The following is a 57,671-nucleotide window of genomic DNA, read 5'->3' on the forward strand; positions in this document are numbered from 1 at the left end:
TTTTTCGCGAGCAAGCTCGCTCCTACAGTGGGAACGGTCAGGCCCTTGAAGTCAGCCCTTCCACACCTGCGGGTTCACCAGGTCCTGCGGACGTTGGCCCAGCAGGGCGCTGCGCAGGTTGTCCAGGGCGCGGTTGGCCATGGCTTCACGGGTTTCGTTCGTGGCCGAGCCGATGTGCGGCAAAGTCACGGCGTTACTCAGTTGGAACAGCGGCGACTCGGCCAGCGGCTCCTGCTCATACACATCCAGCCCGGCGCCACGGATGCGCTGGTTTTGCAGGGCTTCGATCAGCGCCGGCTCGTCGACTACCGGGCCACGGGAGATATTGATCAGAATCGCGCTGGACTTCATCAAGCCCAGCTCGCGGGTGCTGATCAGGTGGCGGGTCTTGTCGCTCAACGGCACCACCAGGCACACGAAATCCGCCTCGGCCAGCAACTGATCCAGGCTGCGAAACTGTGCGCCCAGTTCCTGCTCCAGTGCCGGCTTGCGGCTGTTGCCGCTGTACAGGATCGGCATGTTGAAACCCAGGCGCCCACGCCGGGCCACGGCCGCACCGATGTTGCCCATGCCGACGATGCCCAGCGTTTTGCCATGCACGTCGCAACCGAACAACGGCGCGCCGACGCTGGCTTTCCACTGGCCGGCCTTGGTCCAGGCGTCCAGCTCGGCCACCCGACGGGCGCTGCTCATGAGCAGGGCGAAGGCCAGATCGGCGGTGCTTTCGGTGAGCACGTCGGGGGTGTTGGTGAGCATGATCCCGCGTTCGTTGAAGTACGCCACATCGTAGTTGTCATAGCCCACTGACACGCTGGACACCACTTCCAGCTTGCTCGCGCCCTGCAACTGCTCGCGCCCCAGCTTACGGCCCACGCCGATCAGGCCGTGGGCGTGGGGCAGGGCTTCATTGAATTGAGCGTTGAGGTCGCCCAGCTTGGGGTTGGGCGCGATCACCTCGAAGTCCTGTTGCAGGCGTTCGATCATTTCCGGGGTGACGCGGCTGAAGGCGAGGACAGTCTTTTTCATTGCAGGCGGGCTCATCGACTACGGAAGAATGCCAAGCACGCTAACATTCCTGCTGCCGCTTGTCAGTTGGCCATCCGCACGCCGCTGAGGCTGCCGCTCAACTCGTACGCCACCAACTCCGCCTGGTGCGCCGCCAGAATCTCCGGCAGCGAGCCGCGCAGGTATTCCACCCAGGTCTTGATCTTCGCATCCAGGTATTGGCGCGACGGGTAGATGGCGTACAGGTTCAGTTCCTGGGAACGGTAGTTGGGCATCACCCGCACCAGGGTGCCGTTGCGCAGCCCCTCGATGGCGGCATACACCGGCAACAGGCCGACGCCCATGCCGCTGGTGATCGCGGTTTTCATCGCATCGGCCGAGTTCACCAAGAACGGCGAGGTGTTGATCGCCACGCTTTCCTGGCCTTCAGGGCCGTTGAAGGTCCATTTATCCAACTGGATCACCGGGCTGACCAGGCGCAGGCAGGCGTGGTTGAGCAAGTCCTGTGGGCGCTGGGCACAACCTTTGGCCTTGACGTAATCCGGCGAGGCGCAGGCGATGCTGTAGGTGATGCCCAGGCGCTGGGACACGAAGCCTGAGTCCGGTAGCTCACTGGCCAGCACGATGGACACGTCGTAGCCCTCATCGAGCAGGTCCGGCACGCGGTTGGCCAGGGTCAGGTCGAAGGTCACGTCCGGGTGGGTACGGCGGTAGCGCGCAATCGCATCGATGACGAAGTGCTGGCCGATGCCGGTCATGGTGTGCACTTTCAACTGCCCCGCGGGACGCGCGTGGGCGTCGCTGGCTTCGGCCTCGGCTTCCTCGACGTAGGCCAGGATCTGTTCGCAGCGCAGCAGATAACGTTTGCCGGCCTCGGTCAGCGCGATGCGCCGGGTGGTGCGGTTGAGCAAGCGGGTTTGCAGATGGGCCTCAAGGTTGGAGACCGCGCGCGACACATTGGCCGTGGTGGTATCCAGTTGCACGGCGGCGGCGGTGAAGCTGCCGGCTTCGGCCACGCAACTGAAGGCGCGCATGTTTTGCAAAGTGTCCATGGAGTGTTCTCAGGGGAGATAACAAATTGTGACAGAAAGTTACGCCGTCCAGTGATCCCTACCAACGGATTATCGCCTGAACGGTAACAAAGATTCACAGGAATGCCAGCTTATCGTCCTTCATGCCGCCGCCTAGAATTGCGCCACCTTTCCCGCTCCACCCTCTCAGGAATACGTTCGCCGTGCCGCGTCGCATCAGCAGAGAGCTTAAGACTCTCAGTGTTTGGGCTTTATCGTTAGCAATCAGCGGCTGCATCGGAACCGGAGGAATCGCCCCACAAGGCCAGTCTCTCGACGCCAACCACCTGGCCACCGACGAAGCCATCCAGAGCGCGGCCCAGGACGCCCGCTGGCCCACCGGGCAATGGTGGCAAGCCTACGGCGACCCGCAACTCAATCGCTGGGTCGAGCTGGCCACGCAACACAGCCCGAGCCTGGCCATGGCCGCCGCGCGAGTGCGTGAGGCGCGGGCCATGGCCGGGATTGCCGAGTCTGCCGAGTCGCTGCAGATTAACAGCGACACCACCCTCAAGCGCCACAACTGGCCGAAGGATCAGTTCTATGGTCCCGGCGAGCTGAGCGGTGCCAACACCTGGGACAACAATACGTCCCTGGGCCTGAGCTACGCCCTCGACGTGTGGGGCCGCGAAAGCAATGCCACCGAGCGTGCCGTCGACCTGGCGCACATGAGCGCCGCCGAGGCGCGCCAGGCCCAACTCGAATTGCAGAACAACGTGGTGCGCGCCTATATCCAGTTGTCGTTGCATTACGCCAACCGCGATATCGCCGCGGCGACCCTGGCGCAACAGCAACAGATCCTCGACCTGGCCAACAAGCGCTTGAATGCCGGGATCGGCACCCACTTCGACGTCAGCCAGGCCGAAACCCCGTTGCCGGAAACCCATCGCCAACTGGACGCCCTCGACGAAGAGATCGCCCTGAGCCGTAACCAGTTGGCGGCCCTGGCGGGCAAAGGCCCGGGGGAAGGCGCGCAGTTGCAACGCCCGAGCCTGTCCCTGGCCGCACCGTTGAAATTGCCGTCGAGCCTGCCCGCGCAGTTGCTCGGCCAACGCCCCGACGTGGTCGCCAGTCGCTGGCAAGTCGCGGCCCAGGCCCGTGGTATCGATGTGGCGCACGCCGGTTTCTACCCCAACGTCGACCTGGTCGGCAGCCTCGGCTACATGGCCACCGGTGGCGGCATGCTGGAATTCCTGGCGGGCAAGAAATTCAACTACAACGTGGGACCTGCGATCACCTTGCCGATCTTCGACGGTGGCCGTCTGCGTGCGGAACTGGGCGAGGCCAGTGCCGGTTATGACATCGCCGTGGCGCGCTACAACCAGACCCTGGTCAATGCGCTCAAGGGCATCAGCGACCAATTGATTCGCCGCGAATCCATGGACAAGCAAGCGACCTTCGCCGCGCAATCGGTGGCTTCGGCGCAGAAAACCTATGACATCGCGATGATCGCCTATCAACGCGGCCTTACCGATTACCTCAATGTCCTGAATGCGCAGACCTTGCTGTTTCATCAGCAACAGATCGAGCAACAGGTACAGGCCGCTCGCCTGAGTGCCCACGCCGAACTGGTGACGGCCCTGGGCGGCGGCCTCGGCGCCGGCAACGATGTGCCGCAAGACGCCAAGACCCTCCCGAGCAAGACCCCGGCGGCGCTGGCCGTGTTTGATCACTGAGTAGGATCCGATGACTCCCTTGCCTGCACCGCTGCGCTGGCTGCATTCCCTTGAGTGGCGCCGTGGCTTTTTCGACTGGGCACGCAGCGACGGCGTGACCTGGGTGTATATCTTCAAGGTGCTGATCGCCGCGTTCCTCACGCTGTGGCTGGCCATGCGCCTGGAACTGCCGCAACCACGCACGGCGATGATCACGGTGTTCATCGTGATGCAGCCGCAGAGCGGTCAGGTGTTCGCCAAGAGCTTCTATCGCTTCCTCGGCACCCTGGCGGGGTCGGCGGTGATGGTGTTGTTGATTGCCCTGTTTGCGCAGAACACCGAGTTGTTCCTCGGTGCGCTGGCGATCTGGGTCGGCATCTGCACCGCCGGCGCGACGCGCAATCGCAACTTTCGCGCCTATGGTTTTGTGCTGGCCGGTTATACGGCGGCGATGGTCGGTTTGCCGGCCCTGGCGCATCCGGACGGCGCTTTCATGGCGGCGGTGTGGCGGGTGCTGGAAATCTCCCTGGGGATTCTATGTTCCACCCTGGTCAGCGCCGCGATCCTGCCGCAAACCAGCAGCGCCGCCATGCGCAACGCCTTGTACCAGCGCTTCGGCGTGTTTGCGCTGTTCGTTACCGATGGCCTGCGTGGGCGCAGCCAGCGCGAAGGTTTCGAAGCCAGCAATGTGCGTTTTATCGCCGAAGCGGTGGGCCTGGAAGGGCTGCGCAGTGTGACGGTGTTTGAAGACCCACACATGCGTCGGCGCAACGGCCGGCTCAGTCGCCTCAACAGCGAATTCATGAGCATCACCACACGCTTCAATGCCTTGCACCAGTTGCTGGAGCGCTTGCGCACCGATGAAGCGGACCATGTGGTCGCGGCTATCAAGCCTGGGCTGCAAGACCTTGCTGAAGTGCTCGACGGCTTCTCCGGCCGTGCGCTCACCAGCCCGGATGCAGCGCGCCTGGTCAACCAACTCAGTGCTTACAAGGACGGCCTGCCCGCCAAGGTCCGCAGCCTGCGTGCGGCCTTTCAGGCAGAGCACTCGAGTGAAGCCGAGCAGTTGGATTTCCACACCGCCTACGAACTGCTCTACCGTTTTGTCGACGACCTGCATAACTACGCGCAAACCCACGCGTCCCTGGCGGATCACAGCCATGCGCGCGAGCAGTGGGACGAAACCTTCATCCCCAAGACCAACTGGCTGGCGTGCGCTGCCTCGGGGATCCGCGCGTCATTCATCCTCATCGTCTTGGGCAGCTATTGGGTAGCCACCGCCTGGCCCAGCGGCGCGACCATGACCCTGATCGCCGCTGCCACCGTGGGCTTGTCCGCCGCCACGCCGAACCCAAAACGCATGGCGTTCCAGATGGCGTGCGGAACCTTGATCGGCGCGTTGGTCGGCTTTGTCGAAATGTTCTTCGTATTCCCCTTTATCGACGGCTTCCCACTGCTGTGCGTGATGCTTGCCCCGGTGATCATCTTTGGCGCGTTCCTCGCTTCGCGTCCGCAATACGCGGGTGTCGGCGTGGGGCTGCTGATCTTCTTCAGCACCGGCTCGGTGCCGGACAACCTGACGATCTATAACCCCTACACCTTCATCAACGACTACATCGCCATGGTCATCGGCATGCTGGTTTGCGCAGCGGCAGGGGCGATCATCCTGCCGCCCAACAGTCGCTGGCTATGGCGTCGTTTGGAGCAGGATCTGCGCGAACAAGTGGTGTATGCGATCAGCGGCAAGCTCAAGGGCTTGGCGTCGAGTTTCGAAAGCCGTACCCGCGATTTGCTGCACCAGGCCTACGGTCTTGCCGTCGGCCAGCCGCAAGTGCAGCGCGACCTGCTGCGCTGGATGTTCGTGGTGCTGGAAGTCGGCCACGCGATTATCGAACTGCGCAAGGAACAGGCGATTCTGCCGGTGCATCCGGCGTACGCCGAATCCCAGCCGTGGCGCCAGGCGATCCGCGTGATGGGCCGCTCGCTGGTGCGGCTGTTCCTGCAACCCAGCGCGAGCAACCTGGAGCGTGGCCTGATCGCCGTCGACCATGCGATCAGCCGCGTGCAGGCCACCGACGAACCTTTCGCCCCGCACTTCGACACCTCGGCCCTGCGCCGGGTGAAAAGCTACCTGCACTTTATCCGCACCTCGCTGCTGGACCCGCAATCGCCGCTGGCTGCTCTAAAAGGACCCCCGCATGCCCCGTGAAATCGCCTTCCACGGCGTGTACATGCCGACCATGACCCTGATGTTCCTGATCGCAGCCGTATTGGCCTGGGCGCTTGATCGCTTCCTGGCCGGCTTCGACCTGTACCGTTTTTTCTGGCACCCGGCGTTGCTGCGCCTGAGCCTGTTCGTTTGCCTGTTCGGCGCCCTGGCGCTGACCGTCTACCGTTGAGATGCCCCGATGAAAAAGTTTTTCAGCCTGCTCGCGACCTTGCTGGTACTGGCCTTGGCCATCTGGATTGGCCGCACGTTGTGGGTGCACTACATGGAAACCCCGTGGACCCGCGACGGGCGTGTGCGTGCCGATATCATCAACGTCGCCGCCGACGTCACCGGCGAAGTGGTCGACGTGCCGGTGCGTGACAACCAGTTGGTCAAAAAGGGCGACCTGTTGATGCAGATCGACCCCGAGCACTACCGCATTGCGGTCAAACAGGCGCAATCGCTGGTGGCGTCGCGCAAGGCCACCTGGGAAATGCGCAAGGTCAATGCTCACCGTCGGGCTGACCTCGATGCGCTGGTGATTTCCAGGGAAAACCGCGACGACGCCAGCAACATCGCCGACTCGGCACTGGCAGATTACCAACACGCGCTGGCGCAACTGGAAGCAGCCGAACTCAACCTGAAACGCACCCAAGTGGTGGCGGCGGTCGATGGTTACGTCACCAACCTCAATGTGCATCGCGGCGACTACGCCCGCATCGGCGAAGCCAAGATGGCCGTGGTGGATATGAACTCGTTCTGGGTCTATGGCTTCTTCGAAGAAACCAAGCTGCCCCACGTCAAGGTCGGTGATAAAGCCGATATGCAGTTGATGAGCGGCGAGACCTTGAAGGGCCATGTGGAAAGCATCTCGCGCGGCATCTACGACCGCGACAACCCCGAAAGCCGCGAACTGATTGCCGATGTGAACCCGACCTTCAACTGGGTGCGCCTGGCCCAGCGGGTGCCGGTGCGGATTCATATCGATGAGGTGCCGGAAGGGGTTTTGTTGGCGGCGGGGATTACCTGCACCGTGATCGTTGGCCCTGCTCGTTGAATCGAGGCGGGTGTTTAGCCGAAGTAACCACGCAAAACGCCCAAGCCGTCAGGATCAACACCCGTGATGTTTGCGGCTACGATCACTCGCTGGTCTCCCCGCTCCGTCAATGACACCGGTTTGGTTACGACTGCAGAGTCAATGTAGTTGTAGCCCAGGTTGTTGAAAGCCAGGTTCAGCCTGCCATCGGCATTGAATTGGGCGACATAGATCCCCCTGCCCGTTGAGGCCGTGACAAGCTGTCCCGTGCGGGTGCTCATGATGCACTGCCAGCCATTGTCGCGCGAGCTCTCGAATTGGCTGACCAGGGGCTTGCCGTTATTGAACAGTTGATGCGCTGCGCCGTTGGGCGTTATGGCGCGCAGTAACCCTCTGGTCCTGGTATCGGCAGCGTCCTGGCCGACTTGGCCAGCGCCAACGAGGCTGCTGTCTGCTCGTTGCGTGAGGTCGTTGAGGCTGGCGTGATCGTCAACGTTCTCATCCACAACGTAGTGAAAGCCAGGTGTCTGAAAATTGCCAAACCTGGCGTCCAGCGTACCGTCATGGTTGAACCGGGCGAACAGGGCAGTATTGAGCCCTGGGGCGAGACGGGCATGACCGGCAATCACGATTTTGTGATCGCTGCCCTGGCTGATGCAGGCGTTGATGGCCGTGGCAGCAGTGGGGTCGGTCAGTTTGAAGTCAAGCCTGCCATCGCGGTTAAAACTGTTGTCCAACACTCCGTCTGGTCGCAGGCGAAACAGCGTGCCGGTCGTCAACTCGGTGTTACCACGCTTTAAGTAATTGGCGGTGATCAGAATGTATCCATCAGGCTGCTCGTGCACGGTGGGCGAGTCTTCTATCAACTCGTCGTCTAAATGGGTTGTTAGAACACGCACTCCATTCTCGGCAAAACCCGTATCGAGATTGCCCCGACTGTTGAAGCGTGCGATGGCCAAGGCCGCCCATGGATCGTTTGGTGTAGGCCATGTCCAGCCAAGCATGAGGATTTTTCCATCGTGCTGAACCGTCAGCCCTGAACCTCCGGCGGGTAAACCGGGCAGGAACCTGTCGAAAACCAGCCCGTTGTTTCCGAATTTTTTATCAAGGTTGCCCTTGGCGTCCAGGCGGCCCAAACCATATATGTAACCGGCGTCAGCGTAAAAGCTGGCGCTGAATAGAACGTTACCGTCTTGATCGGTTGTCAGCCCTTTGATGTGGTGTCGAACGACCAGCTCGGGGTGCTCTTCTACGATCTTGGCCAGGGCGGCTTCGCCAAGGGTGCCGAAGGCTGGATCTGGAGTACCAGGTTGTGTGGTAGGCATTTTGGTATTCCGTCATGGGTCAGAGGGACTTGGCTGCATGGGCAGGGTACGAAGTCAACCCATGCAACGATGACCCAGTCTGGCCCCGGTGTAATACCGGGTCTACTGTCAACTCTGACAGGTGTCAGGTCGCCATTATGCGGTCGTGTAGGTCTCATGCAGATGACGCCACAAGAGCGCGCCACTCGCCTGCTTTTCGAAAACTACTGTGGCACGGCGGTCAGTCTGGGTACCGCTGTCGTCGATTTGATGTTCCCGGTAAGTCACCGTGGCGCCACGTGCATGGCGATCGATGCCGGCCATCTCGCTCAAGGTGATTTTCAACCCCGGGCGCATGCCGCCCAAGCGCGTGAACAGGGCGTTGACCCCGGCTGCATTCACCCGTGCGCCGGTCGCCGGGGCAACCATGCTGAATTCCGGGGAGAAGCGCGCGAGCAGGTTCTGCAAGGTACCTTCGGGCGCAACGCCGGCAAACCATTGTTCGATCTCGACATGGGTCTGGATCACTTCTTCAAAAAAGTCGCTGTAATCGATCATGGGGGAGGCTCGCTGGCAGGGTGAAGCAGTGCGCGTATTCGGGACATATCCAGACGTAGCACCGCAAAAAGAGGCAACAGGGTGAGGGCTGCCGCCATCGTGAAGGTTATAGCGAAGGAATCCAAGGCCGACAGCAATGCACTCAACGCCGCCGCGCCCAGGCAGAAACTCAGTTGTCGATTGATGTTCCACAGGGCGCTGGCGTGGCCCATGCGTTCGCCGGGAATATCGAGAAAAGCCAGGGTCTGCGCGGTGCTGCTGCACAGGCTGCCGCCCAAGCCCATCAACAGATAGGCTGGAATAATCAGGGCTGGCGCGTGGAGCAACAGGATGCCGACGCATTGCAGCGCCATGCCCGTCAGCAACAAAGGCTTGGGCCCACAGCGGTTGAACAGTTTCTTGCTGAGGAAAATCGCCAGTGCCGACGCCAGTGCCCACGGCAGCATCAAGGCGCCGGTCTGTGTGGCGTCGTACCCGAGGCCGCGAAGATAGAGTATGGCGATGAGGCTGGTGCCGATGAACACGCCGGGGATGCACAGGTAGATCAGCATCGCGGTGCGCAGCATCGGGCTGCGCATCTGTTGGAAAATACTGCCCACGTCCAATGGCACACGACGGCTCGACGGCCTGTCAGGTTTTATCCACAGCATGGTCAGCAGCAGGGTCATCAACGCCAGTGGCAGATTGGCGTAGAAGATCCAGCGCCACGACACGTTGTCGACAATCAAACCACCCAGCGCCGGTGACAGCGCCGGCACCAGCAATGCCACCGACATCACTTGCGCTGTCAGTTGGCTGCGTTCAGCCGCCGGGAAATGCCGGTAAGCCATGGCCTGCCCGACGGGAATCAGCAAGCCACCACCCAGCCCTTGCAGGGCACGCCAGCCGATCAGTGTTTCAATCGAACTCGCCTGGCCCACCATCACCGACGCCCCGGCGAACAGCAACAGGCTTGCCGCGATCAGAGTTCGCTCCCCCATCACCGCAGCCAACCAGACACTGAGCGGAATGATCACGGTGAGGCCGAGCAGGTAGGCATTGCTGATCCATGCCAATTGCGTGACCGAGGCATGCAGGTCGCGGGCGATATCCGGGTAGGCGACCGTGGCGACAAACATGTTCACCAGGTCCAGGGCGAAGCCCAGCAAAAAGATCCAGGCGACTTTCGAGCGGTAGGTCATGAGTGTGATCCAGCGAGTGAAGCGGGCAGGGTAGGCGGGTCGTGCTGTTTGGGAAACGTCGGTTTGCCTGTTACTTTGTCAAAAATATTTTGACAAAGGAGGGTGCCGCCGATGGTCAGCCTGGACCGATTCGACACCTTCAAAGCCGTGGTCGAGGCCGGCTCGCTCACCGCTGCCGCCGACCTGTTGGGCCAGACCCGCGCCGTGGTCAGCTTCAACCTCAAGCGTCTGGAAGCGGAACTGGGCGTCACTCTGCTGACCCGCAACACCCGTCAACTGGCCCTGACCGATGCCGGCGAGCGCTTCTACCTGCGCTGCACACGCATGCTCGAAGAAGCACGATTGGCGGTGGAAGAGGCGCGTTCGGAACATGCCCAACTCAAAGGCACGCTGCGCATCACTACTACTGTGGAATACGCATTGGCCGTGGTTGCCCCGGCGGTCGAAGCCTTTCGCCGCCTGCATCCAGACCTGAACATCCACTTATCCACGTCCTCGACCCATGCAGACTTGATCTCCGAGCGTTTTGACGTGGCGATTCGGTTGGGAAGCCTGGTGGATTCCAATCACCGTGCGGTGCAGTTGTCGACGTTCGATGTGTTCGCTGTGGCGGCGCCACAGTTTAGTGGGGTTAATACGTTGGATGACTTGGAGCAGTTGCCCAAGCTGGGACATAGCCGATTGACGGAGTTGAGCGTGACCGATCCACAAGGCGGCGAACATTCTTATCGCCCCGGCCATGCGTCGCTAGTCGCTGACAGCGCAGCCGTTCTCCAAGCCTTCGCCGTGCGGGGGCACGGTGTGGCGGTGTTGCCGCAATGGCTGGTGCAGGATGACCTGGACGCCGGACGATTAGTGCGCCTGTTGCCGGACCATCGCTTTGCCCCGCAAGGGATCTACGCGATGTATCCGGACACCCGACATTTGCCCCTGAAGGTGCGGGCGTTTATTGACTTTATGAAGGGTTAGAGCGAACCGGCCAGCCCGAAGCGTTTCTTCAACACCTTCTCCAACAACCCTTTGGGCAACAACGCCGCCATCAACGGTAACGCGCGGCTACCATTGCCCGAGCGCAGCAGACGGGGCGGTTGTGGTTGTTGCACCGCCTTCAATACATCCTCAGCAAACACATTGGCCGGCGTTGGCTTGTCCTGGGAAGCCTGGCTGCGCGCACGGATGCCGTCGCGCAACGGCCACCATGGCGATTGTTCATTGATCAACAGTTCGGCCTGGGCACCGGCATTTTTTGCGAAGTGTGTATTGATGGCACCGGGTTGCACTTCCATGACCCGCACGCCAAACGGCGCTAGTTCCATGCGCAGCGCGTCGCTCAAGGCATGCACGGCGGCTTTTGACGCGCAATAGGCCCCCGCAAACGGCGTTACCAGCACACCGGAAACACTGCCGATATTCACCACCAATCCCTTGCTGCGCCGCAGGGCCGGGAACAGCGCCTGGGTTACACCGACGATGGAAAACACATTGGTCTCGAATTGGCGTTGCATCGCCTCGGTGCCGCCGTCGAGCAACGGACCCATGGCGCCATAACCGGCGTTGTTGACCAGTACGTCCAATTCGCCCAGTTGTTCGGCCAGCCGTTGCAAAGCGGCGCTGTCGTTGACGTCCAGTTCGACGGCATTAAAGCCTGCAGCGGCGAGGGCGGCGACGTCTTCCGGGCGGCGGGCGCTGGCCCAGACGGTATGGCCGGTTGCTTTGAAGGCATCCGCCAGCGCGCGGCCAATGCCGCTGGAACAACCGGTGATGAGTACGTTGGGCATGGATCAATCCTTTGTCAGTCCGAAAAACTGCCTTGCAGGTGCTCGGCTCGAAATTCCAGGGTTTGCGGGCGGTAGCCGGGGCGCAAGGGCGGAGTGGGCAGGCAATCGTCCCAGGTGGCGCCAGCCTGCAACTCGCCGGGCCCGCGATAGCGTGGGGCGGCGTAGACGTTGTCGGCCAGGTTGACCGTGTCGCCCGGCGCATAGGCAGCGACGCGCCAACGCAGCTCGGTGAGGGGCACGTCATTGCCGTTGTTCAGGACCAGTTTCAGTGGACGATCGGCGGGGCATTCCTGCGGGGCGTAGCTGATGCGCAGTTCCAGGCGCGCCAGTTGCGAGGCTTCCCGGCTGTCCAGCCACACCACCCAGATCGCGACGAAACCCAAGCCCACGGCGGCCGCGAGGGACACGGGCAGTGCCTTGGCGGGGTAGCGCAGCAACAGGATCAGCCAGGTGATGATCAGTAGAACGCCGAAAAACATGGAGACCACCTCAAGTAGGGAATGAGCATCCTAACTTAAGCGTAGGTGGGATTGATCACCACGGCCCCAAAGAAAAAGCCCCCACCCAACCCACTGCGGATAGGGGACGCAATGGGCTGGGCGAGGGCTTCTTGTACGACTGTTTTACTGCGCGATAGTTTTCACCGACACGCCACGTTCAACCGGCGTCGAGCGACCGTAGATATCTTCAAAACGCTCGATATCGTCTTCACCCAAATAGCTGCCCGATTGCACCTCGATAATCTCCAACGGGATCTTGCCCGGGTTACGCAGGCGGTGCACCGAAGCGATCGGGATGTAGGTGGACTGGTTCTCGGTGAGCAGGAACACGTTCTCGTCGCAGGTCACTTCGGCGGTGCCGCTGACCACGATCCAGTGTTCGGCACGGTGGTGGTGCATCTGCAGCGACAGGCACGCGCCCGGCTTGACCGAGATGTGCTTGACCTGGAAACGCCCGCCCATGTCCACCGAGTCGTAGGAGCCCCACGGACGATAGACTTCGCAGTGGTTCTGGGTTTCGCTGCGGCCCTGGTCGTTCAGGGTGTTGACCATCTGCTTGACGCCCTGGACCTTGTCCTTGTGGGCAATCATCATCGCGTCCTTGGTTTCCACCACCACGATGTTATCCAGGCCGATCACCGACACCAGTTTGCCGTTGCCATGGATCATGCAGTTGCGGCTGTCCTGGATCACCACGTCGCCCTTGCTCACATTGCCGTGCACGTCTTTGTCGTTGACGGCCCACAGCGAGGCCCAGCAACCGACGTCGCTCCAGCCGGCGCTCAGCGGTACCACGCAGGCGCGCTGGGTTTTTTCCATCACGGCGTAGTCGATGGAGTTGTCCGGACAGCAGGCGAAGGTGGCTTCGTCGAAGGTCACGGTGTCAGCGGTCTGTTCGCTGCGCTCAAGCGTCAGCAGGCAGGTGTCGTAGATGTCCGGATCGTGCTTTTTCAGCTCTTCGAGGAAGCGGCTGGCGCGGAACAGGAACATGCCGCTGTTCCAGAAATACCCGCCGCTTTTGACGAACTCGACAGCGCGTTTTTCATTGGGTTTTTCCACGAACTGCTCGACGCGGCTCACGCCCTCGGGCAGCAGCGAATCGTTGGTGGACTTGATGTAGCCATAACCGGTTTCCGGACGAGTCGCCGGTACGCCGAACAGCACCATCTCGCCACGCTCGGCGGCCACGGTGGCCAGGGCCAGCGCGCGTTGCAGGGCTTTCTGGTCGTCGATCACGTGGTCGGCGGGCAGCACCAGCATCAGCTCGTCGCGGCCTTCATTGACCAGCATCATCGCGGTGAGAGCCACGGCCGGCGCGGTGTTGCGGCCGAACGGCTCCATCAGGATGCGCTGGCTTTCCAGCTTGCGCGCGGCCAGTTGCTCGTTGACGATAAAACGGTGGTCCTTGTTGCAGACCACGATCGGAGCGTCCATACCTTCAAACACCAGGCGTTCCAGGGTTTGCTGGAACAGTGTGTGCTCGCCGGTCAGGGCCAGGAATTGTTTAGGGAACTGTTTACGGGAAAGCGGCCAAAGACGTGAGCCGCTACCACCGGAAAGGATAACTGGAATCATGGGTGTTTCTCCTTGAATCGATTTGGGTCAGAGCTACGAAGGTTTGTCGTTTCACTCTTGTTTTTGTCTCGGTCCGAACTGACGTCTCGATCCCCTGTAGGAGCGAGCTTGCTCGCGAAGCACTTCCAGACACCGCGTACATTCAGAATGCCCGCGTTATCGTTGGCGATTTTCGCGAGCAAGCTCGCTCCTACAGTGGGTAGCCGTCAGTCCGGAAAATGGTTTAGCGGGTCGACACAGGGCGTTTCACCCAGACAGGCGACAGGCTCGAACCGGAACCGGTGACGTACAGCACCGCTGCCTCACCACGCTCCAGGGCCACTGGCTTCACGTCGCCGACTTTCTTGTCGCCGTCATACAACGCCAGGCTCACCTTCACCGGGTTGATCTCGCGCTCGCCACGCCCTTTGGCAGCAACGGCCTTGACCACATCGGTCTTGCCATCAGCCGTCTTCAAGGTCAGGGCCTTGTCGCTGAGGTTCTGCACGCGCACCAGGGATTTCTGCTTGTTCTTGAACGGTGGCTCTTCGATTAGTTGGGGCTGGCCGCTGCCGCTGTTGACCAGGGTGTAGTAGTGGTCGGCGGCGAGTTTGACCGGCACGGTCTGGCTGCCGACCTTGGCGCTGTAGTCACCGCCAGGCATGAAGCTGAAGTCGCTGCTGGCCAGTGGCGCAACGTCGCTCAGGTTGGTGGCGCCGACGGTGGCGCTGACTTCCTGGTTGCTGGCGTTATAGATGCGCACGAAGCTCGAGCCTTTTGGCGCGGTCGGGCCGTAGAGGGCGGCGTCGCCACCGGCGAAGGCGGACATCGATACGAAGCTCAGGCCTGCTGCGATAGCCAGGGTTTTAGCGAGACGACGAGGAGTTGTAGTGAAAGTCATGTGAGTTACCTCTCTTTCAGTTTTGCGCCCGGTCGGGCGTCTCGGATTTTGTGGTGTTGATTGCCATGTTCTGTTGGCGCGAACCGGCTTGTTTAAGCTGCGCAACCCACGCTGGGTCGGCATCACCGATTTCGTTGTTCACGGGCAGATAACGTTCAGGAAACTCCCAGATCAGCACCTGGGGCGGGCTGTTCTTGAAGTCATCGCTTTTCAGGTAACTGAGCATCGGCAGGATCGGGCCGTGGCCGTCTTCGGCGTAGCTGATCACGTCGCTGCCCAAGGCTTGCTTGAGGGCGCCGACGAAGTTCCAGTTGGGATTGGCGCTGTAGCTGGTGCCGACCAGGGCCACTGGGGTTTCGCTGTCGCTGAACAGCGCGTCGTCGCCTTTGGTTTCGGCCAGGTGCGTCACGCGTTTTTCCAGCGGCTCTTTGGGCGGCATCAGGTTTTCGAACAACGGGTCCAACGGCAGGAACAGACGCAGGTCGCCTTTGTGCGGCTCGGTTTTTTCCGCCTCGGTGACAAAGCGCTGTGGCTCGCCGCTCAGCGGGGTCTTGTCGGCGATGGTCTTGGCCAATTGCTTGGCGGCGATTTCGGCACCGTCCGGGGTCCAGTGCGTGTCAGTGCGCAGGAACACTTGCTTGCCGCCGAGCTTGGCCTGTTGCAGCGGGCCGAGCAGGTCCGGGGCGATGATCTTGTCGGCGGCGACGCGGGCGTGGAAGTCGTCGTACAGGTTGGCGTGGATGCTCGCCGGTTTCACTTCACCCAGGTGTTCCGGGTAGAGGCGCACCTTGGCTGGCACGATCGCCATCACCAACTGAATGCCTTGGGCCTTGAGCTTCTGGCGCACGCCTTCGACCAGCGCGTAGTTGCCTTGCAGGTTCTGGTCTTCGTTGACGGCGGGGTTGAACTCCTCGTCGCTGTACAACCAGTGATCGCGGCCCAGCACCACGCCAGGGCGGCCTTCGTTGAACAGCTTGTAGTCCAGCGCCGCCCATAGGTTGGTGCCGATACGCTTGATCGGGAATTCGTCGTCGTAGTGGGTCTCGACGGCTTTGGTCCAGCGCCCGTTGAGCACAGTGGCGTCGGCGTTGGTGCTGAAGCCGAAGAAACTGCGCAGCGACCAGGCGCCGAGGGCCAGCAGCAGCACCAGGAACAGGCCGATATAGAGGACGCGTAATGAACGGGTCATGGTCGGCTCCCTCAGAATTGGAAGTAAAGGAACGGCGAGAAACTCTGCGCCGACAGTTTGAGAATCGACGCCACGAACAGCAGCAGCACCGCAGCGCGCATGGCGTAGCGTGGCCAGTCAGCGGTCCAGTAGGCCGGTTGCACGGCGGCATCTTTGCCCACAGTGAAACCGGGCTCGTGGATGCTGCCTGGGTTGTCGCCCGGTACGGCCTTGATCAGGCTCGGGTCGGCCGGCTTGGTTTTCTCGGTCTTCTCGGCAGGACGGTTGGTGTAGAAGTCGCGTAGGCCAAAGAACGCCAGGGTTGCGTACGCCACCACCAGGGTTGCCACTTGCAGGCCGGTGAGGTTGGCGCGGTTGAGTTCCGACAGCGACCACTCGCCAAAGCTGAACATCGCACCGTACATACGGCCGGCGACGTGCAGGTTCTCGGCGCGGAAGATCACCCAGCCCATTACTACCAGCAGGAAGGTGAAGGCCCAACGCACCGGGTTGAAGCTGCGCGGCGAAGTGTTGAGGCCGATGGCTTTTTCAATCGCCAGCCACATGCCGTGCCACGCACCCCAGACGATGTAGGTGATGTTCGCACCGTGCCACAGGCCACCGAGCAGCATGGTCAGGAACAGGTTGCGGTAGGTGGTCAGCGTGCCTTTACGGTTGCCGCCCAGGGTGATGTACAGGTAGTCACGCAGCCAGGTGGACAGGCTGATGTGCCAACGCCGCCAGAACTCGGTGATCGACTGGCTGATGTACGGCTGCTTGAAGTTCTCCATGAAGCGGAAGCCCATCATCAAGCCCAGGCCGATGGCCATGTCGCTGTAGCCGGAGAAGTCGAAGTACAACTGCGCGGTGTAGGCCAGCGCGCCGAGCCAGGCGTCGCCCGTGGTCGGGTTTTGCAGGGCAAAGCAATGGTCGGCCACCACTGCCAGGGTGTCGGCGATAAAGACCTTCTTGATGAAACCCTGCATGAACCGCGTGCAGCCCTCGGAGAACTTGTCGAGGGTGTGGGTGCGGTTGTTGAACTGGTCGGCCAGGTCGCGAAAGCGCAACACCGGGCCGGCAATCAAGTGCGGGAAAATCGCCACGAATGCCGCAAAGTCGATCAGGTTGCGGGTCGCCGGCGTATCCCCACGGTACACGTCGATGATGTAGCTGATGGACTCGAAAATGTAGAACGAGATACCGATCGGCAGCAGCACGTGGGTGAGGATGAACGGCTCCAGGCCGGCCGACTTCATCATGACGTTAATGCTGTCGACGCCGAAATTGGCGTACTTGAAGTAGCCGAGGATACACAGGTCAACCACCACGCCGAGCAGCAGCCAGCGTTGGGCCGGCTTGGTGCGCACGCCGGCTGCACCGACCTTGAGGCCGATCCAGTAATTCCACAGCGTCACGGCGGCGAACAGCGCCAGGAAGTCCACTCGCCACCAGGCGTAGAACACGTAGCTGGCCAACAGCAGCAGCAAGTTGCGATAGCGTTGCCCGCTCAAGTAGTACAAGCCGAGAAAGATCGGCAAGAACAGAAACAGGAACACATTGGACGAGAAAACCATCCCGATCTCTCCATGTTTAACCAACAGTCAAGGGCTACAGCCCCCCCAAACCCCCCCACGATTTCGGGGGAGGGCGGTACAACATTCCAACTGTCGAAACCGGGTTGACTGTGGGAGCGGGCTTGCTCGCGAATGCGGTGGTTCAGTAACAGATGTGTCGTCTGACACACCGCATTCGCGAGCAAGCCCGCTCCCACATTGGGACCCTGTTCCTTCAGTTAGCTACTCAAGAACCTTTATTGCCTTTTTCATGCGTCGGGTCGTAGACCTTGGTCAGGTCACCCCCGAGGCGGAACGTCTTGAACGGCTGCATCCCGTGCTTGCGCTCGAGCACATCCGGCGCGCAGGTGTAGAGAGTGCAGAAGGGTTCGAGCCAGGCGAATTTCATGTCCTGTTTCAAGTCCTTCATGTCCTGCTCTTTGCCGTTCTTCTGTTCGAAGATCTCTGGGTCTTTCACCCCGGCCAGCACCTTGTCGCCCAGGCGTTTGAGCGCGCCGTTGTTTTCCTGGCGCAGGTCGACACCGTTGACCAGGGCAAAACTGGCGATCATCGACAACGGTGGCAGGGCGTAGTTGTGGTACGACAAGGCCCGTTGCTGGCGCTTCAACTCGTTCGGCAGGAAGCCTTGGTCGTCGACCTGGTTCACGCCAACTTTGTATTCCTTCACTGCCCAATCGAACAGGTCGCGACGGTTGACGGCGACGGACGTTGCCATCACCGACCAGGCGGCCCAGTAGGAGTGGTTGTTGGTTTTTTCCAGCGGCAGGTTGTCCCAGTCGCTCACCACCTGATCGGCAAGCTTGTTGAACCAGGCTTCGATCAGTTGCGATTCTTGCTGGTGGTTGGCCAGCGGGTGCGAGTCGGAGAACTTCAAGCGTACATAGGCCGAGGCCATGCTGCCCAACGCCCATTTGCGCATGGACTTGCCGGTGTGGTTGAAGTCCTTGGACATCAGTGCGTCGGCCTTGGCCCAGCTGGTGAGCCAATTCAACGTGCATTCCAGTTGTTCCGGACGACCGTCGCGCATGAACTGCATCACGCGCTTGCTGGTGTCTTTTTCCAGCTTGGTGATGTCGGCGGTGCTGTCGCGAAAGGCTTTTTCGGACTGGGTATTCAGGGTGGCGCGGGCTTTGTCCGAACCTTCGTACTTGCTGCGAAATTGCAGCGAGCCGGTGTACGGCGCCGGCATGGCGTCGCAGTCATTCTTGAAGTCGCCGGTCTTGAACGCTTCCACTGGGGCGAAATAGCCCTGGGGTGGACGCAGTGGCGCGGCGGCGTTGACTGAGCCTGCGAACATCGCCAGGCCGAGTAACGTGGGAATCAATAACTTCTGCATAAGTAACCTCATTGCCCAGTTGAAGCGGTCTGTTGACCACCGGCTGGGAATACGTTGCGTGTGCAAATTTTCGCTTCGACTTTCTGCGCGGCAGCGCCCGCTTCCGGACCCTGCACTTCCACGGCCAGCAAGTTCTGCGAGGCCCAGTCTTCATCGGTGCGCAGTTCAAAGGCGAAACGCCCGTCTGTATCGGATGTTTCGGGTTTCTCGATCTTGATGTCCTCGTGGCGCCCGTTCATGTACCAGAGGGTGGCTTGCAGGGTTTTCACCGACGGGTCGGCGAAGCGGATATCAACCTGGTGATTGGCATTACGCAGGTCTTTGTTCGAACTGTTCACCATCAATTCGTTCTTGCCGGGCTTCAATGAAGTGCTGGCCGTCATCTGTGCCGGCTTGCCTTCGCAGCCGTTGTCCAGCAACGACATCATCTGGCGATAGATGGTCTCCTGATCCAGGCGATACAGCGGCGAAAATTCCCAGATGAGGATCTTCGGCGGGGTCTTCTGGAATTCGTCGCTGCCCAGGTACTGGATCATCGAGCCTTCCAGGCCACCGCCTGGGAAGGCGACGTTGAGGATGTCGGCGCCGATTTCCTGCTCCAGAAACCCGGCGAAGTTGTAGTTCTTGCCGCTGTGGCTGGTGCCCACCAAGGTGATCTGCGGGTTGCCCGAATCGCCGAACAGGTCGCCGTCGCCCGCTTCGCCTTTGGGCTCGGTGGTGAACTGGTCCATGTACTGGATCGCGTAGCTGGTGCCGCAGAGTTGCCCGGCCATGTTGTGCAGGGTGCCGGTCTTGCCCATGCGCCCGGAGCGTTTGGTCTCGAATTCGCGCTTGGGAATATCCGCGAATTCAGGCATGGCGCGCACTTTCTCACCGACGATTTTCGCGGTGCGCTGGGCGCCGTACGGGGTCCAGTGTTGGTCACCACGGAAGTAGAAGTCGTGGGCCGGTAACTCGTCCGGCAGTTGCTCGTTGGTCAACGGCGACAGGTCCGGCACCACGTAGCCCATCTTGGCGAAACGGCCGAGCATGTTCTTGTAGTTGCCCAGCGCCTTGTCGAAATCGAACTTGGCTTTTTCCTCAGGGTTGAGCTTGTTGCGGTTCACCAGGCCACGGGTCGGCTGGTAGACCACCACCAGTTCAACGCCCTTGGCCTTGAACGCGTCGTGCAGCTGTCGCATGCGCTTGTAGCCGGCCGGGGTGGTGTCGAATTCGGTGCGTAAGTCTTCCTGGGTACGGAACAGCCAGTCGCCCTGGGCTTGCACCAGGGTGGTGAAGTTCTGCTGATAGCGCGTGGTGTAGTTCTTCGCGTCATGAGCGGCCGGGCACAGGCTGCAGCACGGTTCGGCGGTGAAGGTCGGCGCCTTGATTTCGTCGGCGCGTACGCCCTGGCTGGCCGCGAGCAGGCCGAGGGTCAGACCCGAGAGGCTCAGCAGTTTGATCATGTGTGGGTGCATAAGGGTCATCCTCAGTCCTGCAATTCGGTCTGGCGTTCGACAGGGTCGATCAGCACGGCTTTCTGCTGGCGTACCAGCAGGTCGAGAATCTCTTCCTGGCGATCGCCCAGCACGCCGTTGAAGCTGATGCCGCTGGATTTGGTCGGCGCCAGCATCGACACGCGATACAGCTCCACGCTCAATGGCGAGTCGATGGACAGCGGCCCGCTGCCGTTACCCGCCAATTCACCGCCGACCACGATCAGCGAGACCTTGGCGTCGAACGGGTCGAGGGCGATGTCACGGTCGGTGTCGGTCAAATCCTTGATGTGGCCGTACAGCCCGGTGAGGCCGTTGGCCATCGAAGTGTTTTCGTACAGCTTGATGTTCACGCTGTTACGCACGCGGATGCCGTGGCGACGGTTGGCGATCACCTTGTTGCCCCACAGCAGGTTGTCGCCGCTCTCGTAGAGGGTGATGCCGTCGGTGTGGTTACGGTAGAACTCGTTGTCGGCCACGATGTTGTTGACGCTGTTACGGTCGAGTACCAGGCCCGAAAGCTTGTTGTCGTAGCTGCGGTTGTTGAAGATGAAGCTGTCGTTCACTTCCCGGGAAATGATGATGCCGTGCTTCTTCTTGGTGCCGTAGACGGTGTTGTCCGCGATGATCAGGCCGTGGGAACGGTCATGGGGGTCAATACCGTAGACGATGTTGTCTTTGTAGGTATTGCCCTTGATCACGAAGTTCGTGGTCTCGTAGCAGTAGAAGCCGTACCACATGTCCGAGAACTCGGAGTTGATGATCCAGCCGGTCGGCTCCGCACGCTTGAGCACCTTGGCCATGTTCGGCGTGTACTGGGAAATACTCACCCCGTACGACTTACTGTTGGCGTAGCCGAAACTGGCCATTTTGGTGTTGGAGATATACGTCTCGGTGCCACCCCAGGCCAGCAGGAACGGGCGAAACTCCTTGGGTGACTTGAACAGCGCCGGGCCGTTGGCCTTTTCGCTCCAGCCGGTAACTTTAGTATCACGCACAAACAACTGGCCGTCGTTGATCAGGAACGAACCGGCTTCCTGGGACAGGCGCAGCTCCTGGGTCTTCTTGTCGATTTCCAGAATGCCCTTGCGGCCCACCACGATCGGCAGTTTGGCCACAAACACTCCTGGGGAGGTTTCGCTCAGGTACTGCTTGGGCACCTTGCCCAGCAGGTCCTTGAGGTTCATGTAGCCGTCGTCGACAAAGATCGCCTGGGGAATACCGTGCTGGCGCACTACCCATTCGGCCATCTTGTTGTCACCGCCGATGAAGTCCTTTAGGGCGTCTTCTTGCATCATGCGACGGATGCTGATCTTGCCCGGCTTGCTTCTGACGATCTTTTTTTCCATTGCCGCATCGGTGTAGCCCGACAGATCCGGCAGGGCCGGCTTGGCCATTTCCAGCGGCGCGGTCGGCGGGCTGGAGATGGTGTAGGTCTTGGCCTGTTGCAGCTCTTTGGCGATGGTTGGCGCCTTGACCGGCTGCGCGGTGTCGGCGAAGGCGGTGGCGTTAGCCATCAGCATCGCCGCGACCAGCAACTTATGAGGTTTCATAGCGCAGGCTCCCATCAGAATTTCCAGATCACGTCGACGAACGCACGGTGCATGTACGAGTCGACGTTGCTGCCATAGGCGTCGCCCGGCTTGAATACACCGGCACGAAAGCGCACCAGGGCCGACGGTTCGTCAATGGACTGGCTGAGGGTGGCCGGAAGCAAGCCGGTCTTGAAGTACTTGGTGACGACCAGGTCCATCTCCTGGCCCAGGTCTTTCTTGCCGTCTTCAAGCGGCAGGGACGTGCTGGACAGGATCGCGCCGGTCACGTCGTCGGTGTTGTTCTGCACCGCATCGATACCGTTGCTGCCCACTGGCTTGTTGCCGTCGACACGCCAGAACTTGTGGTACACGAGGCTTGCGTCGTAGTCCTCACGCAGCTGCCAGGAACCGAACAGGCTCATGGACTGCATGTTGTTCATCTCGCCACGGAAGGCTTCGCCGAAACGGTGTACGCGGGACTGGGTACCGGTCCAGTTCGAACGGTTGCTTTGCAGACCGTTCTGTTCGTACTCGGCGCTGGCGCGGGAGTAGGCCGCACCGACTTGCCACTGTGGATCAAGGCGCAGACGCACGCCGAGGTCGGTGGCCCAGCCGCTCACGTCATCACTGCGCTTGGCATTGGTGGGACGAGTGCCGTCAGCATTCAGCGCGTTGACGGTGTCACGGTCGCCACGCATACCGGTGACGCTGGCCCAGTAGTTGACGGTATTGGTGTTGCGCCAGTTGTAGGCGTCGCTGTTGGCTTCGATGCCGAGCCAGCTCAGGTCGCCGTTCTCACGCTTGTCCAACGAGTCAGTCGGTACGCCGGGTTCCGGGTAGTCGAGCTTGCCGTTGTCATGGGTGTGGTGGCCGCGCAAGCCGATCCACTGGCCGGGCGTCCACTGGTAGGCGGCGTCGGCATACAGGTGCTGACGGTCCTTGTCCTTGGGCGACAGCTCCTTGAGGTCGGTGCGGTATTCGCTGAAGCGTTCGGCAACGCCGACATTGGCCTTGAGCAGGGTGGTGTCGAATGTCCAGTTCAGCGCTTCGATGTTGGTGTCGCGCCATTGGCCGTCGTCATTGCGCAGGCGTTGGCGACCTAGCTTGAGGATCTCGCCAGGGTAGGGCGTGAAGCCGCTGTAGCCAACCCAGAACTCACGCATGGCCAAGTAGTTTTTCTTGGTCTTGCGGTCGTTGTTGGTGGTCTGCTGGTTTTCGTCATCGGCCGACTGTTGCAGCGGGTCGGTCTCGATGATGTCGCTGGAGACCACGGCCTGGCCCATGGCGTAGGCGCTCCACGCGCCGCTTTCACCGTAGATCCACGGGCGCAGGTCGAGGCCGACACCGTTGACGTCGCCGCCTTTCTGCGTACCGAGGTCGCGGTCGTCTTCGGACTGCGCGGTGGCTTTGACTTCCAGGCCGAAGTTCTTGGCTTCGGTCAGCGCAGCCAGGGTCGGGCACGACCACAGCAGGGCGAAGGTCAGGCCGATACCGGCCTTGACGAATGGGTTGAGCTTCATAGGGATTCCTCGCCGTCGTCTTCTTCCAGGGCGTGCAGTTGCAGCGTGCTCTGGGCCAGGGTGCCGCGGGCGGCCAGCTCCTGTTGCACCAGGCGTTGGCCTTGAGCGCGTTGCTCTGGCGTCAGCGGGGCTTCGAGCTGCGTGGCCAAGTCATTGGCCTCTGGCGTGTCCTGGGCTTTGGCCAATTGGCTGAAGACATAGGCATTCAATGGGTCGGGCTGGGTGCCCTTGCCTTGGGAAAACAACTGGGCGATGGCGAAATCGGCGCTGTTCTGGCCGTTGCGCGCAGCGGTCAGCAAGTGGTCAAGGGCTTTTTGCGGATAGACCTTGCCCAGGTAGCCACGGCGATAGATCTGGCCGAGGTAGTAATCGGCGGCGACTTCCTTGCCCACGGCTTTTTCGAAGTGCGCTTCGGCAGCCTTGGCGTCGGCGGGTACCCATTTGCCTTCGTAGTAGAGCTTGCCCAGCAACAGCTCGGCGCGCGGTTGGTCGGCGGCGCGGCCGTTGTCCAGGTACTTCATCATTTGGTCGACGTCGCCCAGTTCCGGGAAGTCATAGAGCAACTGCGCCAGGCTGACCCAGGACGCCGGGTAGCCAGGGGCGATTTTTTCCAGCAGGGCCTGGGCGGTTTTTTCGTCCGGCTGGCCAAGCGTGGCATCGCCGAGTACGCGGGCAACACTGTCGACACGCTGTGCAGTGACGCTGCCACGGCTGTAGCCGGCTTCCATCTGCTTGAGCAGCTCGGCCTGTTTCTCGGGCTCGGCTTTTTTCTGATAGACCGTGGCCAGTTCGACGTAGCAGATATCGGTGGTGTTCAGCGCGGCCTTGCAGATGCGCTCCACATCATCCAGATGCTGGTCGTAGGTGTCCTGGGTGCGGTACAGCAGCACCTGGGCCAGGCCGGCTTCCGGGTAACCCGCGGCCTGCCATTGGCTGATCTGCTGCTGCGCATTCACGTTCGGGAAGCTGTGCGGGTATTGCAGGTACAGCATCGCCAGCGGGATCAGGGTGTTGCCTTCGCCATTGGCAAAGGCTTTTTTCAGCAGGCCTTCGGCTTCATGGTGTTCGGCTTCGGTGCTGCCAGGCTTGGCCACCAGCAGGCGACCGAGACGGGCCTGGGCGCGGGGCGAAGTGTCCGCCGCCGCGCGGTAAGTGGCTTCGGCCTGTTTGATTTGCGCCGGATCGCGGGTGCCTACCTGGATATCGGCCAGGCCCACTTGGGCCTCGCTGTAACCCAGGTCTGCCAGTTGCTGGTAATTCTGCTGCGCGGTGACGGTGTCGCCACGTTTCAAAGCTTCGTTAGCCAGGCGTTGGTCGGGCAGGCCGGCGCAACCGGCGAGGGCGATGGCCAGCGCCAGGGGCACCGGCAGGTTTCGAAGGGCGCTCATGATTAAAGACCCGCAGCCATGGCTTTATCGATCAGCCAGTTCAGCGACGGGCCACGGTCGCTGGTCACTTCTACCGGGCGACCGGCGTAGGTGCTGTCCAGCGGTGCGTCAGGCTTGATCTGCACGCGGATGTCGGACGACAGGTCGGCGCTGTTCAGGCTGGTGCTGCTGACGATAGTGCCGGTGCGGACCTGTTCTTCGTCGGCCACTTGGAAGCTCACCGGCGTACCTGGGCGAACATCGGCGAACTGGCGATAGGTGAAGCGTGCTTCCACATTGGCCAGGCTGCCGCGAGGCACCAGTTGGAAGATCACGTCGCCTTTGTTGGCGTACTGACCGTCGGCGACCATTTGCTGGGCTACCACGCAATCGCAAGGCGAGGTCAGGGTGCCGGTCATTTGCTTGCCGAACAGCTCTTCGACCTTGGCCGGTTGCAGTTGGTCTTCGTCCAGGTGGCCCTTGAGCACATCGAGCATGCTGGTGCTGAAGGTGGCGAGCGGCGCGCCTTTGGCGGCGATCGCGTCTCCTTTGAGCAGGCTTTGCACGGTGCCGTCGCGCGGCATGGTCACGTTCATGCCGGGTACGCTGACCAGGCCCGCCTGGGCGTGGCTGACGAAGTACATGCCGTATACCGATTTGAAGACGAAACCGAAGGCGGCCAGGCCGACGATGAAGATGCCTGTGCTGAACACCACGGCGCGTAGACGGCCGGCGGCGCTCATGTTGCTGCCGCCATCCTTGACCTTGCGCGCCTTGGTGAAGTTGTCGCGTTGCAGGGTCGCCAGCACGTCACCCATGGTCACGATGTCGCCGGACAAGTGCGAGGTGATCAGGTGGCGCAGGGTGGAAATATCCTGGGGTTCAAGGTTTTGGAACTGGCAACCGGTGCGGCCGCTCTGGCGGTCGTAGGAGCGGATCTGCAGCTCCACGTCCATGGCCAGGCCCAGGTTATCGATCACGAATTGCAGGCGGCCCTTGTGTACTTCGCCGACGGTCAACGGCTGGGTCGAGGTGAAGGCCAGGCCGCCGGCGGACAGGTCGATCACCCGGGCTTCGGTCGGCGTGCGGTCAGTGTTGAAAAAGCGCAGCTTGGCCGGGATTTTCACGCGGGCATGTTGGCGCTGGGCTTCGGATTCGTGGACAACGTTGACGTTTGCTTGGCTATTCATGGTGTTCTGACTCATAGGTGTAGCTCCTAGTTAATTCAGGCTTGGCTGTCAGACCATCATCAGCAACACGGCGACGAAAATGCTGCCGGCGGAGAAGGTCATGGTCCGAGACGACCAGGTGTTGAACCAACGTTGAAAGCTGGCCAAATCGCGGGTCAGTTTGGTGTCCTGGCGGGTCCAGGACTGTTGATCAAGGCGGAAGAACACGTAGATCTTCACCAGCGCGCCCATGATCTGGTTGTAATAGAGAATCACTGGGTAAGCCGGGCCGATCTTGTGGCCGGAGCACGACAGCAGCAGGGTGAGAATCAGGCGAGTGATGCCGATCCACAGCAGGTACGCGAGGATGAACGCGCCGCCGTACTTGAAGGTGGCGATGATCGCCACGGTCAGGCCGAGCAGGGAGGTCCACATCGACACACGTTGGTCGAACAGCACGATGCTGGTGAACAGGCCGAGGCGACGTACACCCAGGCCCAGGGCACGGGAGTTCTGGCGCAGGTTGTTGCCGTACCAGCGGAACATCAGCTTGCGGCTGGCCTTGATGAAACTCTTTTCCGGCGGGTGTTCCACGGTGTTGATCGCGGCGTCCGGCACGTAGAAAGTGTCGTAGCCCAGGCGCATCAGGCTGAACCAGCTGGACTTGTCGTCACCAGTGAGGAATTTGAAGCGGCCCAGGCGCCAGTGTTGCAGCGAGTCGCTTTCCACGTCGGCGATAAAACCGGGGTCGGTGACCACGCTGGCGCGGAACACCGACATACGACCGGTCATGGTCAGTACACGCTTGGACAGGGCCATGGAGCACATGTTGATGTGGCGTTGGGCGAAGCGCAGTTTGTGCCACTCGCTCATGATGTAGCCGCCGCGTACTTCACAGAATTCGTTGGTGGTGAGGCCACCCACATTGCCAAACAGCTGGAACCACGGCACGGTCTTGCGCACTACGCCTTCGGCGAGCACGGTGTCGCCGTCGATCACCGCAACGACTGCGCGGTCATCCGGCAGGTGGCGGGAGATGGCGCGGAAACCGAAGGCCAGGCCGTCGCGTTTGCCGGTACCGGCGATACGCACGAAGTCGAGCTTCACGTGTTCCGGCGGGTTCATTTTCTCCCACAGGCTTTTCACCAGCAGCTCATCGGACATCTCCACCAGCGAGCAAACCACGGTGGTGGGGAAGCCGCATTCGATGGCTTCACGAATCACCGAGCTGTAGACCTGCGCGGTGGTCAGCGCATCGATACGGAAACTGGTGACCATCAGGAACACGTGGGACGGGTCGGCGGCCTTGCCCAGCTTGCGCACTTTGCGGCGCAGGTGCGGGTAGACGACGTAAAGGAACAGCATGCCGCGAAAGAAATGCGTAGCACCCATCGAGTAGCGCCAGATACCGACGGCGCCAATCAGGAAAATAAAATTCTTCGACTCCGAGTCGAACGTACTCGCCGGCAGCAGCAGGGCGAGTCCCATCAGCAGGCTGAGGAAGAACAGCCAGCCGGCGGATTGGAGCAATATGTGTTTTAACGTGGACATAAGCGTCATCCGAAGGTGAAGAAGGCTCCCGGCTGCAAGCGCTGGGGAAGTACGCTTGCAGCCCGGAACTGGCTGTTGCTGTTACCAGCAAATACCTTCGGTACGGCTACCGGCGCTGGTGGCATTGGCCATGAAACCCACCAGGTCGATCACTTGCTTGCCGTGCGGTGCGCTATGCGCCAGGGCACGGAACTTCTCATCGCGGTTGCCCAGGATGATCACGTCGGAGTTGTTGATCACGTCGTCGAAGTCCGAGTTGAGCAGGGACGACACGTGCGGGATCTTGCCTTCGATGTAGTCTTTGTTCGCGCCGTGGACACGGGCGTACTCGACGTTGCTGTCGTAGATGCTCAGGTCGAAACCCTTGCCGATCAGCATTTCGGCCAGCTCGACCAGCGGGCTTTCGCGCAGGTCATCGGTACCGGCCTTGAAGCTCAGGCCCAGCAAGGCGACTTTGCGTTTGTCGTGGCTGGAGACGATGTCGAAGGCGTTCTGTACCTGGGACTCGTTGCTGCGCATCAGCGAGTTGAGCAGCGGCGCTTCCACGTCCAGCGAACTGGCACGGTAGGTGAGGGCGCGCACGTCTTTTGGCAGGCACGAACCACCGAAGGCGAAGCCAGGGCGCATGTAGTACTGGGACAGGTTGAGGGTCTTGTCCTGGCAGACCACTTCCATCACTTCGCGACCATCGACGCCGACCGCCTTGGCGATGTTGCCGATTTCGTTGGCGAAGGTGACCTTGGTGGCGTGCCAGACGTTGCAGGTGTACTTGATCATCTCGGCAACGGCGATGTCCTTGCGGATGATCGGTGCGTCGAGTTCTTCATACAGCGACTGCAGGACATCGCCGGAGGCTTTGTCGAATTCGCCGATGACGGTCATCGGTGGCAGGTCGTAGTCGGCGATGGCGGTGGATTCACGCAGGAATTCCGGGTTGACCGCCACACCGAAGTCGACGCCGGCTTTTTTGCCGGAGCAGTCTTCAAGGATCGGGATCACCACATTGGCCACGGTGCCTGGCAGCACGGTGCTGCGCACTACTACAGTGTGACGGGTGGTTTTGTCACGCAGGACCAGGCCGATTTCGCGGCATACCGCTTCGATGTAGTCCAGTTCCAGGTCGCCGTTTTTCTTGCTTGGCGTACCAACGCAGATCATCGACAGGTCGGTGTCGCGGATGGCTTCGGCGAAGTTGGTGGTACCGCGCAGTCGGCCGTTCTGAATACCCTGGCTCAACAACTCGCCCAGACCCGGTTCAACGATTGGCGATTTGCCCGCATTGATCAGGTCAATCTTGTCCTTGGAGATGTCTACGCCAACCACTTCGTGGCCACGGGCAGACAGGCAACCGGCACACACTGCGCCAACGTAACCGAGACCAAATATGCTGATGCGCATCGCATTTACCTCTTTGTCATTGAAGACTGTATTAATCATGCCAATAATTGGCCGGAGTTCATGTTTGCAAGCGTCACTGATGCCACGAAAGTTGGGCGAATAGACGCCGACTTACCGCGTACAGGCATGTTAATTAGTGAGTGACTAACTATTGCACTCAAGTTGTGCGCAACTTGGCCTTGTTATTGAGGCTTGCCCTGAAATGCAGCCGGCCTTCCTGGGGGAAGGTGCCGACGCCAGTGCCACAGGGTGCAGATAGAGGCTTTAAGCCTTTATGTATCAACACCTTGGGTGTCATCACTGACACATTTGGGTAAGCGCTGCCTTGGCCTATAGGGGATAGCAATTCATCCTTATCGCCGCCCTCAACTCATATCAGTTGATGATATGACCCATGAGTCAAAGTTGATGGGGCAACTTCGCTACTTCCTTGGGTCGTCATGTAAGTCATCTCTTACAGAAACAGAGAATTTCGTTACCGGTGGTATGAGCCGTGTGTTTAGACGAAGTTCCGGGCCGCTCATCCTGTTTCCGGAAATTTCTTGAAATATTAGGAAAGATGGCACTGGCATTATATTGATAGCACTTGCTATTTGGGCCAGTAGTTGTGGGGAGTTGGGAGAGGGGGATAGTTTTGTGCCACTAGTGTTTAAAAAAAGTGGTGCCACTACGAAAAAAAACGACGGATGTCGAGTGAAAGAATTGTTAGAGATGCGTCAAGATGTTTTTTGACGCCAAAAATATGACGATTCGGAAGTTGAAATGCAATCAAAACTGTGGGAGCAAGCCCGCTCCCACATTTGGACCTTATTGTCTGACAGGGGCGGGTCTGGCCTTATTCCGGTGCGTGATCGCGCAAGAACACCAGGTTATCCGGCTTCGACTGCTCTGCATTGAAGCGATAGCCCTGCACATCGAATTCCTTTAGCTTGGCCGGGTCGTTTATGCGCTCCTCGATCACAAAGCGGCTCATCATGCCCCGCGCTTTTTTGGCGTAGAAGCTGATGATCTTGTACTGGCCGTTCTTCAGGTCCTTGAACTCGGTGTTGATGATCCGCGCGTTCAGGGCCGTGCGCTTGACCGCCGAGAAGTACTCGTTGGAGGCCAGGTTCAGCAGGACGTCATCGCCTTGTTCAGCCAACGCTTCGTTCAGCCATTCGCTGATGCGCGTGCCCCAGAACGCGTACAGGTCCTTGCCACGGGCGTTGGGCAGTTTGGTGCCCATTTCCAGGCGGTACGGCATCATCAGGTCCAGCGGGCGCAGCAGGCCGTAGAGGCCCGAGAGCATGCGCAGGTGGTCCTGAGCGTAGGTGAAGTCGGCATCGCTGAACGTCTCGGCATTCAGGCCGGTGTACACGTCGCCTTTGAACGCCAGCAGCGCCTGCTTGGCGTTTTCCTGTGTGAACGCAGGCGTCCAGCTGCCAAAACGCGCGGCGTTGAGGCCGCCGATCTTGTCGGATACGTGCATCAATTCGCTGATTTGTGCCGGGCTGAACTCGCGCAGTTGCTCGATCAGCTCCTGGGAATGGTCCAGGTACTGCGGCTGGGTAAAGCGCTGGGTCGCAGGCGCAGTCTCGAAATCGAGGGTCTTGGCGGGTGAAATCACCATCAGCATGAAGTCGTCTCCTGTAATCGTGGGAGGGATTCTAGGGGCTGGGGCGTTTTGACTCCACCTATGATGGCGATAGGCGTGATCCGCTATGATGGCCGGTGACTCTGGAGAGGGAGACCCCGTGTGCGAATAGCACTTTTGTTGTCGGCATGTCTGCTATGCCTGAATGCCCAGGCTGCGCCCGTGGATGTGGCCAGCCTGGACCGTGGCACCTGGCCCGAAAAGCTCGGCAGCCCGGCGCTGTTCGACGTGGCCTCACGCGCCGAAATCCTCATGTTCGCTCACAGCCTGCTGGCCAGTGAGAGCCAGGACGAATCAGCGCTCAAGCAGCGCCTGGGCTTGAAGATCATCAACCTGTCCGCCATCGACGACCTGCGTCGCCAGCTCTGGCAGCGCTTGCTGGAGAACTATACGTTCGCCCAGCAGAGTTGCGAGGTCGACGCCTCGTTCTGCTATCTGATAGAGAACATGGACGATCTGCGCGAGCAGGCTGGCAAGTTCGAGGTGAGCGAGGACTCCTTCTATATAGGCTGGGCCAACCCCAGCCATGTGTTCCATGAACGTTATTTGGACGAGCTGCTGCGCAAGGCCGCGCTGTTCCCGCAGATCAGCAGCGAAGTCGCGCGTTTCGGTGACCATGAGCGCAATGGCGATGAATTCAACGACCGCCTGTTCCTGCTCACCTTCGACGGCGGCCCTGCGCCGGTCAGCGGCAATACCGACTGGCTCACCGACTACCTGCGCAAGCAAAAGATGAACGCGACCTTCTTCGCGCTTGGCAGCAGCCTGCAAACCCGTGTCGAGCGCAGTTCGGTGGCCGATGTGCAGGCGCTGTACCAGGGCCAGTGCGTCGGCACCCAGGGCTGGCAGTACCGCTCACACAGCCATTGGGTGGAGTGGCAGAGTTCCATCACCCGCAGCGCGTCGTTGGCGCAGAACCTGATGCCGGAGAACTACGTGCCGCTGTTCCGTCCGCCCTATGGTCAACGTCGTGCAGACAGCCAGGGCTTCTTTCAAGCCCAGGGCTTGCAGGTAGCGCTGTGGGACATCGACTCCCAGGACGAGCCGGGCAAGCTCAAGGCCGATGAATCGGCGCAACGGGTACTGACTTTGATGCTGCTGTGGCGCAAAGGCGTGATTGTGTTTCACGACACCCAGGACAAGGCGCGGGTGGCTTTACCCATGCTGTTGCAGGCGACGGCGCAGAGTGGTCTGGGTTGGCAGGACTGCCGGGAGGCGTTTCGCTGAAAATGCCCGGCCCTGTTGGGGATTAGGCGTTTTTGGGGTGATTTTATGCGACATTTCGAAGCAAGCGGACTTCCGACTTTAGCGGGGTACGGAGTGCTCGGCTAGTGCTATTCGTCATCCTGAAAAATAAACTTCAAAAAAGCGTCAAAGTGCTTTTTTCTGTCACACGTTTTGCGGTATTACGAAGTCAGATCGCCGAACCCTGCAGCACAGGTGGCGTCTTCCAAGACTCCTCAGGTGGGCACTGCGCTTGACGTCACTCAGGTGCAGTCGGTGGTCGAATCGAGGCGCAGCACCGCCCAGGTATTGCGTCGACTGGCTCCCACAAAAGGTGACCGAGTATGGATGATCATGGACGTAACCCTTCTTCCGACCAGCCAATCCTTTATGTGCTTGATACCAACGTATTGATCCACGATCCAAACGCACTGCTCAACTTCGAAGAACACCACGTCGCCATCCCGATGATCGTGCTTGAGGAACTCGACAAACTCAAAAGCGGGCACCACAGCGTTGCCGCCGAATGCCGCCAGGCCATCCGCCTGATCGACAAGACATTGGGCGAAGCGTCGCCGGAGGACGTCGAAGTCGGCGTACCGATCCAGCGCGGCAAAGGCGGGCCCAAGGGCTTGCTGTCGATTCTGATGAGCAAGCGCAGCGAGCCCAACAGCCTGCTGCCGGAGAATCTGAACGACAACAAAATCATTAACCAATTGATCGACCTGCACGCCCGCGACAAGGACCTGCGCGTAGTGCTGGTGACCAAAGACATCAATATGCGCCTCAAGGCCCGAGCGTGTGGGATCGCGGCCGAGGACTACAGCACCGACCAACTGGTCGACGACGTGTCGATGCTGTCCCGTGGTTATCACATGATGACCGGCTCGTTCTGGGACCGTGTCAGCAAGGTCGAAACCCGTCAGGACCACGGCCGCACCTGGCACCAGGTACAGCTGATCGACAACCTGCCGGCCGTGCATATCAATGAATTCATCGTCGACGAACAGGGCTTCGTGGGTTGGATCAAAGAGATCCAGGTCGACAAGCTGCTGATCCTCGACCTGCATCAGGAACCCCTGTTGCACCAGGAAGCCTGGGGCCTGAAACCGCGTGACATTTACCAGAGCCTGGCGCTGTACGCGCTGCTCGACCCGGACATCCACTTGGTCAACCTGACCGGTGCTGCCGGTTCCGGTAAAACCATCCTCGCCCTGGCTGCCGCCATCGAGCAGACCATGGTGACCAAGCGCTATCGCCGCATCATCGCCACCCGCAGCGTGCAGGGCCTGGACCAGGAAATCGGCTTCCTGCCCGGCACCGAAGCGGAAAAAATGGAGCCGTGGCTGGGGGCGATCACCGACAACCTCGAAGCCTTGCACATGGATGACGAAAACACCCATGGCAGCGTCGACTACATCCTCAGCAAAGTGCCGTTGCAGTTCAAATCTCTCAACTACATCCGAGGTCGCAGCTTCCAGCAGAGCCTGATTTTGATCGATGAATGCCAGAACCTCACCCCGCACCAGATGAAAACCATCATCACGCGTGCCGGCGCCGGTTCCAAAGTGGTGTGCCTGGGCAACCTGGCACAGATCGACACCCCTTACCTGTCCGCGACCAGCTCCGGGCTGACCTACCTGACGGAACGCTTCAAAGACTTCCCGAACGGCGTGCACATTGCGCTGCAAGGGGTGCCACGTTCGATTCTGGCGGAATACGCCGAATCTCACTTGTAAACACTACACACTGTAGGAGCCGGCTTGCCGGCGATGGCGTCCTCGAGGGCCCCATCGCCGGCAAGCCGGCTCCTACGCACAATCAGCCGTGCGCAAAATTGACCCCCGGGTTTACAATCGATACTCCTGATCAGGAGTATCCCTGTGCTGACTCATCTCGATTCCCAAGGTCGCGCCCACATGGTCGACGTCACCGACAAGTCCGTGACGTTCCGTGAAGCCGTGGCCGAAGCCCGGGTGCGCATGCTGCCCGAGACCCTGCAAATGATTGTCGACGGAGCCCATCCCAAGGGTGACGTGTTCGCCGTGGCCCGCATCGCCGGGATCCAGGCTGCGAAAAAAACCAGTGATCTGATTCCGCTGTGCCACCCGCTGATGTTGACGGGCGTAAAGGTCGAACTGAGCGCCGATGGCGCAGACTCGGTGCACATCCTGGCGCGCTGCAAACTCTCCGGGCAGACCGGCGTGGAAATGGAAGCGCTCACCGCCGCCAGCGTCGCGGCATTGACTATTTACGACATGTGCAAGGCCGTGGATCGCGGTATGACCATCGAAAGCATTCGCCTGCTGGAAAAGCTTGGCGGCAAGAGCGGGCACTTCAAGGCGGACCAGGCATGAGCATCAACGTATTGTTTTTTGCGCGTTACGCTGAGGCGGTGGGGTTTGACTCGCTGGAGATGGAGGGCGATTTCGCCACTGTCGACGCAGTACGTCTGGCGTTGGCCAGTGACCCGGATTTTGCCGTACTCAACGAGACCAGCCTGATGTGCGCGCGCAACGAAGAGATGTGCGGCCTTGATGAGCCGGTGCAGGCAGGTGACGAAGTGGCATTCTTCCCACCCGTGACCGGAGGCTGATCATGGCCATTCGTGTGCAGGCCCAGGCGTTTGATCCCGGTGCTGAAGTCAACGCCATGCATGCGGCCAATGTCGGCGTGGGCGCGGTGGTGAGTTTTGTTGGCTATGTGCGCGATTTCAATGACGGTCTGGATGTCTCGGGAATGTTCCTGGAGCACTACCCCGGCATGACCGAAAAGGCCCTGGCCAAGATCGCCGTGGAAGCCGAGCAGCGCTGGCCGTTGCTCAAGCTGGAAGTGCTGCACCGCATTGGCGCGCTGGAGCCGGGTGAGCCGATTGTGTTTGTTGCGGCAGCGAGTGCTCATCGCCAGGCGGCGTTTGATGCCTGTGCGTTTGTGATGGATTACCTGAAGACGCGTGCGCCGTTCTGGAAGAAGGAAAATACTCCTCAAGGCCCCCGCTGGGTAGAAGGTCGCAATAGCGACCATGATGCGGCGCTGCGCTGGAAGACGTAGTGCAAATTTAAAAAGAAGCCTCGGTAACACCCGCTCAAGGTGATAACGAGGCTTGCGCACGGCTCAGTTGAAAACTCTCTGAACGACAGTCTTTTAATTCAAAAACAATCTGAAAAAGATTGCTTATCTGTTAATTCTGACAGTAGGCGCAGTGCTCGGCTGGATGTTAAATAAGTCTCGGTAGTTAAATTTATTTTTATAGTCGTGCCGCCTGTGCGACAGCATGAGGCGTGCGTATAGGAGAGAGTTATGGCTGTGGGCGACGTTATTCTAAAAGCGTTTGATATTGAACTACCTAATGGGCAGAGCTGGACTAATGAGCTTTATGCTAACGGTCGGCATCAGTGCCAGTTAAATGTGTTGGTTCAGAAGCAAGTGGAAAATGCCGACGGCCATTTTATTGATACTCCGTTGACGACGACTGAGCGTAACAGTGCAACAATCACGGCCTATGGTTTTCCAGGCGCGGTGCTGCCTAGGGGATGGTCGTGTGATCGCACTAAAAACCAATTTGACGTAGGCCTGCGGCCGCTAGGTACGGAAGAACCTATGGCGGAAATCAAACCGGTTGACAACAGTTTTGAATTGATAAAGTTGTATGTGAGAGCCGGTACCAGTGCGTCCATGGGGACCGAAAGGTTAATGGCAAAAATGGTGGTGGGCGGGAAGACATATACAACCAATGGAGCGGGCGGTGGGGCGCCCTTTCAGAGTTACGTGGATATCCAACTCACCAGTCCCTACCGGTTAGAGATTAGCGAGCTGAGTACCTATGTCGACGTTGATGCGTACTCCCACGGCCACAATGGAGTCGATATAGATATCTATTATATGACGCCAACCGTTAAAGGTATTCGTTTTGTTGAAAATCGAGGTTTGGATTCGCCCGTGGTTGTCAATGGAGAGGGGTCACATTTTCATACATCGTATGTTAAACATACAAATAACGGGGTTCGGTTTAAAGGTGGTGTTGTAATGGTTGAAAACGGTAGGTTAACGGTAGATAAAATTCAAAAGAATAATGGTTCAGGAGAGGTTCTTTACAATAAGTTGTCTACCATTATGCGTGCTGCGCGATATAGAGGGTGGATGGATACTCCCGATGATGATCGGCAAAGTGGATGGCGCCTGTGGGATAACTATGGGTGTGAGCACATTTTTTTTATTGGCTGGGCGGACAGTGGAAATGTGCTGGCATTAAGGACTTAGTTTATTGGATGTATCACGCGCATCTTTTTGAATAGGGACTTCATTTTTATGGACGTTTACTCCAATGCTTTGAACTACAATAGCCGCCTCAATGGCATCGTCGACACGCGCACTGGCCAGTACGTTTGCCGGATTGCACTGGCCACGCTCTACCCGCAGGGGCCGTTGGAAATAAGTCGTGAAATTGCACTCTCCTTCTCCATGCTGAACTCAGGTGTCTCAGGTAACTATGGCGCCGGATGGCGCCTGGAGAACACCGAGTTTGACCTGGCGACTTCAAAGCTGACCTTATTGACGGGTGAGCAATACCAAACCCATGGGCTGCCGTCTGTGGGGCGCACATTGGTGATCAAGGATCGAAAGCTCAAAGACTTGGTGGTCAAGCGTGTCGGCGAGTCCACGCTTCATGTGATTTATAAGGACGGCACCATTGAAATCCTAGGGCGCCCGAGTAGCTCAGGGCCTTACAAGATCACGGACATTCAGTTTGAAAACGGTGAACGCTTGCGCTTCTCTTACTTCCAGGGAGGGCCGTTGGAGCGGATTCAGAACGATAAAGGGCAAGACTTGCTGGTATTGACCTACATTGGCGCCTTACTCGTGGAGGCCGACGCGCTGATTGACGGTGGCCGGTATGCCCGTACTCGAATTGTCTATGGAAATGCCAACAACCAGTTACTGCGTGTCACTGTTCCGTACGACCGTACACAAGCTCCGGAAAGTGTGGCCTATACCTTTGTCTACCGCAGTCCGTTTCGCAACGGTCTCATCGCGATCAGCGAAGTCAACTCACCGATGGGAGGCAACACGCTCATCAGCTACGAAGAGAACGGCCATCAATATGCAAACAATGAGTACATCCCACGCGTGGTGGGGTGGCGGCAAACCCCGGGGGCCAATCAGCCACCAGTCGGTCGTAAGTACAGTTACAGTTCGGGGACTAATTTCACCGGTTATCCCTATTCGGGTGGCTTCACTCCGGGTGAAGACAATTTGTACCGGATCGCCGGTACCTATGACTATTGGGGCGAAGAGACGGTCATCGATTTGAGCAACAATGATGCTCCGTTGTGTGCCACCCGGATGACCTATAACAAATTCCACCTGTTGACTGAGGAGCGCGTGACCCGCGAAGGGACCCGAGCCACCACAAGCTTTGCCTATAACATCATCCCCAGAAAATTGTTCCCTGATCAGCCAGCCAACCTGCAATTACCTAGGCAGGTGGTCAAACGCTTCGAGATGGTCGCTGGCGGAAGCGCTCGTGAAGAAGTGCAAACCATTGAGACCGACGACTATGGCAACGAGCTGAGTCGAACCGAAGCCTCCGGTGTTCGTGTCGAGCGCAACTATTACCCGGTCGCGGGCGAGACGGGAAAGTGTCCGGCCGACCCCCATGGTTTGTTCCAGCGCTTTGTGAAGCAGGAGCGCCTTGTTCCCGCGGGGGGGACGCCTGCCGCGCGACTCACCGAGTACACTCATACCCGCGTGCCACAGACAGGAAGCAGCTACTTTGTGGTGCAGGAGTCGATGACGCGGCCTGACCTGTTCAGTGCGCGGCATACCTACTACGACACCCCCGTTGAGTTGGCCGGCCGGTTGAAAAGCGTTTCCGATACAATCGACGGACTTGTATTGGCCAGTAACTTCACCTACACCGTCGCGGCGGGCAACCTTGTTGAAACCCGGCGCATGGTGGGGCGTGAGGGGCAATGGCTTGAGTCAGTACGCACGCTCTCGCTGGTCAATCGGCGGTTGCTGTCGATGACTCGAGACGGTGATTGCTCCCTGGCTTTTGAGTTCGATATCAGTGGCCGGTTGACAGCGGAAACGGTTTCTCTAGGCAAACCACAGCAAGCCATGCGGCGTTACGCCTATCATTTTGCGACGCCAGACAAACGTGCTCATTTGATCACCACGGATGCGCAAAATAACAAGGTCATTACCTACTTTGATGGTATCGGACGCCAGGTGTCCGAAGCTCAATTGATCGGTGCTAACTACGACCAGGAGCGTGTCATCAGAACGTGGCGGTACGACGCGCTGGAGCAACTATCGGAGGTGGTCAGTCACGATTACCTCGCTGATGGCCCGCGCTCATTGAAAAGCACCTACGGCTATAACCGTTGGGGAAACTCCAGTCGTGTGACCCGCGCCGATGGCAGTGTGCAGATCGATGAGTACGATCCACTGCTCAACCTCAGGGTCGAAGGAGTTGAAGGCGGCGAACGCTTGAGGCGTTATTTCAATGAGCATAACCAGCCGGTAAAAGTGGAACGCCTCGACGCAGGCGACGCTACTGTCGAAGTGGAGTCGCGCACCTACGATGGCTTGGGGCGCTGCCTGTCGGTACTGGATATGAGCAACAAGCGTACGGAGTTTACCTACGATGACTTCGATCGGGCATTGACGACCCTTGAGATACCGCTTGATGGCACCCCGCAAAGGCTGCAAAAAACGGATTACGCCCCTGGTACCAGCGACGCAATGGTCAGTGCATTGGCGGTCGATGGCAACTGCCTGGGCGCTCGTACTTATGACAGCCTGTGCCGCTTGACCAGCGAGACGCGCGGGGCGGGACAGGCCACAATCTGGGAGTACGAGCCAGGGTGGACTGAGCCTGTCGCCAAGACTTCCCCACGGGGTAATCGGCAGACGCTGACTTACGACAAAGAGTTGGGCGTGCCGACCCATATAGGGATGACAGGGCTTCCGGAGAGCACCTACCGATATGATGCTATTGCAAGCACGTTGACCTGCTCGGAAACCAATGGCCTGATTCACGAGTCTTTTCAGGATGCGAATGGCCACCCCGAGAAGGATATTCAAACCGCCAACGGGGCGTCACTCACTGCGCTGTATAGCTATTCCCCGGGTGGGCGCCTGTTGCATCAAACGGCCGCTGATGGGCAGCTCAGCACGCTTGAGTACGATATCCACGGGCGTTTTTCCCGGATCACCACTGGGCCCCTGGTGATCGAGCAAGGCTACGATGCCCTTGGCCGGCCTCAGGACCTGACCACGGTCTATCAGGACACGAGGGTGGTGACCAAGGTGTCTTATGATGCGTTGGGACGGGAAGCCGAACGCCGTTTTGAGGAGAACGGTGTCCTGTTGCAGGTGATGACCCACACGTATCACGCCAACAGTCTGCTGGCGACCCGTTTTCTTCGTGACGCGAGTTCGCGGGTGGTGATTGGCGAAACGTTCACCTACGACGCTTTCCTACGGTTGAAAACCTACCGCTGCGAAGGCCTTGAACAGCCTCAGGATCAATTAGGGCGAGGCATTGTCGGGCAAGACTTCAGCTTAGATAGCCTCAACAATATCACCGGCGTAGTGACCACCTTTGTCGATGGCACGCAGGACATCTGCGAGCGATTTTTCTCCGGCGTAGATCCGACACAATTGACTCGCCTGACCCATACGGCACCACCACAAGATGTGACCCTGACGTACGATGCGGCGGGCAACCTGCAGACAGGACCGTCTGGGCAGGTCTATACCTACAATGCCTTTGAACAACTGACAAATGTGCGCGCCGGTTCCGACCAGTACAACTACCAGTACGATGCCGATTCCCGTCAGGTCGTTGCATCCCGGGGCGATGAGCCGCCAGTGAGGCTGGCCTACAACGGCGAACGCCTCGAGCTACTGGTTGAGGGTAACAAAACCATCCGTTACGCCAACGGCAATGATCAAGTGATGGCAATCAGCGGTGGTGTGGATGGGGTGCAGTTGTATGCCAACGATGCCTCTGGCAGCGTGCGCGGCATAACGGCTCCGGGCGAGACTCATGTGCGGCGACACTACACGCCCTATGGCGATACGAAGATCTCGCTGGAGGATGGTAAGGCCCGCAGCATGGCCGACCTGCAAAAACCTGGATTCAATGGCCAGCGGCTGGACGTAGCGACCAACCTCTACTTTCTCGGCAACGGCATGCGCGCCTATGACCCGGGCCTGATGATGTTTCTGCAGGCTGATCCGCTGAGCCCCTACGATGAAGGTGGGACCAATGGTTATGCGTACTGTGCGTGTAACCCGATCAACGCGATGGACCCCAGCGGGTTGTGGCCGACCTGGTTGAAGTGGGTTTTTACGGGGGCAGCGCTTGCGCTAGGGGTAGTAGCACTGGGAATTGGCGTGGCAGGCATTGCCGCTGTTGGTTTAGCCTCCGCTAACTCAGCCCAGATAATCGGCGTCGTCGGAACTGCACTGGGTGTCGTTGGCAGCACGTTAGGGGTGACTGGGTTGAGCATAGAAGCGGTAGATGTGGCGAATGGATGGGACCGTTCCGGGCATATCAGAAATTTGGGGTGGGCAGCCTTCGGCTTTTCAATGGCTTCCTGGGCCGCCAGCGGCTACAACGCTTGGGGGGCTGCGAGCAAAGCCTTTGATGCTGGAAAAGGGATCAAGAGCGTCGGGGATATGGCCCATCGTTCGGGGTACGGTACCGTCTCTGCACGCGAAGCCTTGAGAAGCCTGGCCAAGTCATTTGGCGGCCGAACCTTCAAAGTCAACAATCGCATAACGCCCGGGAGCAAAGCGTTTGGTTCTATCAGGGCGGTCATCAGGATGACGAATTTAATGCGCTCTCTCAATGCGCGCTATGCAGCCTTGACGTCGGACTCCGCAGCAGCGGAGGATCCTGGCGGGAGAGTGGAACAACAGGCGCAGCCTCAACCCCAATCGGCGATGCGGCAGTTCGTTGATACGCCGCAAAGCGCCAGTCGCTATTATCAGTCATTCAGAGATGAGGTCACGCGTATCCGTCGTCCGATCACGACCGAGGCTTACCAAAGTGCTTAGATAGCCGATGGGGGAATGCACCGATCATGCCGTCGTCGGCATGGCTCGTGCATCTATCGGCAAAGAAAGCAGGCTTTTACAGGCCTGCTTTTTTCCTTTCGGAACCACAATCAGGGGCGTTTGCGCTCGACGGCCCGCAACAAATGCGTCGGCGGCGTCTCGCAACTGATCTTGCGCCCCAGCAAGGCCTCAATCGACGGCAACTGATACGAGTCATCTTCCCCTGCAAAACTGATCGACACCCCCGCAGCCCCGGCACGGCCCGTACGGCCAATGCGGTGCACATAGTCGTCCGGCACTTCCGGCAGGGTGAAGTTGATCACATGGCTGATGCCATCAATGTGAATCCCGCGTCCGGCAACATCGGTCGCCACCAGCACACGAATCTTGCCTTCGCGGAAACCTTCCAGCGTCTTAATGCGCTTGTGCTGCGGCACATCGCCCGACAGTTGTGCGGCGTTCACACCATCACGCACCAGGCGTTCTTCGATACGACGCACCTCATCCTTACGGTTGGCGAACACCATCACGCGTTCCCAACCGTTGTCGTTGACCAGGTTGTAGAGCAGCTTGTACTTGTCGGCACCGGCCACCGCGTAGATGTGTTGCTCGACGTTTTCGCTGGCAACGTTTTCCGCCTCGATCTCGACGATGGACGGGTCAGTGGTCCACTGCTTGGCGAGGTTCATCACGTCTTCGGTGAAGGTCGCGGAGAACAGCAAGGTCTGACGCTCGGATTTCGGCGGGGTCTGGCGAATGATCTGACGCACTTGTGGGATAAAGCCCATGTCGAGCATGCGGTCGGCTTCGTCCAGCACCATCACTTCGACCATGTCCAAATGCACGTCGCCGCGCTGGTTGAAGTCCAGCAGTCGGCCAGGTGTCGCCACCAGAATGTCGCAGTGACGGGCTTCGAGGTGCTTGAGTTGCTTGTCGAAGTCCATGCCGCCGACGAACGTCATCACGTTGAGGCCGGTGTACTTGGTCAGGTCAGCAGCGTCCTTGGCGATCTGTACCACCAGCTCCCGGGTCGGGGCGATGATCAGTGCGCGTGGCTCACCCATGTAGCGCTCTTTCGGCGGTGGCGTCTGCAGCAACTGGGTGATGATCGAGATCAGGAACGCGGCGGTCTTGCCGGTGCCGGTCTGGGCACGGCCGATGGCGTCTTTGCCGGCCAGGGTGAAACCCAGCACCTGCGCCTGGATCGGCGTGCAGTACGGAAACCCCAGGTCCTGGATGGCGTGCATCAGTTCCGGAGCCAGTTTGAAATCGTGGAAGCGGGTTTTACCTTCCTGGGGCTCGACGACGAAATCTTCGAGTTTCCATGGGATCACGGGCGGTTTCGGCGTGCGCTCACGGCGCGGCTTGGGGGCAGGTGCGGCTTCTTTAGCCGTTTCAGGCGGTGTCACCGTAGGCGTCTTGGGCTGGGCGACAGGCGCAGTCCGGTCGGGCTGTTGACCGTCATTGCGGCTGCCGGCAGTCGGGGCAGGAGCACTGGGAACAGGCGCGAGCGGCTCGGCCTCGCTTTTGCCGAACATCTTCTTGAGTGCTTCGAGCACGGTGATCTCATTAATTGGTTAAGGAATGTACGCCGGCCAGTGTAATGCAAGAATCGGGCGCGGCGTAGTGCGTCTGTCATATGGCTACATAAACGGTGGTTTTCAGCCCAGGCGAGCGGTCAACCAGGCACCGATATCGCGTATCTCCTCGGGTAACACTTCGTGGCCCATTGGGTATTCCTGCCATGTCACGGTGACACCACGGGTCTTCAAGTGCTCGTAGGCGCTGCGGCCCATGGCGTTCTGCACCACGTCGTCGTATTGGCCGTGCAGGCACAGGGCTGGAATGCGCTGTTGGCTGGCGGACAGTTCCAGCTCATCCCCGAATGTGGGTGCATAAGTGGAGAGGGCGATCACGCCACCCAACGGGCCTTCCCAATTCAGGAATGCGGTATGGAAAACCACGGCGCCGCCTTGGGAGAAACCGGCGAGGAAAATGCGTGAAGCGTCTATTCCGGTTCTCTTCTGCGCTTCGATCAAATCCGTGACCATCTTCGCCGAGACTTCCAGTTCATCCAGGCTGATGGAACGCGCCGGGCTCATGGCCTTGATGTCGTACCAACTGGGCATCTCGTAGCCCCCGTTGATGGTGACGGGGCGGGTCGGTGCCTGGGGCAAAACGAAACGGGTGGTCAGTAAGCTTTCCTGCAGCGCTTCGGCTACCGGCAGGAAGTCGTAGCGATCGGCACCCAGGCCATGCAACCAGATGACGCAGGCGTCTGCGGGCTTGGCGGGCTGAAGAATCAAGGGGTCGGTCATGTCTGCTCCATTAATGTGCGTGCGCTCCGATTAAGTGCGACGGAACGGTGCGTAGCTTGTCGATCTGTTAAGAGAATGTCGCAAGGCTGAATCTTTTGCACTTGCTCATGGGCCGAAACGGCTCAGCCAGCACTCTGGTACGCGCCTTGCTATGTGTAGGTCGATGTCAGAACTTTCCTGCGACGGTAACACTATCAGTGCCTGCCGCTTGTGGGAAAGAACCTGGAATTACTGCGACAACTTCATGCCGCTTGACCCTAAAAAAAGCCAACACGGGTCGATATCGCCTCATAAGGGTGCGCTGAGGTTCGAGCTCCGACACAACAAGAGCAAACTGGAGGTTTGAATGAAGGTATTGAAATCCACCCTGGCCATCGTGACTGCGGCGGCTGTACTGGGTGTCAGCGGTTTCGCCCAAGCCGGCGCCACCCTGGATGCCGTGCAGAAGAAAGGCTTTGTACAATGTGGCGTGAGTGACGGCCTGCCGGGTTTCTCGGTGCCGGATGCCAGCGGCAAGATCCTCGGGATCGACGCTGACGTGTGTCGCGCTGTGGCCGCTGCCGTTTTCGGCGACGCGACCAAGGTCAAATTCAGCCAGTTGAATGCCAAGGAGCGTTTCACCGCGCTTCAGTCGGGCGAAGTCGACATCCTGTCCCGTAACACCACCATGACCAGCTCCCGCGACGCCGGCATGGGCCTTAAATTCCCAGGCTTCATCACTTACTACGACGGCATCGGCTTCCTGGTAAACAACAAGCTGGGCGTGAAAAGTGCCAAGGAACTGGACGGTGCAACCATCTGCATCCAGGCCGGTACCACCACTGAGCTGAACGTTTCCGACTACTTCCGCGGCAACAACCTGAAATACACCCCGATCACCTTCGACACCTCCGACGAAAGCGCCAAGTCGCTGGAATCCGGTCGTTGCGACGTACTGACTTCCGACAAGTCCCAACTGTTCGCCCAGCGCAGCAAGCTGGCCGCGCCGAAAGACTACGTGGTTCTGCCGGAAACCATTTCCAAAGAACCGTTGGGCCCGGTCGTGCGTAACGGCGACGACGAGTGGCTGGCCATCGTGCGCTGGGTTGGCTACGCCATGCTCAACGCTGAAGAAGCCGGTATCACTTCGAAAAACGTTGAAGCTGAAGCCAAGTCCACCAAGAACCCGGACGTTGCGCGTCTGCTCGGTGCTGACGGCGAATACGGCAAAGACCTGAAAGTGAAGAAAGACTGGGTTGTACAGATCGTCAAGCAAGTTGGTAACTACGGTGAAGTGTTCGAGCGCAACCTGGGCAAGAGCACCCCGCTGGAAATCGACCGTGGCCTGAACGCGCTGTGGAACAACGGCGGCATTCAATACGCACCCCCTGTGCGCTGATCGCTGATGGTTCTGTCACCCGGTGGGCCAACCGCCGGGTGATGTTCTGTTCCATTATTTTCGGGGCATTTCATGCAAAAACAAATCGGCGCACCCAAGCAGAAGCTCAGCTTCAGCGATCCCAAAGTGCGTGCGTGGCTCTTCCAGATCATCACGATTGTAGCGGTGGTCTCGCTGGGCTGGTACCTCTTCAATAACACCCAGACCAACCTTCAACACCGGGGCATTACCTCGGGTTTCGACTTTCTTGAACGCAGTGCCGGCTTCGGCATCGCGCAACATTTGATCGACTACACCGAATCGGACAGCTATGCCCGGGTCTTTGTAATCGGTTTGCTCAACACCTTGCTGGTGACCTTCATTGGCGTGATCCTGGCGACGCTGCTCGGGTTCGTCATCGGCGTGGCGCGGCTGTCGCCGAACTGGATGATCAACAAGCTGGCGACCGTGTACGTGGAAGTGTTCCGCAACATCCCGCCGCTGCTGCAAATCCTGTTCTGGTACTTCGCGGTGTTCCTGACCATGCCGGGGCCGCGTAACAGTCATAACTTCGGCGATACCTTCTTTGTCAGCAGCCGTGGCCTGAACATGCCGGCAGCGATTGCCGCCGACGGTTTCTGGCCGTTTGTGGTCAGCATCGTGGTCGCCATCGTGGCAATCGTGCTGATGGCGCGTTGGGCGAACAAGCGTTTTGAGGCAACCGGTGTTCCGTTCCACAAATTCTGGGCCGGCCTGGCGCTGTTCATCGTGATCCCGGCGCTGTGCGCCTTGATCTTCGGTGCACCGCTGCATTGGGAAATGCCGAAGTTGCAGGGCTTCAACTTTGTCGGCGGTTGGGTCCTGATCCCTGAACTGCTGGCGCTGACCCTGGCGCTGACCGTCTACACGGCGGCGTTTATCGCCGAGATCGTGCGGTCGGGCATCAAGTCCGTCAGCCACGGCCAGACCGAAGCCGCGCGCTCCCTGGGCCTGCGTCCAGGGCCGACGCTGCGCAAGGTCATCATCCCGCAGGCCCTGCGGGTGATCATCCCGCCGCTGACCAGCCAATACCTGAACCTGGCGAAAAACTCGTCACTCGCGGCCGGTATCGGTTACCCGGAAATGGTTTCGTTGTTTGCCGGCACGGTGCTCAACCAGACCGGCCAGGCCATCGAAGTCATTGCCATCACCATGAGCGTGTACCTGGCGATCAGCATCAGCATTTCCCTGCTGATGAACTGGTACAACAAGCGCATTGCGCTGATCGAGCGGTGAGGAAACGCCCATGAGTTCACATACTTTCAAACCGGATATGCCGCCGCCGAACAAAGTGTTCGGGCCGATGGCCTGGATGCGCGCCAACCTGTTTTCCAGCTGGCTCAATACCCTGCTGACGCTGTTGGCGTTCTACCTGATCTACCTGGTGGTACCGCCGATCCTGAGCTGGGCGATCATCGACGCCAACTGGGTCGGCACCACGCGCGCCGATTGCACCAAGGAAGGCGCCTGCTGGGTGTTTATCCAACAGCGCTTCGGGCAGTTCATGTACGGCTACTACCCCGGCGACCTGCGCTGGCGCGTGGACCTCACCGTATGGCTGGCCATCGTTGGCGTGGCGCCGTTGTTCATCTCGCGCTTCCAGCGCAAGGCGGTCTACGGCCTGAGCTTCCTGGTGCTGTACCCGATCATCGCGTTCTTCCTGCTGCACGGCGGGGCCTTTGGCCTGACCAATGTGGCAACCAGCCAATGGGGCGGCCTGATGCTGACCCTGGTGATCGCCACCGTCGGCATCGCCGGCGCCTTGCCGCTGGGCATCATGCTGGCGCTGGGGCGGCGCTCGAACATGCCGGCGATTCGAGTGGTCTGCGTGACCTTCATCGAATTCTGGCGCGGCGTGCCGTTGATCACCGTGCTGTTCATGTCCTCGGTGATGCTGCCGTTGTTCCTGCCCGAAGGCATGGGCATCGACAAACTGCTGCGGGCGTTGATCGGCGTGATCCTGTTCCAGTCGGCCTATGTGGCTGAAGTGGTGCGCGGTGGCTTGCAGGCGATTCCCAAGGGCCAGTACGAAGCCGCTGCTGCGATGGGCCTGGGCTACTGGCGTTCGATGGGCCTGGTGATCCTGCCGCAAGCCTTGAAGATGGTGATCCCCGGCATCGTCAACACGTTTATCGCGCTGTTCAAGGACACCAGCCTTGTGATCATCATCGGCTTGTTCGACCTGCTCAACAGCGTCAAGCAAGCCGCCGCCGACCCTAAATGGTTGGGCATGGCCACCGAAGGCTATGTGTTCGCGGCCCTGGTGTTCTGGATTTTCTGTTTTGGTATGTCGCGCTATTCCATTCATTTGGAACACAAGCTCGACACAGGCCACAAGCGTTAGGAGTTGTTGTTATGAGCGAAGCGATCAAACAGCCTGTGAGCCCTGAAGGCATTATCCAGATGCAGGGCGTCAACAAGTGGTACGGCCAGTTCCACGTGTTGAAAGACATCAACCTCAACGTCAAGCAGGGCGAGCGAATCGTGCTGTGTGGCCCGTCGGGTTCGGGCAAGTCCACCACCATCCGCTGCCTCAACCGCCTGGAAGAACACCAGCAGGGCCGTATCGTGGTGGATGGCGTGGAGCTGACCAATGACCTCAAGCAGATCGAAGCGATCCGCCGTGAAGTCGGCATGGTGTTCCAGCACTTCAACCTGTTCCCGCACCTGACCATCCTGCAGAACTGCACGCTGGCGCCGATGTGGGTGCGCAAGATGCCCAAGCGCAAGGCCGAGGAAATTGCCATGCATTACCTTGAGCGCGTGCGCATTCCGGAGCAGGCCCACAAGTTTCCGGGGCAACTGTCCGGTGGTCAGCAACAGCGTGTGGCGATTGCCCGTGCCTTGTGCATGAAGCCGAAAATAATGCTGTTCGACGAACCAACCTCGGCACTCGATCCAGAAATGGTGAAGGAAGTACTCGACACCATGATCGGCCTGGCCGAAGACGGCATGACCATGTTGTGCGTAACCCACGAAATGGGCTTTGCGCGCACCGTGGCCAACCGTGTGATCTTCATGGACAAGGGCGAGATCGTGGAACAGGCGGCGCCGAATGACTTCTTCGACAACCCACAGAATGATCGGACCAAGTTGTTCTTGAGCCAGATTTTGCATTGATCGATGGATGAATGAATAAACCCGGCCCTGTGCCGGGTTTATTTTTGCCTGCTGGTTTTTGTCAGGAGACCTGTGCTGCGAGCGGTTGCGCATCTTTTGCGATGAGCAATCTGTTCAAGTCTTCACCGACATTGAGGGTCTCTACCTCTGCCAGCAAGTGGGGGTGTTTATCCAGTAGGCGCATCAATGTGAGCAACGGTTCCGGCGGAAAAATCTCAGCCCGTTCGTAGCGAGAGAATGCATTGTGCCCGCGGACGGTGAAGAGCCTCACGGCGTCTTTTTGGGTCAAATGCAGCTTGCGGCGGATTCGCTTCATCTCGGCGGCGATGATTTTACGCGCGTCGATCAACAGCAAATCTGAGGCCTTGCAGTAACGCTCTGCACTGTCGTCGTCGTGATCGAATTCGACTTCATGGCAGACCTCGCATTCCCAGCCTGCGATGTCAGGAATATCCCGGATCATTCCCCGTGTGTTGATCGTGAAGGTGCGACCTTCGAAATGCTGCATTGCGTCATGGGTTCCGCAGCTCATGCATTGCTGGGTTCTCATAGGGTTTTCTCCTTGAAGGAGATTACGGGAGGACCACCGCCTGGGCGGTAAGTGACCTTGATGTAAATCTCCGTGCCGTAAATCTTGATCAGGTAGACGTCCTGCCATACCCGATGGTCTGCATAGGTCGTCATTGATCTGTACAACATTCGGTGCTCAAGGGCGCAGACCACGTGTTGCATCTGGCCAGGGCTCAGCTCCATTTTTCGGGCATCTTGCCGGGCGGTGGCGGTGAATGCCGTATAACCCAACCGAACGACCTCTTTTTTCACCAAAGCCAAGTTGTAGTGAGGTGTGTACTTTTCCATAAGACACCTGAATCCAATAATTACCCTCAGAGGGTAATTTTACCAATCGAAAATACTGCTCCTTTTCCTGCCTAAGAACCCTAGTGCGTTGCCTTTGTAGGCAACTCCGAATAGGCTGTAGGAAAATTCATCCTATGATTGGACGAAAGTATAAATCCCATGACAGACATCGCCCCCCTGATCAAACGCTCCCTGGTGGACCAGGCCCTGGAGCAAATGCGCCTGCGCATCAGCCAAGGTGTGTGGGCCATTGGCGAGCGCCTGCCCACCGAGCCGGAGTTGTCCGCAGAACTGGGCATCAGCCGCAATACCGTGCGCGAAGCCATGCGTGTGTTGGCGTTTTCCGGTTTGATCGAGATCCGCCAGGGCGACGGCAGCTACTTGCGTTCGATGACCGACCCACTGGGCACGATGCGGGCGTTGTCCCATTGCACGCTGGAGCAGGCGCAGGAAACGCGGCAGATCCTGGAGGTGGAGGCGATCAGCCTGGCAGCCTTGCGCCGCACCGACGAAGACCTGAAAAAACTGCGTGAAGCCCTCGACGCCAGTGCCGCGCTTTACCACGGCGACCTGGAGGCCTATATCAGCGCCGACCTGGTGTTCCACAAACACTTGGTGGATGCGGCGCACAATCCGGCGCTGAGTGAGCTGTATCAGTATTTCTCCGCCATTGTCGGCGCCCAGTTGCGCCAGACCCTCAACATCGCGCCACGTCGCCAAGCGGTGTTCGACCTGCATATCGCGTTGCTCGATGCCGTGGAGCATCAAGACCCGGAACGCGCCAAATCCCTCTGCCGGCAGTTGATCAATGAACCCTGAAACGAAACTCGATGAACTGTTGATCGACGCCGAAGCCGACGACGAGGTGGTGCAACACGCCCCTGCGGTGGTCAGCCGCCCCTGGCTGTTGCTGTTCGGGCTGGTGTTGGTGGCACTGAACCTGCGCCCCGCGCTGTCGAGCTTGTCGCCGTTGCTCAATGACGTGTCGACCAGCCTGGGTCTGTCCGCCGCCAAAGCTGGCCTGCTGACCACCTTGCCGGTGTTGTGCCTGGGGTTGTTCGCCCCCCTGGCACCGATACTTGCCCGGCGCTTTGGCGCCGAGCGCGTCGTACTGGGGATTCTGCTGACACTGGCCGCCGGCATCCTCCTGCGCAGCTCACTCGGTGAAGTCGGGCTGTTTGCCGGCAGCCTGATTGCGGGTGCAAGCATCGGCATCATTGGCGTGCTGCTGCCGGGTATCGTCAAGCGTGACTTCGCCAAGCAGGCCGGCACCATGACCGGTGTGTACACCATGGCGTTGTGCCTGGGGGCAGCGTTGGCGGCAGGGGCCACAGTGCCGCTCAGCCATTATTTTGGTGACAGTTGGAACATCGGTCTGGGCTTCTGGATTGCGCCAGCACTGCTGGCGGCGTTGTTCTGGCTGCCGCAAATCGGCCAGAAACACGGTGCGCATCGCGTCGCTTATCGCGTGAAAGGCCTTTTGAGTGACCCGTTGGCCTGGCAGGTGACGCTGTACATGGGCCTGCAGTCGTCCCTGGCCTACATCGTGTTTGGCTGGGTGCCGTCGATCCTGATCAGTCGTGGCCTGAGCGCCACCGAAGCCGGGTTGGCGCTGTCCGGTTCGATCATCGTGCAATTGCTCAGCGCCCTCACGGCGCCATGGTTGGCCACGCGCGGCAAGGACCAGCGACTGGCCATCGTGGTGGTGATGGTGCTGACCCTCGGCGGCCTGTTCGGTTGCCTGTATGCCCCGATCGACGGGTTATGGGGCTGGGCAATCCTCCTGGGCCTGGGGCAGGGTGGTACCTTCAGCCTGGCGCTGACCTTGATCGTGCTGCGCTCGCGTGACGCTCACGTGGCGGCCAACCTGTCGAGCATGGCCCAGGGCATCGGTTATACCCTGGCGTCCCTCGGTCCGTTGGCGGTGGGTTTGATCCACGACTGGACCGGCGGCTGGGCTGCCACGGGCTGGGTGTTCGCCGTGATCGGCCTGGGTGCGATCGTTGCGGGCCTCGGTGCCGGGCGGGCGAAATACGTCGGCGTCAGCAGCGAGAGAGTCTAGAGATACAGCACCTCCAGGGTTGCCGAACCGTCCATCACGATGTCGGTGCTCAGGTCCAGGTTCTGCTTGGCGTTGATCACCACTTCAAGGGTCAGGGTGCTGGTGAGGTTCTGGATCGCTGCCGGCCCGGCGGTACTGCCTTGCGTATCGGTAAAACCAAGCAAGCTTCGAGCGCCGATATCGATGGGGTTCAGGTTGGCCATGCGCCAAGCGAGGCCGCCAGTGGTGGATTCAGTGCCATAGACCGGCGCCCAGCTATCGGCCGCGGTCTGCTTGGGGTCGAAGCTCAACGAATACACGCCGATCTTGTTGCCGCTGTTATCGAGCCCCAGTCCATAGTAGATCTCGCTGTTGACGTGGGCCGTGCCGTCGCGGTTGTCGCGCATGCGCAATGCATAGTGCGCTGGGCCGTTGCAGGTGAGCGTCAGGTTCAACGACTTGCGTGGCAGGCGCGTGCCGGTAGTGAGGTTGAGGTCTTGCTGGGAAATTTTGCCGAACTCGACCCTGCCGTTGCCCGACAGGATCGGTGTGCAGGAGGCGGGTGTAATCAGGCCTTTGACGCTCAGGTCGACCGTAGACGCCGCGTTGGCCAGGGGGCTGAGAAAAACAGCTAGGAGGGGCAGGTATCGATACATCATGGGGGTCTCCGATTTCGCTTAGAAGTAGATGATTTCCAGGGTGGCCGAGCCGTCGAGCCGAACCTCACTGCTCAGGTCCAGGGTGTTGAGTGGCGCGATAACGGCCTTCAGGTTTAGTAGTGCGTTGAGGGTTTGCAGGGCGTTGGGGCCGTCGGTGCTGCCGGCTGTGCTGGTGAAGCCGAGCAAGCTGCGCGCACCCAGTGGAAGCGGGCTGGCGCTGGCGCTGCTCCAGGCCGTGCCGCCGGTGGTGGAGTCCGTCCGATACAGCTGGGGCAAGGTATCGGCGGTTGCCTGGGTTGGGTCGACAAGCAGGTAATACCGGCCGATTTTTTGCCCGCGTGTATCCAGGCCCAAGCCGTAGGCGGTTTCATCAAGGCCACCAGTGGCGGAGCCATCGCGGTTGTCGTGCATGACCAGGGCAAAGCGTGCCGGGCCGTCGCACGTCGCCGTGAAGGTCAGCGTTCTTTCCGCCAGGGCGGTGTCCTTGTCGTGGTTCAGGTCGCTGGCTGACAACTTGCCGAAATTTACCCTGCCATTGTTGGAGAGGCTGGGCGTGCACGCCGCCGGGGCGAAGCGTGCCTGCAGGCTCAGTTCTCGCGAGCGTCCCGAGGCCGGGGCGTCTACCAGCCCTGAGGTTTCCCAGGTCACGGCGTCGCGCACCCGTACAGCCTCTTCGCGGGCCCAGGCGCTGACGTGCAGGCGTACGGAAAAGCTGCGGCCCGTGGTGGGTTGGCCATCGATCATCGGTACGACGCCATGGTCAGCCCGCCAACTGAGATTTGCGCCGACCAGGCTCGGCGCCTGGCCCTGGCCTGCCAGCAAGCCAAGCTCTACAGCGCGGCCATCCAGCACGCCGTCATGCACCTGCAGTTGGTAACTGCCACCATCCGTGAAACGCAGGCGCTCGGTGCCGGAGGCCAATGCTCGGTAGAACAGGCTCATGTCCTGAGGTTGCGGGCAGTTCAGCGTCAGGGACAGTTGCCGTTCGCCGAGCAGTCGTTCTGCTGCCAAGGTCGGTGCAACGGCGCGGTTCATCAGGCCGAAGTCCAGGCGCGATTCGCTGAGGTCCAGGCGGCACTCGTCCTGGGCCTGTACCGTGCTGGCGCAGAGCAGCAGGGCGGTGAGGCAGTGGTGAAGCTTCATAGGCTTTTCCTCAAGGGTTCTGGCAGCGGGCTGGGGCCGTTTCGTAGTACACGTGGGGATCTGCCTTGGCGGGCAACTCGAAGCGCAAATGGCAACGGGGTTGGTCAGGGGCTTTGATCCACAGCGTGCGGGTGTCGAGGACATCGGGCAGAAACACTTGGTTGTTTTCCTGGACCAGGGTGATGAATTCGCCGTCTTCGGTGGTCACCGTCGAGCCTCTTGGCACTGGCCTGTCGAGGGTCAGCAGGGCTCGCCGGGTCAGGGCTACACCAAATTCGACACGGTCCACCGCACCCCGTCCGGCCGTCACTACGGCCAGGCCATTGTTGATATCGGCATTGCGCGGCAGCGAGCGGGTTTGCACTTCCAACGGGCTGCGTCCGTAGGCGCTAAGTTGGGAGGCTACGGCCTGGCCTTGCCAGTCGGTCCATACCGGGCCACTGGGAGTGTTGACCTTGATGCCGGCCATGTCGCCCACTGACAGCACGGCAAAGGTGTCGCGCACGGGATAGGGCGAGAACGTCACACCGCCACCGTGCAGCACCACCGCGCCTCGCGCACCGCCCTGATAGCTGGAACGCTCGGCATCGGAGCGGGTGTAGTTGAAGTCCAGCTGGCTGTAGTACGGCAAGGCCGAAACGCCCAGGGATGATTCGACTTCGCGGTCGCGGGTGTCATGTTCGACACCAACCCGATAAGCCAATTGATCATTGATCTGTTCGTTAAGCCCAAGCCCCGTGCGATGCTCGCCACCGGAGTTACGCACCCACGCCCGACCCCGGCGATTGCTGCCAAGCGGGACACTGACGGTCAGGTAGACGCTGTCGTCGTTATAGCGTCGTCCGCCCATGTGCCATTCGGCTGTGGCCGACACCGAAAGCCCGCCGACTTGCGTCCCCCAGGCGGCCAGGCCACGGCTGCTGCTGTCGCCCTGGAATGACGACGAGCGGGAAAACCCTGCCGTGAACGCGCCCAATTGCGGATGGGACCACGAAGTGGTTGCACTTTGCTGGTCACGATAGCGCGCGCGTTGCTGCTCGCGGGTGTCGGTGGTGTAGGTCGACTCGGTGAGGTCGCGGTAGCCCTGGGTACGCCACGAATTGGCAGCCGTCAACGACCAGCGCTCGGCCAATTTCTGTGACCACGACAGGTCGGTCTGTACCCCGCGCTCCTGGGTGCGCCGTGTGGCATCGGAGGCCACCAGGGCCAATTGCACCTGGCTGTCCGGCCATGGCAACAACCCAAGGCTCACGCCCGCCGATTTGTATTCCTCGGCCGCCAGTACCCCGCTGCCCACGCTGACTTGCGGGTGCGGCGCGGCACTGTAGCCGGCGCTGACTACCCAGGGTTCTGCACCGTCACTGTTGCCGATACTGCGCACCTGTCCGGCCGCCACCGAGTAGCCTGGCGCCGGCAAGCCGAGACCGAGCATGGCGGCGGGAACGGTGAAGCGGCGTTCCTCGCCGGTGGCTTCCTTGACAGTCACCTCGACGTCGGAGCGCCCATTAAGGCGCGGCACATTACTCAAGGTAAACGGGCCGGCGGGCACTACGGTGGAGTGAATCAACGTGCCGTTTTGCCTCACCTCCACCTGGGCCGGGCCATTGGCGATGCCGTCGATGGTCGCGCCCTGGTTCTGGTCTTGCAGCGCCTCTTCGGTCAGCACCTGCACACCCGTGATCTGCGCACCGGCAAGCACAGGGTTGTAGAGGTTGATCTGCCCGGCCTGCAACACTGCCTGCTGGCTGGCGAATGTGCGCTGGGCATAGGCGTCGAGGTGTGTCGTGCTGGAGGTGCTGTCCTGCCAGGTCTGCACTTGGCGGCTGCGTACGATCCAGTCACCGGCGTTGAAACCAACTTCTGTATTAGCCGAGCCGAAGCGGCTGGTGTCGTCGCCGTAGTGGTTGTAGAGACCGGTGAGGTCATAATTGAGCAGCGCGGCAAAACCACCGGTTTGATAGCCGGAAATATCTTGGGTGACCGGGCGCAGGGCCTGGGTGGGTACCACCAGCGCCAGGCTTAGGCTGGCTGTGTCGGGTTCGACTACCGTCTGTGGGTATTCTTCGAGGAAGTCGTAGCAGCTGTCTTCCTCGCCGGGGCCAGACGCTGGGACTACTAGTTGTGCCGCGTCCAATAGCGGTGGGTCGAAGCACAGCGCGCCTTGCCGATCGAAACTGACATCGACGCGTCCTCGGCGTTGGCCGTTGACCGTTAGATTGAGCGCGTGGCGACCCTGGCTGAAGCGGGGTGACTCCATCAGCAAATGGGCGAGTTCGGGGTCGATCCCGCGCTGGAGCAGGGTTTGTGAGTCAAAGGCGCCCCATGCCGGAGTTGTCAGCAGCCCCTGGCCGATGACCAGCATCAACAGTGGCAGGCGTGGTGAAACGCCGGGCACGGCGTTGCCGTCACGGTAATTCATGACTGTGTTCACACAAGTGCACTCTTCTCTGGACGGAAGTGCCCGGCGCGCTTCCCTATCGCGGCGGGTCGCCTTCCCGGTGGCCTTAGGTCGGTGGCCACTTCGTTATTATTAGCGCCATTGCATCCCTGGGCGCCGTTGCTTCACAGGGTGATGGGCGCTTCGTGGGCGGGCACGGCAAAGCCATACACGGTGGCAGGTTGTATACGTACGGCAGTGGCACCTGAACCGCTGGCGGTGACGGTTAGCGTTTCACCCGGTAGTACGTACGTGCGCGGCAGCATTGCCGTGCCGGTACCGGGAACCAGTTGCAGCTCTTGGGCCATGCGCACCACGTAGGGCGTCGGGTTGCGGACGCTGAGTTGGTCGGCGGTCAAGGTCCAGATCAAGCCCAGCCACGGTGTGCGGTTGGGGGCCAGCCCCTTGGGGTGAAGAATGACCGGCAGGTTCTGCCGCACGGTCACCCCCACCTGCGCGCGCCCGGCCTGGGCGGGGTCGCGCTGCTCGGGCATGCCCTCGAAGATCACGCGTCTGAGGCGTTGGGTTTTCAGCGGTTCCTGGGTTTGCAGAATGAACCGTACCAGTTGGCTCTTGGACGGCTCGACCCGTGTCAGCGGCGGCGTTACGAACAACAGTGAGTCGGTGTCCTCGGGAATGCTTTCAAGGCTCACGTGCAGCAGGGCCAGTTTATTGTCAGTGTTGGTGACTGAGACGCTGGCCTCGCCGTCGGCCTCGTTGACGATCACCACCGAGGTGTCTGGCACCATGCCATCGGCGAATGCAGTGGCTGCGCCGAGCACCCCCAGGGCAGCACAACAGGGGAGCAACCCCCTGCGCAAAGCGGAAATTATCGGGTTCATGACAGGTTTCTCAAGTTGGCCGCCCGGTACCCGGTATATCGCCTGGGCACGGGCCGCGCGTTATCAGAGGTACAGCAGGTCCAGCGTGATCGAGCCGTCGAGGGGCACCCGCTCCTGGAGCGTCAAGGTGTTGGCCGGGCTGATCGAGGTGTCTACGCGCAGGGACGCCACCAGTTGCGCGATGGGCGTGGGCAGCGTCTCGCCCATTCGGGCAAATCCCATGTAGAGACCTGGGTACACGTTAGGCTCGGGCATCCAGGTCTCGCCCTTGTCGGGCGAGACCAGGGTGTGCATCGGTTGCATATCGCCCACTGGCCCGCGCAGCGACAGGCTGACCCTGCCCAGGCGCTCGCCGGGGGCGTGAATGTTCATGCCCAACCCGTATAAACGTTGCGGCTCCAGGGACGACTCCGATTTGTTGTCGATACCCACCAGCGCGAACAACACCTTGGCGTCACACACAATGCTAAAGCCCATTTGCTTGTCAGGCAGCACGGTAAATTGGCTGGGGTGCAGTGTCTTCGCCATGATTTCCTGGTAATCGACCAGACCGTTGTCCGACAGCGATGCGGTGCAGGCGCGGGGCGTGATGAGCCCCTTGACGTCCAAGTCCACGACGGACCCGGCGATGGACGGAGTCAGGTATAAGGCGAGCGAGACTGTCGCCCATAGATGGGTAGATCTTGTCATCGTGTGGGACCGCTTAGGGTTGGGGGGGTATTTACAGGTAATTCACTTCAATGGTCCCGTTGGCCCGAAAGGCTTCCTCTCCAGTCAGAGTCAAGCTATCGGCGCGGGCAATCACGGCATTGATTTTCAAACCGGTGGTGAAGCGCGTGCTGGAAATGGGCTGTGTCATGTCCGCCGGATTACTCGGGGCATGCAGTGATAGGGCGTAGAACGCCTGGCCATTGTTGGGCGCCCAGGTTTGACCACCGTCTTCCGATTCACTGACATGCACGGCTACGTTGTCGGCCATGGGATTTTCGAATCTGATGCTGACCATGCCGATTTTTTCTTGGGCGGACGTGAGTCCCAACCCTAAGTTGTATTGGTTGATGCTGGTGCCTTGTTGATTGTCGATGAGCTTGAACGCCATGGCGGTCAGGCCGTCGCAGAGAATCTCCATTTCCAGTCGCGCATCGGCCAATATCGTCGTTCTGATCGGATCCAGGTCCTTTGCCGAGACCTTTCCGTATTCGACAAGCCCACCCGAGGACAGGCTGGGTGTGCACGCACTAGGTGTAATCAAACCCGTGACGGTCAGGTCAGTGGTAGAGGCAGCAAACGCAGGCAAAGCGTTGCCGATCAGCAGGCCAGCGATGCTGGTGCAGAATAGTTTTTTCATTGCGGGTAAAGCTCCATTGTTGGACTAGGAATACAGGGTTTACAGGGGCTTACGGGACTTGCAGGGCTTACAGGTAACGCAACTCGACGGTCACGTGCCCGTCGAGGGGGACTTCATCGGTGAGGGTCAGGCTGTCGGCGCGAGCAATGCGGGTGTTGAGCGTGATGTCCGCATCGAAGTTCGTCACCGCCATCGGCTGGGTAGGGTTGTCCACCGAGGCGACCGCGAGCAGGCTGAGATGATTCAACTGTGTGCCGACAAACCAGCTGGCGCCGCCATCCAGGGACACAATGGTGCGCACAGGCGTCGTCAGGTCTGCCACGGGGTTGCTCAACACCATGGACACACTGCCCAGGTTTTCGTTGTTGGCTGTCTTGCCCAGGCCGTGATGGTTAGGGATCACCGCTGAGCCCTCGCGGTTGTCGAGCGTGGTCAAGGCAAACAGGGTTGCGCCTTCGCACCGCACTTCCAATTGCAAGGTATTGCGCGGCAGTAGCGTATTCCGGTCCGGGTGCAGGTCGCGCTTGGTGAGTTTGCCGTGGTCGACTTTGCCCTCATCCGACAACCCTGGTGTGCAGGCATTGGGGGTAATCAAGCCGGTCACACTCAAGTCGGTATTGCTGGCCGCCAGGGCAGTGGTCGCGTTGGCCATCAGCAGGCTCGCCGCCAGGGCTGTGATGCAGTGATTCATGGGGCAAATACCTTTTCGGGTGAGTTACAGATACTTCACTTCCAG

At 59.9% G+C, this 57,671-nt stretch carries 50 protein-coding genes (1 of these 50 only partly in view); 18 read left to right on the top strand and 32 right to left on the bottom strand.

Annotated elements, in window-relative coordinates; translation table 11 throughout:
* Positions 1 to 51: 51 nt before the first annotated feature.
* Positions 52 to 1,026 (bottom strand): D-glycerate dehydrogenase, encoded by a 975-nt coding sequence (locus CI807_RS11700; RefSeq protein WP_095014761.1) that lies wholly within the window; start codon positions 1,024 to 1,026, stop codon positions 52 to 54.
* Between the two features lie 62 nt (positions 1,027 to 1,088).
* Positions 1,089 to 2,057, bottom strand: a complete 969-nt coding sequence (locus CI807_RS11705) for a LysR family transcriptional regulator (protein WP_016974978.1) — start codon at positions 2,055 to 2,057, stop codon at positions 1,089 to 1,091.
* A gap of 182 nt (positions 2,058 to 2,239) precedes the next feature.
* Here CI807_RS11705 and CI807_RS11710 point away from each other — a divergent pair, with 182 nt between their 5' ends.
* The 4 genes from CI807_RS11710 to CI807_RS11725 are packed head-to-tail and all read left to right on the top strand — an operon-like array spanning position 2,240 to position 6,996.
* Positions 2,240 to 3,751 (top strand): efflux transporter outer membrane subunit, encoded by a 1,512-nt coding sequence (locus CI807_RS11710; protein WP_095014762.1) that lies wholly within the window; start codon positions 2,240 to 2,242, stop codon positions 3,749 to 3,751.
* 10 nt (positions 3,752 to 3,761) lie between these two features.
* Positions 3,762 to 5,939 carry an FUSC family protein gene (locus CI807_RS11715; protein ID WP_095014763.1) on the top strand — a complete coding sequence of 726 codons (2,178 nt, stop codon included), beginning with the start codon at positions 3,762 to 3,764 and terminating at the stop codon, positions 5,937 to 5,939.
* Positions 5,929 to 6,129: a DUF1656 domain-containing protein gene (locus CI807_RS11720; protein ID WP_012722318.1), complete on the top strand. Its 201-nt coding sequence runs from the start codon at positions 5,929 to 5,931 to the stop codon at positions 6,127 to 6,129. The genes CI807_RS11715 and CI807_RS11720 overlap by 11 nt, the downstream gene beginning before the upstream one ends.
* Positions 6,130 to 6,138: 9 nt before the next feature.
* Positions 6,139 to 6,996, top strand: a complete 858-nt coding sequence (locus tag CI807_RS11725) for an HlyD family secretion protein (RefSeq protein WP_095014764.1) — start codon at positions 6,139 to 6,141, stop codon at positions 6,994 to 6,996.
* A 14-nt stretch (positions 6,997 to 7,010) separates the two neighbouring features.
* Here the strand turns inward: CI807_RS11725 and CI807_RS11730 are convergent, their stop codons facing one another.
* From CI807_RS11730 to CI807_RS11740, 3 genes are all read right to left on the bottom strand, one after another.
* Positions 7,011 to 8,300, bottom strand: a complete 1,290-nt coding sequence (locus tag CI807_RS11730; protein WP_095014765.1) for a hypothetical protein — start codon at positions 8,298 to 8,300, stop codon at positions 7,011 to 7,013.
* A 135-nt stretch (positions 8,301 to 8,435) separates the two neighbouring features.
* Positions 8,436 to 8,837 carry a DUF4440 domain-containing protein gene (locus tag CI807_RS11735; protein WP_095014766.1) on the bottom strand — a complete coding sequence of 134 codons (402 nt, stop codon included), beginning with the start codon at positions 8,835 to 8,837 and terminating at the stop codon, positions 8,436 to 8,438.
* A complete protein-coding gene (locus CI807_RS11740; RefSeq protein WP_095014767.1) occupies positions 8,834 to 10,018 on the bottom strand; it encodes an MFS transporter in 1,185 nt (394 codons plus the stop codon). The genes CI807_RS11735 and CI807_RS11740 overlap by 4 nt, the downstream gene beginning before the upstream one ends.
* 111 nt (positions 10,019 to 10,129) lie before the next feature.
* Here CI807_RS11740 and CI807_RS11745 point away from each other — a divergent pair, with 111 nt between their 5' ends.
* Positions 10,130 to 10,987, top strand: coding sequence for a LysR family transcriptional regulator (locus tag CI807_RS11745; protein ID WP_095014768.1), 858 nt, complete (start codon positions 10,130 to 10,132; stop codon positions 10,985 to 10,987).
* Here CI807_RS11745 and CI807_RS11750 read toward each other — a convergent pair.
* The 15 genes from CI807_RS11750 to yaaA all read right to left on the bottom strand — a co-directional run bounded on the left by CI807_RS11750 (position 10,984) and on the right by yaaA (position 30,459).
* On the bottom strand, positions 10,984 to 11,796 hold the full coding sequence (locus tag CI807_RS11750; RefSeq protein WP_095014769.1) for an SDR family oxidoreductase: 813 nt from the start codon (positions 11,794 to 11,796) through the stop codon (positions 10,984 to 10,986). The two genes, CI807_RS11745 and CI807_RS11750, sit on opposite strands and share 4 nt — an antisense overlap.
* A 14-nt stretch (positions 11,797 to 11,810) precedes the next feature.
* The gene (locus CI807_RS11755; RefSeq protein ID WP_016978192.1) at positions 11,811 to 12,275 is read right to left on the bottom strand and encodes a hypothetical protein; all 465 of its coding nucleotides are present in this window, start codon (positions 12,273 to 12,275) and stop codon (positions 11,811 to 11,813) included.
* A gap of 144 nt (positions 12,276 to 12,419) precedes the next feature.
* Positions 12,420 to 13,871 carry a mannose-1-phosphate guanylyltransferase/mannose-6-phosphate isomerase gene (locus tag CI807_RS11760; protein ID WP_028618920.1) on the bottom strand — a complete coding sequence of 484 codons (1,452 nt, stop codon included), beginning with the start codon at positions 13,869 to 13,871 and terminating at the stop codon, positions 12,420 to 12,422.
* Positions 13,872 to 14,094: 223 nt separating this feature from the next.
* Positions 14,095 to 14,751: an alginate O-acetyltransferase AlgF gene (locus CI807_RS11770; RefSeq protein WP_021491856.1), complete on the bottom strand. Its 657-nt coding sequence runs from the start codon at positions 14,749 to 14,751 to the stop codon at positions 14,095 to 14,097.
* Positions 14,752 to 14,767: 16 nt separating this feature from the next.
* Positions 14,768 to 15,940, bottom strand: a complete 1,173-nt coding sequence (locus CI807_RS11775) for an alginate O-acetyltransferase (RefSeq protein ID WP_095014771.1) — start codon at positions 15,938 to 15,940, stop codon at positions 14,768 to 14,770.
* A gap of 11 nt (positions 15,941 to 15,951) precedes the next feature.
* Positions 15,952 to 17,493 (bottom strand): MBOAT family protein, encoded by a 1,542-nt coding sequence (locus CI807_RS11780; protein WP_028618922.1) that lies wholly within the window; start codon positions 17,491 to 17,493, stop codon positions 15,952 to 15,954.
* A 226-nt stretch (positions 17,494 to 17,719) separates the two neighbouring features.
* Positions 17,720 to 18,829 (bottom strand): mannuronate-specific alginate lyase, encoded by a 1,110-nt coding sequence (locus CI807_RS11785; RefSeq protein WP_095014772.1) that lies wholly within the window; start codon positions 18,827 to 18,829, stop codon positions 17,720 to 17,722.
* Between the two features lie 8 nt (positions 18,830 to 18,837).
* Complete coding sequence (locus CI807_RS11790) at positions 18,838 to 20,286, bottom strand: alginate O-acetyltransferase (RefSeq protein ID WP_095017536.1); 1,449 nt, start codon at positions 20,284 to 20,286, stop codon at positions 18,838 to 18,840.
* Positions 20,287 to 20,297: 11 nt separating this feature from the next.
* Complete coding sequence (gene algG, locus CI807_RS11795) at positions 20,298 to 21,872, bottom strand: mannuronan 5-epimerase AlgG (RefSeq protein ID WP_095014773.1); 1,575 nt, start codon at positions 21,870 to 21,872, stop codon at positions 20,298 to 20,300.
* Positions 21,872 to 23,359, bottom strand: coding sequence for an alginate export family protein (locus CI807_RS11800; RefSeq protein ID WP_095014774.1), 1,488 nt, complete (start codon positions 23,357 to 23,359; stop codon positions 21,872 to 21,874). The genes algG and CI807_RS11800 overlap by 1 nt, the downstream gene beginning before the upstream one ends.
* Complete coding sequence (algK, locus tag CI807_RS11805) at positions 23,356 to 24,747, bottom strand: alginate biosynthesis TPR repeat lipoprotein AlgK (protein WP_095014775.1); 1,392 nt, start codon at positions 24,745 to 24,747, stop codon at positions 23,356 to 23,358. The genes CI807_RS11800 and algK overlap by 4 nt, the downstream gene beginning before the upstream one ends.
* Positions 24,748 to 24,749: 2 nt before the next feature.
* Positions 24,750 to 25,916 (bottom strand): alginate biosynthesis protein Alg44, encoded by a 1,167-nt coding sequence (locus CI807_RS11810; protein WP_095014776.1) that lies wholly within the window; start codon positions 25,914 to 25,916, stop codon positions 24,750 to 24,752.
* A 48-nt stretch (positions 25,917 to 25,964) separates the two neighbouring features.
* Positions 25,965 to 27,455 (bottom strand): mannuronan synthase, encoded by a 1,491-nt coding sequence (alg8, locus tag CI807_RS11820; RefSeq protein ID WP_016978203.1) that lies wholly within the window; start codon positions 27,453 to 27,455, stop codon positions 25,965 to 25,967.
* Between the two features lie 72 nt (positions 27,456 to 27,527).
* Positions 27,528 to 28,844 (bottom strand): nucleotide sugar dehydrogenase, encoded by a 1,317-nt coding sequence (locus CI807_RS11825; RefSeq protein WP_016978204.1) that lies wholly within the window; start codon positions 28,842 to 28,844, stop codon positions 27,528 to 27,530.
* An 835-nt stretch (positions 28,845 to 29,679) separates the two neighbouring features.
* Positions 29,680 to 30,459: a peroxide stress protein YaaA gene (gene yaaA / locus CI807_RS11830; protein WP_095014777.1), complete on the bottom strand. Its 780-nt coding sequence runs from the start codon at positions 30,457 to 30,459 to the stop codon at positions 29,680 to 29,682.
* A gap of 120 nt (positions 30,460 to 30,579) precedes the next feature.
* Here yaaA and CI807_RS11835 point away from each other — a divergent pair, with 120 nt between their 5' ends.
* The 7 genes from CI807_RS11835 (at position 30,580) to CI807_RS11865 (ending at position 40,773) form a co-directional block, all read left to right on the top strand.
* Positions 30,580 to 31,704 carry a polysaccharide deacetylase family protein gene (locus tag CI807_RS11835; RefSeq protein ID WP_095014778.1) on the top strand — a complete coding sequence of 375 codons (1,125 nt, stop codon included), beginning with the start codon at positions 30,580 to 30,582 and terminating at the stop codon, positions 31,702 to 31,704.
* Positions 31,705 to 32,045: 341 nt separating this feature from the next.
* On the top strand, positions 32,046 to 33,440 hold the full coding sequence (locus CI807_RS11840; protein ID WP_003188745.1) for a PhoH family protein: 1,395 nt from the start codon (positions 32,046 to 32,048) through the stop codon (positions 33,438 to 33,440).
* A gap of 144 nt (positions 33,441 to 33,584) precedes the next feature.
* Complete coding sequence (gene moaC, locus CI807_RS11845; protein WP_017736740.1) at positions 33,585 to 34,058, top strand: cyclic pyranopterin monophosphate synthase MoaC; 474 nt, start codon at positions 33,585 to 33,587, stop codon at positions 34,056 to 34,058.
* Entirely contained in the window at positions 34,055 to 34,297 is a 243-nt protein-coding gene (moaD, locus tag CI807_RS11850; protein WP_095014779.1) for a molybdopterin converting factor subunit 1, read from the top strand. Before moaC ends, moaD begins: the two co-directional genes overlap by 4 nt.
* 2 nt (positions 34,298 to 34,299) lie before the next feature.
* Positions 34,300 to 34,752 (top strand): molybdopterin synthase catalytic subunit MoaE, encoded by a 453-nt coding sequence (moaE, locus tag CI807_RS11855; protein ID WP_095014780.1) that lies wholly within the window; start codon positions 34,300 to 34,302, stop codon positions 34,750 to 34,752.
* 249 nt (positions 34,753 to 35,001) lie between these two features.
* A complete protein-coding gene (locus CI807_RS11860) occupies positions 35,002 to 35,961 on the top strand; it encodes a hypothetical protein (RefSeq protein ID WP_095014781.1) in 960 nt (319 codons plus the stop codon).
* Between the two features lie 48 nt (positions 35,962 to 36,009).
* Positions 36,010 to 40,773 (top strand): RHS repeat domain-containing protein, encoded by a 4,764-nt coding sequence (locus CI807_RS11865; protein WP_095017537.1) that lies wholly within the window; start codon positions 36,010 to 36,012, stop codon positions 40,771 to 40,773.
* Positions 40,774 to 40,883: 110 nt separating this feature from the next.
* On the opposite strand, the gene rhlB is transcribed toward CI807_RS11865, so the two are convergent.
* Both rhlB and CI807_RS11875 read right to left on the bottom strand, forming a co-directional pair.
* Entirely contained in the window at positions 40,884 to 42,338 is a 1,455-nt protein-coding gene (rhlB, locus tag CI807_RS11870; protein WP_095014782.1) for an ATP-dependent RNA helicase RhlB, read from the bottom strand.
* Between the two features lie 96 nt (positions 42,339 to 42,434).
* Complete coding sequence (locus CI807_RS11875; RefSeq protein WP_095014783.1) at positions 42,435 to 43,091, bottom strand: alpha/beta hydrolase; 657 nt, start codon at positions 43,089 to 43,091, stop codon at positions 42,435 to 42,437.
* A gap of 346 nt (positions 43,092 to 43,437) precedes the next feature.
* On the opposite strand from CI807_RS11875, the gene CI807_RS11880 reads away from it, so the two are divergent.
* The 4 genes from CI807_RS11880 to CI807_RS11895 all read left to right on the top strand — a co-directional run bounded on the left by CI807_RS11880 (position 43,438) and on the right by CI807_RS11895 (position 47,607).
* Positions 43,438 to 44,469, top strand: a complete 1,032-nt coding sequence (locus CI807_RS11880) for an amino acid ABC transporter substrate-binding protein (protein WP_016978213.1) — start codon at positions 43,438 to 43,440, stop codon at positions 44,467 to 44,469.
* A gap of 72 nt (positions 44,470 to 44,541) precedes the next feature.
* Positions 44,542 to 45,723: an amino acid ABC transporter permease gene (locus tag CI807_RS11885; RefSeq protein ID WP_016978214.1), complete on the top strand. Its 1,182-nt coding sequence runs from the start codon at positions 44,542 to 44,544 to the stop codon at positions 45,721 to 45,723.
* Positions 45,724 to 45,733: 10 nt separating this feature from the next.
* Positions 45,734 to 46,831, top strand: coding sequence for an amino acid ABC transporter permease (locus CI807_RS11890; protein ID WP_016978216.1), 1,098 nt, complete (start codon positions 45,734 to 45,736; stop codon positions 46,829 to 46,831).
* Positions 46,832 to 46,842: 11 nt separating this feature from the next.
* Positions 46,843 to 47,607 carry an amino acid ABC transporter ATP-binding protein gene (locus CI807_RS11895; protein WP_003171943.1) on the top strand — a complete coding sequence of 255 codons (765 nt, stop codon included), beginning with the start codon at positions 46,843 to 46,845 and terminating at the stop codon, positions 47,605 to 47,607.
* Between the two features lie 61 nt (positions 47,608 to 47,668).
* Here the strand turns inward: CI807_RS11895 and CI807_RS11900 are convergent, their stop codons facing one another.
* Positions 47,669 to 48,157, bottom strand: coding sequence for a type II toxin-antitoxin system MqsA family antitoxin (locus CI807_RS11900; RefSeq protein WP_095014784.1), 489 nt, complete (start codon positions 48,155 to 48,157; stop codon positions 47,669 to 47,671).
* Positions 48,154 to 48,465 carry a type II toxin-antitoxin system MqsR family toxin gene (locus tag CI807_RS11905; RefSeq protein ID WP_095014785.1) on the bottom strand — a complete coding sequence of 104 codons (312 nt, stop codon included), beginning with the start codon at positions 48,463 to 48,465 and terminating at the stop codon, positions 48,154 to 48,156. The genes CI807_RS11900 and CI807_RS11905 overlap by 4 nt, the downstream gene beginning before the upstream one ends.
* Positions 48,466 to 48,624: 159 nt before the next feature.
* Here CI807_RS11905 and CI807_RS11910 point away from each other — a divergent pair, with 159 nt between their 5' ends.
* Positions 48,625 to 49,284, top strand: coding sequence for a FadR/GntR family transcriptional regulator (locus CI807_RS11910; protein WP_095014786.1), 660 nt, complete (start codon positions 48,625 to 48,627; stop codon positions 49,282 to 49,284).
* Positions 49,274 to 50,527: a CynX/NimT family MFS transporter gene (locus tag CI807_RS11915; RefSeq protein WP_095014787.1), complete on the top strand. Its 1,254-nt coding sequence runs from the start codon at positions 49,274 to 49,276 to the stop codon at positions 50,525 to 50,527. The genes CI807_RS11910 and CI807_RS11915 overlap by 11 nt, the downstream gene beginning before the upstream one ends.
* Here CI807_RS11915 and CI807_RS11920 read toward each other — a convergent pair.
* The 8 genes from CI807_RS11920 to CI807_RS11955 form a co-directional block, all read right to left on the bottom strand.
* Complete coding sequence (locus tag CI807_RS11920; protein ID WP_095014788.1) at positions 50,524 to 51,165, bottom strand: DUF1120 domain-containing protein; 642 nt, start codon at positions 51,163 to 51,165, stop codon at positions 50,524 to 50,526. The genes CI807_RS11915 and CI807_RS11920 overlap by 4 nt on opposite strands.
* Before the next feature lie 18 nt (positions 51,166 to 51,183).
* A complete protein-coding gene (locus CI807_RS11925) occupies positions 51,184 to 52,308 on the bottom strand; it encodes a DUF1120 domain-containing protein (RefSeq protein WP_095014789.1) in 1,125 nt (374 codons plus the stop codon).
* A gap of 10 nt (positions 52,309 to 52,318) precedes the next feature.
* Positions 52,319 to 54,727, bottom strand: coding sequence for a fimbria/pilus outer membrane usher protein (locus CI807_RS11930; protein ID WP_095014790.1), 2,409 nt, complete (start codon positions 54,725 to 54,727; stop codon positions 52,319 to 52,321).
* Positions 54,728 to 54,870: 143 nt separating this feature from the next.
* A complete protein-coding gene (locus CI807_RS11935; protein ID WP_095014791.1) occupies positions 54,871 to 55,587 on the bottom strand; it encodes a fimbria/pilus chaperone family protein in 717 nt (238 codons plus the stop codon).
* A 63-nt stretch (positions 55,588 to 55,650) separates the two neighbouring features.
* Positions 55,651 to 56,277, bottom strand: coding sequence for a DUF1120 domain-containing protein (locus CI807_RS11940; RefSeq protein ID WP_095014792.1), 627 nt, complete (start codon positions 56,275 to 56,277; stop codon positions 55,651 to 55,653).
* Between the two features lie 31 nt (positions 56,278 to 56,308).
* A complete protein-coding gene (locus CI807_RS11945; RefSeq protein ID WP_095014793.1) occupies positions 56,309 to 56,935 on the bottom strand; it encodes a DUF1120 domain-containing protein in 627 nt (208 codons plus the stop codon).
* Between the two features lie 67 nt (positions 56,936 to 57,002).
* Positions 57,003 to 57,626 (bottom strand): DUF1120 domain-containing protein, encoded by a 624-nt coding sequence (locus CI807_RS11950; protein ID WP_095014794.1) that lies wholly within the window; start codon positions 57,624 to 57,626, stop codon positions 57,003 to 57,005.
* 24 nt (positions 57,627 to 57,650) lie between these two features.
* Positions 57,651 to 57,671, bottom strand: partial view of a DUF1120 domain-containing protein gene (locus CI807_RS11955; protein ID WP_177409574.1) — the 3' end only. Its footprint extends 612 nt past the window's final position; the window shows 21 of its 633 coding nt (coding positions 613–633); its start codon lies off the right edge, out of view — the gene reads right to left on this strand; the stop codon is at positions 57,651 to 57,653.

Source organism: Pseudomonas sp. NS1(2017), assembly GCF_002269425.1.
Lineage (GTDB): Bacteria > Pseudomonadota > Gammaproteobacteria > Pseudomonadales > Pseudomonadaceae > Aquipseudomonas > Aquipseudomonas reactans.

Coding starts and splice junctions, on each gene's coding strand:
- CI807_RS11700 (WP_095014761.1), bottom strand. CDS start 1,026: ATGAAAAAGACTGTCCTCGCCTTCAGCCGCGTCACCCCGGAAATGATC.
- CI807_RS11705 (WP_016974978.1), bottom strand. CDS start 2,057: ATGGACACTTTGCAAAACATGCGCGCCTTCAGTTGCGTGGCCGAAGCC.
- CI807_RS11715 (WP_095014763.1), top strand. CDS start 3,762: ATGACTCCCTTGCCTGCACCGCTGCGCTGGCTGCATTCCCTTGAGTGG.
- CI807_RS11720 (WP_012722318.1), top strand. CDS start 5,929: ATGCCCCGTGAAATCGCCTTCCACGGCGTGTACATGCCGACCATGACC.
- CI807_RS11725 (WP_095014764.1), top strand. CDS start 6,139: ATGAAAAAGTTTTTCAGCCTGCTCGCGACCTTGCTGGTACTGGCCTTG.
- CI807_RS11730 (WP_095014765.1), bottom strand. CDS start 8,300: ATGCCTACCACACAACCTGGTACTCCAGATCCAGCCTTCGGCACCCTT.
- CI807_RS11735 (WP_095014766.1), bottom strand. CDS start 8,837: ATGATCGATTACAGCGACTTTTTTGAAGAAGTGATCCAGACCCATGTC.
- CI807_RS11740 (WP_095014767.1), bottom strand. CDS start 10,018: ATGACCTACCGCTCGAAAGTCGCCTGGATCTTTTTGCTGGGCTTCGCC.
- CI807_RS11745 (WP_095014768.1), top strand. CDS start 10,130: ATGGTCAGCCTGGACCGATTCGACACCTTCAAAGCCGTGGTCGAGGCC.
- CI807_RS11750 (WP_095014769.1), bottom strand. CDS start 11,796: ATGCCCAACGTACTCATCACCGGTTGTTCCAGCGGCATTGGCCGCGCG.
- CI807_RS11755 (WP_016978192.1), bottom strand. CDS start 12,275: ATGTTTTTCGGCGTTCTACTGATCATCACCTGGCTGATCCTGTTGCTG.
- CI807_RS11760 (WP_028618920.1), bottom strand. CDS start 13,871: ATGATTCCAGTTATCCTTTCCGGTGGTAGCGGCTCACGTCTTTGGCCG.
- CI807_RS11770 (WP_021491856.1), bottom strand. CDS start 14,751: ATGACTTTCACTACAACTCCTCGTCGTCTCGCTAAAACCCTGGCTATC.
- CI807_RS11775 (WP_095014771.1), bottom strand. CDS start 15,940: ATGACCCGTTCATTACGCGTCCTCTATATCGGCCTGTTCCTGGTGCTG.
- CI807_RS11780 (WP_028618922.1), bottom strand. CDS start 17,493: ATGGTTTTCTCGTCCAATGTGTTCCTGTTTCTGTTCTTGCCGATCTTT.
- CI807_RS11785 (WP_095014772.1), bottom strand. CDS start 18,829: ATGCAGAAGTTATTGATTCCCACGTTACTCGGCCTGGCGATGTTCGCA.
- CI807_RS11790 (WP_095017536.1), bottom strand. CDS start 20,286: ATGCACCCACACATGATCAAACTGCTGAGCCTCTCGGGTCTGACCCTC.
- algG (WP_095014773.1), bottom strand. CDS start 21,872: ATGGGAGCCTGCGCTATGAAACCTCATAAGTTGCTGGTCGCGGCGATG.
- CI807_RS11800 (WP_095014774.1), bottom strand. CDS start 23,359: ATGAAGCTCAACCCATTCGTCAAGGCCGGTATCGGCCTGACCTTCGCC.
- algK (WP_095014775.1), bottom strand. CDS start 24,747: ATGAGCGCCCTTCGAAACCTGCCGGTGCCCCTGGCGCTGGCCATCGCC.
- CI807_RS11810 (WP_095014776.1), bottom strand. CDS start 25,916: ATGAATAGCCAAGCAAACGTCAACGTTGTCCACGAATCCGAAGCCCAG.
- alg8 (WP_016978203.1), bottom strand. CDS start 27,455: ATGACGCTTATGTCCACGTTAAAACACATATTGCTCCAATCCGCCGGC.
- CI807_RS11825 (WP_016978204.1), bottom strand. CDS start 28,844: ATGCGCATCAGCATATTTGGTCTCGGTTACGTTGGCGCAGTGTGTGCC.
- yaaA (WP_095014777.1), bottom strand. CDS start 30,459: ATGCTGATGGTGATTTCACCCGCCAAGACCCTCGATTTCGAGACTGCG.
- CI807_RS11840 (WP_003188745.1), top strand. CDS start 32,046: ATGGATGATCATGGACGTAACCCTTCTTCCGACCAGCCAATCCTTTAT.
- moaD (WP_095014779.1), top strand. CDS start 34,055: ATGAGCATCAACGTATTGTTTTTTGCGCGTTACGCTGAGGCGGTGGGG.
- moaE (WP_095014780.1), top strand. CDS start 34,300: ATGGCCATTCGTGTGCAGGCCCAGGCGTTTGATCCCGGTGCTGAAGTC.
- CI807_RS11860 (WP_095014781.1), top strand. CDS start 35,002: ATGGCTGTGGGCGACGTTATTCTAAAAGCGTTTGATATTGAACTACCT.
- CI807_RS11865 (WP_095017537.1), top strand. CDS start 36,010: ATGGACGTTTACTCCAATGCTTTGAACTACAATAGCCGCCTCAATGGC.
- CI807_RS11875 (WP_095014783.1), bottom strand. CDS start 43,091: ATGACCGACCCCTTGATTCTTCAGCCCGCCAAGCCCGCAGACGCCTGC.
- CI807_RS11880 (WP_016978213.1), top strand. CDS start 43,438: ATGAAGGTATTGAAATCCACCCTGGCCATCGTGACTGCGGCGGCTGTA.
- CI807_RS11885 (WP_016978214.1), top strand. CDS start 44,542: ATGCAAAAACAAATCGGCGCACCCAAGCAGAAGCTCAGCTTCAGCGAT.
- CI807_RS11890 (WP_016978216.1), top strand. CDS start 45,734: ATGAGTTCACATACTTTCAAACCGGATATGCCGCCGCCGAACAAAGTG.
- CI807_RS11895 (WP_003171943.1), top strand. CDS start 46,843: ATGAGCGAAGCGATCAAACAGCCTGTGAGCCCTGAAGGCATTATCCAG.
- CI807_RS11900 (WP_095014784.1), bottom strand. CDS start 48,157: ATGAGAACCCAGCAATGCATGAGCTGCGGAACCCATGACGCAATGCAG.
- CI807_RS11905 (WP_095014785.1), bottom strand. CDS start 48,465: ATGGAAAAGTACACACCTCACTACAACTTGGCTTTGGTGAAAAAAGAG.
- CI807_RS11910 (WP_095014786.1), top strand. CDS start 48,625: ATGACAGACATCGCCCCCCTGATCAAACGCTCCCTGGTGGACCAGGCC.
- CI807_RS11915 (WP_095014787.1), top strand. CDS start 49,274: ATGAACCCTGAAACGAAACTCGATGAACTGTTGATCGACGCCGAAGCC.
- CI807_RS11920 (WP_095014788.1), bottom strand. CDS start 51,165: ATGATGTATCGATACCTGCCCCTCCTAGCTGTTTTTCTCAGCCCCCTG.
- CI807_RS11925 (WP_095014789.1), bottom strand. CDS start 52,308: ATGAAGCTTCACCACTGCCTCACCGCCCTGCTGCTCTGCGCCAGCACG.
- CI807_RS11930 (WP_095014790.1), bottom strand. CDS start 54,727: ATGAATTACCGTGACGGCAACGCCGTGCCCGGCGTTTCACCACGCCTG.
- CI807_RS11935 (WP_095014791.1), bottom strand. CDS start 55,587: ATGAACCCGATAATTTCCGCTTTGCGCAGGGGGTTGCTCCCCTGTTGT.
- CI807_RS11940 (WP_095014792.1), bottom strand. CDS start 56,277: ATGACAAGATCTACCCATCTATGGGCGACAGTCTCGCTCGCCTTATAC.
- CI807_RS11945 (WP_095014793.1), bottom strand. CDS start 56,935: ATGAAAAAACTATTCTGCACCAGCATCGCTGGCCTGCTGATCGGCAAC.
- CI807_RS11950 (WP_095014794.1), bottom strand. CDS start 57,626: ATGAATCACTGCATCACAGCCCTGGCGGCGAGCCTGCTGATGGCCAAC.